This is a genomic window from Rothia sp. 11273D007AR (assembly GCF_053547255.1).
This window is the reverse complement of sequence record NZ_JBPPWJ010000008.1, coordinates 1-57,671: the sequence shown is the minus strand read 5'-3', so window position 1 is coordinate 57,671 and position 57,671 is coordinate 1. Positions and strand designations below refer to the sequence as shown.

Below are 57,671 nucleotides of genomic sequence, written 5' to 3'. Positions count from 1 at the left end.
CCCTACTGGCCGAAGCCAACCCTGCCGAAGCCCGCATCATGCGCCACTTCGCTGACCGTGCCGCCGGGTTCCGCCCGTCCGCTGTGCGCGACGTCTTCGAGGTGGCCATGCGCCCCGGCATTATTTCCCTGGCAGGCGGCAACCCAGATCTTGACCTGCTACCCCTCGACCGACTCGGGGCTATGAGCGCCCGCATTATCGAAGAAGAGGGCCTGGAAGTCCTGCAGTACGGCTCAGGTGCCGGCCTTGAAGCCCTGGCCGAGCTGGTGTGCGACTTCATGGAATCGGAAGGTGCCCGCCCGGCGGTCGATGACATTCAGATGACCGCGGGCTCCCAGATGGGCCTGGACCTGGCCACCAAACTCTTCGTCAACCCCGGCGACGTAATCCTGGCAGAGGGCCCCACCTACACCGGCGCCCTGGGCGTCTTTGAAGGCTACCAGGCAGATGTCCGCCAGGTACCCCTGGACGCGGACGGCCTCGACCCCGCCGCCGTCGCTCGGGCTATTGAGGCGATTCGGGCTGAGGGTAAGCAGGTTAAGTTCCTCTACACCATCCCTAACTTTCAGAACCCCACCGGAATTTCCCTGTCGGAGGAGCGCCGGGCTGAGCTGGTGCGTATCTGCCGCGAAGCTGACCTGCTGATTGTTGAGGATAACCCCTACGGCCAGCTCTCCTTCAGCGGGGAACACCGCCGCTCCCTCTATTCTCTGGATCCTGAGAACGTGCTCTACCTGGGCTCCTTCTCGAAGGTTTTCTCGCCCGGCGTGCGCGTGGGCTGGATGGTCGCGCCCTTCCGCGTGCGTAAGTTCCTGCAGATTGCGGGCGAAGCCGTGACGATTTGCCCATCGGTGCTCTCGCAGCGCCTGGTGCTGGGCTTCATGAGCGAGGGCCTGTGGGAGTCCCACACCCGCGCCACCGCAGCCCTCTACGAGGCCCGCTGCAAGGCCGTGCTGGACGCCTGCGAGAAGTACATGCCCGAAGGCACCACCTGGACGGTACCCGAGGGTGGTTTCTTCACCTGGCTGACCCTGCCCGCCGGCGGCAAGTACGAGGACGCGACGGACGCCCTCGCCCCCGCAATCGACGCCGGTGTGGTCTTCATTCCCGGCTCGGCTTTCTACGAGCCGGTGGTTGGTTCTGATGGTGTTTCGCGCAACCCCGGCGCCAACCAGCTGCGTATCGCCTTCTCAGCGATTGAGCCGGACGCCCTGACCGAGGGCGTGAAGAGGCTGGCTGAGGTGCTGAAGGGCTAGAGCTCTCGGTCGAATGCGACCTCTTTTCCCGAGCGGGTGTTCAAGCGTCACCCGCGCGGGAAAAGAGGTCGCATTCGTCTGTGCAGGGTTCTTGGGCTGTGTGCAGAGTTTTCCCTGCACACAGCCCAAGAACCCTGCACAGAGGCCTATGGCGGGGCACCTTTCGTTAACCTCCCTGCCCCATACTGGTGCCATGCGTATTTTTGCTCACCGCGGGGCGTCCGGAACCCGCCCTGAAAACACCCTCGCCGCCTTCGCCGCCGCAGCTGACTCCGGGGCGACCTGGGTCGAAACCGACGTTGACATCGCCGCCTGCGGCACGCCCGTCCTGCTGCACGACACCGACCTCGACCGCACCACCAACCTCACCGGCCCCCTCTACAGCTACACCGCCGAGCAGCTTTCCGGGGCGGACGCCGGCGCCTGGTTTTCGCCCGACACGGCGGGGGAGGCAGTGCCCACTCTGGCCCAGCTGATTGATCTGGCCAGTGAGCGCGGGCTCAACCTTAACATCGAACTGAAATCCAACGAACAGGGGGCAGGGCGTTCCCGCCTACTCATCGATAGAGTAATCGAAGAGCTAGCCCACCTGCAGTCGGAGCGGGAGGTGATCGTCTCCTCCTTCAACCACCTGCTCCTGGCCGAGTTCAAACGCTGCGCCCCGCAGTATGCGGTGGGGGCCCTCTTCGTCACCGAGATGTTCCAGCCTGACTGGCGCTCCGTTCTAGAACTCATCGACGCCAGCGCCGCCCACCTGGAAGACCGGGGCCTGACCCGCGCGACCGTCCGCGCCCTGCGCGAAGCCGGGTATGAGGTTAACGTCTGGACGGTCAACAGCCCCGCCCGCGCCAACGAGCTCAAAAACTGGGGCACCACCGGCGTCTTCACCGACTACCCCGAGCGGCTGTTGCACCTAGAGAAGTAAATCATCTATACCCCCTTGATTTTTCAATCAAGGGGGTATAGATTTTAAAAATGAGCAAGCGATAGAAGCTTATTAAAATACTGCCGCCTGAGGCTCATGACTGGAGGTAGAAAAATGCAAGAAATTAAAGCAACAGCCCGTAAGGACGGACGCTGGTGGCTGGTTGATATCCCTAGCCTCGACAGCGCAGGTCAAGCTGCCAAACTTGATGATGTTGAACGCGCTGCCCAGGAAGTGATTGAGCTGGTGACCGAGCAGAAGCCCGGTAGCTACAGGTTGCTCATTGACTACATCATGCCCGCAGATATCAGGGTTGTCTGGGAAGGCTCGAAAGAGCGCGACCGTAAAGCTCGTGAGGAGCAAGCTATTGCGGCTCGGCTGGCTCGGCAGACCGTGCAAGGGCTTCTTGACCGCGGGTATAACCAAAAAGAAACGGCAAAGCTGCTCGGCCTATCAAATCAGAGAGTTAACCAACTGACCCACAGCTAGAGAAAGCGTGCAGTAAATTCCACCGGGGTACTGTACGTGCCCGCCCTCACCGCCGCCACGCGGTCGGGACGCGGGCGCTCGCACCCATGGTCTTGATAGGCTTGAATTCCATGGTGAACAAAATTGGTTTTGACCGTGAGAAGTACATCGAGATGCAGTCTCGACACATCCAGGAGCGCCGCGAAGAAATAGGCGGCAAGCTCTACCTCGAAATGGGTGGCAAACTCTTTGACGACATGCACGCCTCCCGTGTGCTGCCCGGCTTCACACCCGACAACAAGATTGCGATGTTGGAGCAAATCCGCGATGAGGTAGAAATTCTTATCTGCCTCAACGCCAAAGACCTGCAGCGCAACAAAATCCGTGCTGACCTGGGCATCACCTACGAGGACGACGTGCTGCGCCTGGTCGATGTCTTCCGCGACCGCGGCTTTCTGGTGGAGCACGTGGTGCTTACCCAGATGGAGGACGACAACGCCAAGGCTGTTGCCTTCAAGCAGCGCCTGGAGCGCCTGGGTCTGAAGGTTTCGCGTCACCGCGTCATTCCCGGCTACCCCACCAACACCGACCTGATCGTGAGCGAGGATGGCCTGGGCCGCAACGAGTTCGCCGAAACCACCCGCGACCTGGTGGTCGTTACCGCCCCCGGCCCTGGTTCCGGCAAGCTGGCAACCGCCCTGTCGCAGGTCTATCACGAGAACAAGCGCGGTGTGAAGGCAGGCTATGCCAAGTTCGAGACCTTCCCTATCTGGAACCTGCCCCTAGAGCACCCCGTCAACCTGGCCTACGAAGCAGCCACGGTTGACCTGGATGACGCTAACGTCATCGACCACTTCCACCTGACCGCTTACGGCGAGTCCACCGTCAACTACAACCGCGACGTTGAGGCCTTCCCCCTGCTCAAGGTGCTGCTGCAGAAGATGACCGGCACCACCCCCTACCAATCACCCACCGACATGGGCGTGAACATGGCCGGTAACTGCATCACCGATGACGCCGCCTGCCGGTACGCTTCTGAGCAGGAGATTATCCGCCGTTACTTCAAGGCCCTGGTGGACGAGGCCCGCGGCGGCCTGGATTCTACCCAGTCAGACCGCGCTGCCGTGGTTATGGCTAAGGCCGGTATTAAGGAAACCGACCGCCCGGTTGTCACCCCCGCCCGTCTGCGGGAAGAAACCACCGGTGCCCCCGGTGCGGCGATCGAGCTGGCAGATGGAACCATCATCACCGGTAAAACCACCGACCTGCTCGGCTGCTCGGCTGTTGCCCTGCTCAACGCCCTCAAGCACCTGGCTGGCCTGGACGACAACAAGCACCTGCTGTCCAACGAGGCCCTGGAACCCATCCAGCGCCTGAAGACCCTGCACCTGGGTAGCCAGAACCCCCGCCTGCACACCGACGAGGTGCTGATTGCCCTCTCAACCTCTGCGGCCCACGACGAGGATGCCCGCGCTGCCCTTGAGCAGATTAAGAACCTGCGTGGCGCTGACGTGCACACCACCACCATTTTGGGTTCGGTGGACGAGGGCATCTTCCGCTCCCTGGGCATGCTGGTCACCTCTGACCCCAAGTTCCAGAAGAAGGCTCTCTACCAGAAGCGCTAGGCTTCCCCGGTAGGGCTTTTGAGTAAGGACGCCGCCACCCGCGCCCCTGCCCTGAGGCAGGAAAGCGGGTGGCGGCGTCCTTGTTTAAGGCCTGCGGGTTAGCTGGTGTGGCCAAGTATACGAAGGTGGCGGGTGTGTTTTCTGCGTAGGTCTGATAGTTTCGAAATAGAAATATATTGCATATCTAATGCTAATTACCGCTGTGAAGGGGAGACTAATGACTCAACAAACTGAAGAAACATACTATGACTGGAACTCCCGCTCACCTGAGGTGCAAGAAGACCAGATTGCAGCCTACGATTCCATGCGTACCCGGTGCCCTGTCGCTCACGATGAATTCATGGGCTATACCCTCTTCAAAAATGAAGATGTCCGGTATGCCCTTGAACATCCTGAACTGTTCTCTAACCGGGTATCGACCCGCCATATAGCGGTTCCCAACGGAATGGACGCACCTGAACACACTGCTTTCAGGGCTATCAACGATAAGTACTTCACCCCAGAGCGTATGCAGGCTTTTGAGCCGCAGATTCGTGAAGTGGTGCGGCAGCTTGTTCGTGATACTCCTCGTGGTGAGACGGTTGACATCATGGGGGAGTTCGCCACCCGCTACGCCATGCGCGTGCAAAATGCTTTTATGGGGTGGCCAGAGAGTCTTGAAGAAGCTCTGATTGCCTGGATGAACAAGAATCGGTCGGCCACCCTCAAGCGTGACCGGGCTGAGATTGCCTCGGTTGCCGTGGAATTTGACGGCTATATTCGGACTCTTCTGGATGAACGGCGGATGAACCCTGCGCTTCAGGACGTCACCGCCGAGCTCCTGCACGATCGTGTGGAGTTGCCGGGGCAGGAACCTCGCGTCATGACGGATGAAGAAATTGTCTCTCTCATTCGAAACTGGACGGTCGGGGAGCTGTCAACGGTTTCAGCTATCGTGGGAGTCATCGTGAACTTTTTGGGCGAGCACCAGTGTGAGGCTGACCGCTTGCGGCAGCATCCCGAATATATTGGTCACGCGGTGGAAGAGATCTTGCGTTTGCAAGATCCCCTCGTTGCTAACCGCCGTGTAACAACTGCCGATGTTGAAGTCGGCGGTCGTACGATTCCTGCTGGATGCCCGGTGACCATCAACTGGACATCGGCTAACCGTGATGAGGACGCTTTTGAGGATGCCCTGGACTACCGCCCTGATCGCGATCAGTCGATGAACCTGACCTATGGCGCGGGAATTCACGTGTGCCCCGGGGCTCCTCTAGCTCGGTTGGAGCTGCGCGTACTGGTTGAAGAGTTGCTTGCAGCGACGGAGTCAATCACGGTGGAGTCTACCGTGAATGCTCAGTTCCCGGTGGCAGGTTATTCCTCGGTGAAGGTTGTCGTGAGGTAGGTGAGTGCGGCGGCGTCCGCAATCTGACGGCGCGCTGTCTCATCACCAACGTCCGTATAACCCCGTACTTAAGCGTAAAACCCCGCACTTAACTGCGGGGTTTTATGCTTAACTGCGGGTGAACCTCCCGGGGTGCTAGCCGGTGTAGGTGGCCTCGTCGACGGGTTCGCCCCAGTTAACGAATTCGCCCTCCTCGTTGAAGGGGGTGACGGCGATGTGGGTCATGGGCCCGTCGCTGGTGGCTCCGTGCCAGTGGTTGACGCCCGGTTCAAAGAAGAAGGCCTCACCGGGTGTGAGGGTCTGGGGTTCCTGGCCTTCGAGCTGGTAAATGCAGATGCCGGAGGTCACCACAATAAGCTGGCCGACGTCGTGGGTGTGCCAGTTGGTGCGGGCTTCAGCCTCGAAGGTAACGGCTAGCGACTGGAGCTGGCTGCTGGGTGCCAGCGGGTGCATATATGCTTGGCCGGTGAAAGAACCGGCAGGGGCGGGCTTGCCCTGCGGGAAGAGCTGATCTGAGGGAACGGACGAAGCGGTCACGGGAATCTCCTTAATGGTTAGGTTTTCCCATTATCGCCCACAGAAGCCAAAACATGTATAACAGATGTTTATTTTACGGCTCCCCTAGCGCACCAGGGTAGCCTGCTTGAAGCTGGGGTCGGGTGCGCAGGTCACCGCGTATTTAGTGGCGGCGAGCTCGTCAATTTTGACCACGTAGTTTTGGGTCTCAAAGTAGGGTGGGATGCCGCCAAATTCCTCGACTGCACCGGGCCCGGCGTTGTAGCCAGCTAGAACAATATCCTGAAGCGAAGTTTCAGCCGAGGCATAGGGGGCTAGGCGCTCCGAAAGGTAGGCCAGGTAGCGACCCTGGGCGGCGATGGAGTCTTCGGGGCTGTTGATATCGCCCTCGCCCCAGATGTCCCAGGTGTCTTGGGTGAACTGGGCTAGACCGTGAGCGCCTGCGTGGGACTGGGCGGTGGTGACCCAGCCTGATTCGGTTTCGAGCTGGGCTGCCAGCACGCCTGCGCGGAAACCGGAAACCTGGGCGGCAGCTTCAATGTCGTCCCGCAGTTCTGTGGGGGCGTAGGTCAGGTCGGTCTGCCCGCAGTAGTCCTCGTAGGTAGCAGAAAGCCCCACGACACCGGCCGACATCAGCACCGCCGATGCCACAATCTGCCAGTGCGCGACCAGCCCCGCGCCGATGCGCAGGGCGAGGTTGGGCTTGGTGCGTTCACTTGTCATCAGGTCAAGACTACTGGAAAACTTTCTTGCCCGCACAGGCGCGCTTTTCTTATTCTCCGGTGACGACAATCTGCCCGCGGGCCCCGCGTTCGGCGGCGGCAAAGTTGTGGTTGACGAAGGTGTAGGTGCCCGGTTCGGCAAAGACCATTTCGACGAAGCCGCCCTGGGCGGCTGAAAGGTCGAGGGCTTGGGCGCCGCCCCCGCTGGAACCAAATGCGTCTACGCCGTCCTGTAGTAGGTAGCCGCCTTCCTTGTAGACCGTGTCGAACTGGCTACCCACCACATGGAAGCTCAGCTCCCCGTTGGGCCCGGCATTGAGCACCCAGATGCGCACGCGCTCGCCGACGCGGGCGGTGAGCGGGTCGCGTAGGTACTGGGTGGCGTGGCCGTTGAAGAGGGTGAGGGTGGGGGTGCCAGCGGCGAGGCCTTCGGGGGAGATGTCGGTGAGGACGCCCTCGCCCGGGTCGGTGGTGGACGTTTGGGTGCTCGTGGTTTCGGTGAGGGCTACCTCTGACTGCACCAGCAGGTATTCGCGGTCGACCTGGGGCAGGTCGGCGGGGTCGATGATGACCGCCCCAAACATGCCCGTTGCCAGGTGGGTACTCATGGGCATGGTGGAGCAGTGGTAGAGCCAGATACCCGAGCGCACGGCTTCAAAACGGTAGGTGAGAGATTCACCGGGGGCGATGGTGCGCATAACTTCGTCGGGGGAGACGGTTCCGGCGTGGAAGTCTACCGAGTGCCCCATGCTCCCGTTGTTGACGAGTGTAATTTCAAAAATATCACCCACGCGCCCGCGCAGGGTGGGGCCCATGTAGGAGCCGTTGAAGGTCCAGGCGTTGAGATTGACCCCGGGGGCGATTTCACGGGGGAGCTCCTGCACATCCAGGGTCTGGCGGTGCACGGTGCGACCGTCGATGCTTTCACCGTCGGCTACGGGAGCCAGGGTGGCGTCGCGGGTCTGGTAGCTTTCAGAGATATCGCCCTGCAGGTCAATATCGGTGGGGGCTAGTACCGAGTCGGTCACCCCGCCGGTGCTGTGCCCGGCGTGGGCTGAACTGTCGGCGGCGCTGGTGCCCGCCTGGGCGGCGTCCGCCCCGCTTGCTACCACCGTGAAGGTCATGCCCATAGCCTTGTGCCCGACAACCGAGCACCAGCCCTCTAGGTCACCGGTGATGATGCCGACGTCCACGCTCTTGGTTGCCCCGGGGTCGATGCGGCCGGTGGTGGCTCCGTTGGAGAAGGTGAGGTCGTGGGCGTTCTTGGTGTCGGTGTTGGTGACCTCAATGACCAGGCGGTTGCCTGCCGGTACCTCTGCGGTGTCGGGGGTAAAGCGCATGTCGGCGGTGGCTTCGACGGCCAGGGTGGTGGTCTGGCCGGTGGCACTCCCGGCGGACGATGGCGCGGCAAGTCGTGCGCGTGCCGCCGGGTCAACCGCGACCCCTAAGGCTACGATCAGAGCCACAGCCAGGGCACCGATGAGGGCATTACGCAGGTGGGGTACGGGAGTCGGTGTGAGTGCCTCGGGGTCGGGGGTGGGGGCCTCGCCGCGGGCCCGGGCCTGAATCATGGCCTTGCGCGCACTGACGGAGGCCCGCACCCCGCGCATCATGAGGGGGATGAAGGCGAAGAGGGTAAAGGCTCCGAGCAGGGAGACGCCGGTGCGCACCCAAGAGCCGGTGAGAGCAACCGGCAGGATGAAGATGAGCAGGGAGAGGTTGACCATGACGGTGCGGCCCGCCGCGAAACGGTTGAACTCCTTGTTGGCGGCGCGGACGGCCTTGGGGCCGCCGCCCATACGGGCAGGCAGTAGGCAGGTCATGGCACCCAGCAGGGTTTGGGCTAGAAAACCGGCAACAAACATGGGGGTGACCGGGCGCAGGGTCAGGGAGTCAAAGGGGGAGGTTGCCACCAGGTAGGCGGAGAAGAGGACGCCGACGGTCAGCCAGATCATACCGGCGGCTACTGAGAAGGTGGCGTAGTCGGAGGGTTTCTTGGCGGTGGTGGTGCGCACCATCAGGGTAAGGACGAGCGCCAGGGCGGCTGCGTAGAGAAGCAGACCGGCAACGGCCAGCCAGGTAAGGCCGATAAGGGCACCTGCCACGGTGAGCCCCAGCCCCGTACACAGACCTGCCAGGGCGCGGGTAGAGCGGGCAACGGCGTCCGGCACCATAACCGTGCGCAGCATGGTAGGCCAGAGGGTCATCAGGGTACCCACCACCGTGATACCCACAAAGCCCAGCACATTGATAGCCTCGTGGGCCAGCAAAAGACGACCGTGCCAGGTGGCACTCAACCCGTCATAGGCCAGCAGGGCACCAAAAGTAGCACCCACCGGCAGAAGCCAGGAGGCCGCAATGTAATAGCGAATCGTCACCCCAAAGCGGGCAGGTAGGGCAGCACGCATCTGCTGTAGCAGGGCAACCCCGTGCCAGGTCACCGCAGCGCCCACGCCCACCGATCCGAGCGCCGTCAGCGGGTAGAGAGAAAAGACCACACCCACCATCAGCACCACCATCGAGGCGTTGAGGGCATAGATACGGGCCAGCTGCACCGGTCGAGCGGTGTCGGGGAGCTTGTGCTTGAGCAGGGCCTCGGTGAAATGCTGGGACCACACCAGAATCGAGTTGGTGATGAGACCCAGGGTGACCATGTGAACCATCAGCCAAAGAGACTCTGGAACCCACCGGTGGGTCATGAGCACAATGAACAGGGCGAACATCCACAGGGACACCGGCTTAGAAGCCCTGCGGTGCCAGGTGCGGCGGCCGGTGGCGATATCGCGGGCCTGCCGGTCGGTGATAGGTGCGCCGGGGGCATCGAGCGGACGCGTCCCCAGGGTCAGCTGCTCGCGGTAACCGGGGCGGGGGGCGGCGTCCTTATCTGGCATCTCTACTCCAAAACTTGTATGTGTAATGCTGATTATATCAGTGTGGTTTTACGATGAGATAGCTAAGCATTGGGCATACCTCTGCCTATCGACCCTCTTGCTCCTCGCCTGGGGGCTCGTCGCAATTCACGCCAGCCCCGGCCAATAGGCTTCGGCATGCCCAATGCTTGCCAGTAACCGCACCGGTAAACTGAACAGTATGACCCTAGCTATCGTGATGACCCTTATCGCCGTCGTCCTCATTGCCGTCGGTATTGTCGGTATCGTCTACCCCATCCTGCCCGGCTCCTTCGCCGTGCTCGGCGGTGTGCTGCTCTGGGGGCTTACCCTGCGCGGGCCGGAAGGCTGGTGGCTCCTCGGCCTAGGCCTTCCCATCATGATTGCGGGCATGGCCGCCCAGGCCCTACTCACCGGCAAGACCCTCAAACAGCGAGCCATTCCTAACCGCTCTATTCTCTGGGGCGTGCTCGGCGCGGTAATCGGCATGTTCGTGATCCCCGTCGTCGGCCTCTTCGTCGGCTTCGCGGTAGCCCTGCTGCTCAGCGAAACCGTGCGCAGCCAGGGCGATATCGCCACCTCAGCACGCAGCACCCTGGCCGCCCTCAAATCAATGGGCATCGGCATCCTCATCGAACTCGCCGCAGCCCTCACCACCGGCACCATCTTCACTATCTGCGCCATCACCTACTTCATCACCGCCTAGCCGGTAGACTGGTTTCCCGTGAAAACACTGCCTGCCTCCCTCATCCTTGCCGCCACCGCCATCGTCCAGGCCCTCGGTATCTTCCGCTACACCGAAGACACCATGGCCCTCTCCGGTCAAATCTTCTTCCCCGTACTCTTTGCGCTCATGGCCATCTACATCACCTGGCGCAACAAAGAAAACAACGGCGCCTTCCCCCTCGCCCACATCATCATCGCCGCCCTCGCCGTCGTAGCCCTGGGCGCCACCATCGCCGGGTGGAGCGCCAGCCTCTATTACTTCTACCCCTCCTACTACGTCTTCTACGCAGCCCTCGGCCTGCTCGTTCTCGAACTCGCCCTGCGCATCGCCGCTCTGCCCAAGAAAGCCGCCGAGGAACGTCCTGCCAAACGCCTACCCGGCCGCGCCAAAACTAAGCGCGGCACCAACCTGGTAGCCGTCCGCAAAACTGCAGATCAGGACGCCGCAGCCCCCACCGAAAAGTAGCCCCAGGTGCCCCTCTTCAGCCTCACTACCCGCCTGCCCGCCCGGCACATCATCTGGCCGGCCCTCACCGGCATCTTCTTCCTAGCGGTCATGCAGTGGCACATCCGCCACTCCATGATCCTCAACGGCCAAGACTTCGAGGTTTACCGCACCGGCGCAGGCGTAGTCTTCGGCGACCTCTACCCCGGCAAGACCCTCTACAACTACTACCTCGAAGACGGGCAGCCCATCACCCTGCCCTTCACCTACCCGCCCTTTGCGGTCATGGTCTTCGCCCCCTTCGCTTTCCTGCCCCTATGGGCCGGTGCCGGGGCTATGACCCTCCTGGCCGTCCTGGCAGCCCTCTGGATCTCGGTGCTGATTCTTAACCACGCGCGCGCTCGCGGAATCACCGTACCCGGCGAGGCTCTGCTGGGTAGCCGCTCGACGGTTGTAGTGATGGCTACCTGCATCACCATGTTTAGCCCCTGGGACCGCGGTATTGGCCTAGCCCAAATCAACGCCCTAATCCTGCTGCTGGTGCTCATCGACCTGCTCCGCCCAGCCACCCGGGTGCCCCGCGGCGTGCTCATCGGTATCGCTGGCGGTATCAAACTCACCCCGCTGGCCTTCGGCCTAATCCTGCTCATGCGCCGGGACATCAAGGGGGTGCTTACCCTGGGCGTCACCTTCGCAGCCACGGTCGCGGCAGGGTTCATCTTCATGCCCGCCACCGCCCGCGAATTCTGGTTCTTCGCCATCTCAGACCCCTCCCGCGTGGGCAACATCGCCTATGTCGATAACATCTCCACCCTGGGCTGGCTTCTGCACCTGGGACTTGCTGAAGGGCCGCTGCTCTCGGCGTTGCGCTACGGCCTTATTCTGGCCCTGCTGGTGGGCGTAGCCTACCTCATTCCGGTGCTGCACCGCCACGGCATGGTGCTCTCCCAGATAGCCCTCAACGGGTTTCTCATGATGGCCATGTCGCCCATTTCTTGGTCCCACCACAACATCTGGCTACCCCTGCTGATTGCCGCCTTCTGGCTGGATGCTTTCCCCACCTTCTTCGCCCTCGCCCCCCGCGCGGTTCGCCTACTGGCCGGTGCCCTAACGATCATCGGCTTCGCCGGGCTCATCTACGGGCCCATGCGCATTGGCATTCGCCTGGACCCCACCACCCACAACCTCGACGAGCTCAGCCAGGCCGCCCTGGCAGCGTCCTCTGCCCCCATCATCTGCCTCACCGCAGCGGTGCTGCTCTGGGTCGCGGTTGCGGTGCGCTACCGGCGGGCGCTCGCCAGCTAGTTTTCTGCCCTCAAGGCCGTGTGACGTGCAAGTTTTCATAAGGACGCCTGAAATTTAGGGGAGTAAGGCGGTTTAACGCTTTGAAAGCGGAACCTAAACGGAGAGAGATATTTCATAACTATGCCGGCTTCGGTACAATTATGAAATGATAACCGTTGAAGCTTACTCCCAAAAAGCAGGCATAACCCCCAGAGCAGTGCGATCCAAAGCTCAGCGTGGGCTGATAAAGGCACATAAATTTGGAAATCAGTGGGTTATCGAAGAAGATCCCTCACCTGCTGAAAAGTTATCTGCTGGTCGCCCCCTCTCAACTCGGGCTTTTAACGACTTAGCTCTTATTGCTGACAATTTTTCCCCAGAACTTCCACCTCAGCGCAAGCACCGGGCTAAACAAAGACTTCAGCAGCTAAAAGTAGAAGGCTTTAGCCGTTTTCTTGGTTTTGCTCGTAGAACAGATCTCGATGTGCAGTACTTCTTGCTCTCCCACCAGGAGATTGCTGAACTTTCTCAAGAGCTTGCTTCACAGCTCACCGGCGTTAGTAACCCGCTAGCAGGAATAAACGGAACTCTCGTTGATGCCTACGTATCCAGGGAACAGCTAGAAGATATCGTACTTTTCTACTCTCTATCTCCAGCAACGAAAGCACACCATAATGTACGGCTTAGAGTAGGGGATGTACCTAAGAACATCTCACGTCTGCATATTGCCGCTGATCTCTATGAGGATGCTACTCCTCGTTCACAAACTCGTGCGCGGGAACTTTTTGCGCAAGTAATGCAACAAGGACTCGGCCATGGAGACTAACGTCGTTAAAATCAATGCTCTTAGTGAAGCTGAAAAAGAGACCTGGTGGGCTCTCTTTGATATTGCCCTCCAAATGCCAGATGGGTGGGCGATAACCGGTGGAAGTCTCATGAGACTTCTTCTTGAAGAAAGGCGGCACCTTGGCGCGCGGGCAACAAACGACATCGACGTTGTGCTTGATGTAAGAGCCCGTCGTGCAAATGTCTCCGAGTTTTATGAGGCTCTTGACCGGGTTGGTTTTTCTGTAGATGGACATAACGCAAGCGGGCAGAACCATCGGTGGGTGCGAGGCCGAGCTCAGATTGATGTTCTTGTTCCCTCTGGGTTGAGCTTGAGGACGCTATCGTGGAACTACCCGGGATTTGGCAAGCTTTTGCCCACGCGGGGAGCCCAATTCGTTTTATTTGATGTCGAAAAGGTGCTGGTGCAGGTGAACGAGCGTCAAGGCACCGTTAACCGCCCGACAGCATTAGGAGCTTTATATGGGAAATGCTCTGCACTTTTGAATAATGGGGATACTGATAAAAGCCGTCACCTTGCAGATATAGCTCTGCTGAGTAAAGTTCTCAGTGTAACGGAGCGAAGACGCATAGTTGGGTTAAGCGGTAAACAAAAATATCGACTAAAAAAAGGAATTCAGGGTTCGTTGAGTGCGTCTTCAGATGCTGAGTCAGTTGAATCGCTTAACCGGTTGCTTAAAATTCTCGAGCGTTAGACCTGTGTAAGAAAGCCCTTCCTCGGTTTTCTCTGTAAACCTGCCCTGTAGGGTAGAGGCATGAGCACACCCAACGACCCCCGTATTCCCTGGCAGACACCCGCCCCCAACCCACCGCAGACTGTGGCACCGGACTACGGGCCGGCGTCCGCCCACCCGCTAGCAACCCACCCGAACCCGGTGCCCCTGCCGCCGGTCGGCTGGCGCCCCGGCTATCGGCAAGAGAAGCAGAGTCTGGGCTACCACCGGCTTTCCCACGCCGACCCTAAAGGTGCCTGGTGGAAGCCCCTGGTTGAAGCCGTCATCGGGGTGCCTCTCTACCTGGTGCTCTCCCTGCTGCTGGTTGTTGCCTTCTTCTTCGTGCTCCTGCTGGGCCTTGACCCCGCTCTGCCCGCTGACCCCAGCTACCTCATCCTCGCTGCGAGCCCGGGAATCCTTGAACAAGAGGCCCTGCGGAGCCCCGCCACGTTCGTCTTTCTCTTCGGGTCTGTAGCCCTCATGTTCCCTGCCCTCTGGCTTGCCCGCCTGATTCTGGGGCCTAAGCCCTGGGGCCTGATTCACTCGGTCGCCGGGCGTATGCGCTGGGGCTGGCTGGCTACCTGCTTTGGGATAGCAGCCCTGCTCATTGTGGCCCTGCCCCTCGCCTTTGATACGGCTCTGGGGGCCCGCTACGTTCCCAGCACGACCCTGCCGGTGAGCGGCCTCATCGCTATGCTGGTCGCTATCGCCCTGGTGGTGCCGGTGCAGGCTTACGCTGAAGAACTGGTCTTCCGCGGTTATCTCATGCAGACCATCGGCCGCTGGCTGAAACACCCCGCCTGGGCCATTGTGATTCCGGCCCCGCTCTTTATGCTGGGGCACCTCTACGACCTGTGGGGGCAGCTCTCTGTACTGGTCATGGGTCTTGCCGCCGGGTACATTACCTGGCGTACCGGCGGGCTCGAAGCGGCGATTGCCCTGCACGTGGTCAACAACCTGCTGGCCATGAGCTTCGGTGTGCTGGGCATGGCCGATCCCTTCCTGCAGGAAGGTTCCACCGTGGGCATGTTTATCTCGTCGCTGGTGTCGAACGGCCTGTTCGTGCTGGTCGTTATCTGGGCGGCGAACCGTCGCGGGCTGGAACGCGCCCGCCCAGCCCTGGTCTGGGTCAAGGAAGGCCACCCTGAAGAGCCGCAACCTGTCCGGTAAAATGTGGTCTATGACTCTTTCACAGACCTTCGATGCCCGAACCAACATTGATGATTTAGCCGCCTTCGTCACCGCGTCCCCCACCTCCTTCCACGCGGCGGCCGAGGCCGCCCGCCGCCTGACCGCTGCCGGTTTCACAGAGCTGAGCGAGCAGGACGCCTGGGGTAGCACAGCTGCGACCGGCAAGCACTTTGTGGTGCGCGACGGGGCCATCATCGCCTGGGTGGGCACCGAAGCCCACGAAAGCTACCGGGTGCTGGGCGCCCACACCGACTCCCCGGGCTTCAAGGTCAAGCCCAAGTCCTCCGTACGCACCCTGACCTGGAACCAGGTGGGGGTCGAAGTCTACGGCGGGCCCCTCCTCAACTCCTGGCTCGACCGCGAACTGCGCCTGGCCGGGCGCCTCACCGTCCTGGTCGACGGGGCACTCGAAACCCGCCTGGTCGCCACCGGGCCAATCGCCCGCGTCCCCCAGCTCGCCATCCACCTGGACCGCGCCGCCAACGAGGGCCTCAAACTCGATAAGCAGGGCAACCTCTACCCCGTCTGGGGCTTCGGCGACTCCACCGGCGACGTGCTCGCCTACCTGGCCGAACGTGCCGATGGCGGGCCCATCGACCCCGAAACCATTGTGGGCTACGACCTCATGTTCGCCGACTCCGCCGAACCCCGCGTCTTCGGCGAAAACAACGAGCTCTTTGCATCAGGTCGCCTGGACAACCTCAGCTCCGTCCACGCCGGCCTCACCGCCCTCATCCGCTACGCCGAGGCCGGGGTAAAGTCAGCCCAGACCGCCGTGCTCGCCGCCTTTGACCACGAAGAAATCGGCTCAGAATCGCGCTCCGGGGCTGCCGGACCCTTCCTTGAGGACGTCCTGGTTCGGCTCTCCGAAGCCCGCGGCGAGTCCGCCGAAGCCTACCGCCGCTCTATCTCTGAGTCGGTCTGCCTCTCCTCGGACGCTGGCCACCTGGTGCACCCCAACTACGCCGGGCACCACGACCCGACCGTCCGCCCCGTGCCCGGCGGCGGGCCCCTGCTCAAAATCAACGCCAACCAGCGCTACGCCACCGACGCCGTCGGCGCCGGAATCTTCGCCCAGGCCTGCGCCCTGGCCAAGGTGCCCTACCAGGAGTTCGTCTCCAACAACAACGTGCCCTGCGGCTCCACCATCGGCCCCATCACCGCCACCCGCCTGGGTATGCGCACCGTGGATGTCGGCGTCGGCCTGCTCTCCATGCACTCAGCCCGCGAACTCACCACCGTAGCCGACATGGCCCACCTGACCCGCGCGATTGAGGGGTTCTACCGGGTCTAACACGGAAAGAAGCGACGAAGGTTCACGCTCGCTGCCGACCCTCTCGCTGGTTCGCTAGCTGGCTCGCAAGCTCGCCAGATTCGCACCGAGATTTATTTTCCTCGCACGCTCGGAATCTCGGTGCTCATCACCAGCGATTCACGCCAGCCCCGAGCCAGCAGCTTCGCTGTGAACCTTCGTCGCTTCTACGTAAATGTTTAGGCTGAGTGAAGGCGTCTTAGCCACGCACTGCCTTCGCTAAAAAGCGCAGGTGGGCAGGTTCGGGCTTGCGGGTCTTATCGGCGTAGTCGGGGTGCTTCTCCACCCAGCTCTTGATGTAAGGGCAGACAATGACCGGTTCGTACCCGGCTTCAATGGCCTGGTCGAGGGCGCTTTTGACGAGCTTGGATGCCAGCCCGTGCCCGCCGAATTCTTCCTTCACCACCGTGTGGGGGAAGATACGCTGGTTGACCCCGCCTTCGGTGTAGGTGAAGAACTGGGTGAAGCCAACCGGGCTGCCGGAGCTGTCGGCAAAGATTTCGTAGGCGCCGCGGCCGTCCTCGTCGCGCTCAGCAACACGCGGGTTCTCAAGGGTTGCGTTCATAGGGAAGTCCTTTCGTTGGGTCTACCTACTTCAACCGTGTTCCCGTTCAGGTATTCCCGGGTGGGTGGCTAGGCCGGGTGCTGCGACATAATCGAAATCCGGTTAGCTGCGTTCATAGAAATCGCTAGCCACTGCACGGCACTGTACTGCTCGTCAGTGAGCACACCCCGGGCGTAGGTGCGGGCAAAGTCGCGGTCCTCGGGGCAGGGGAGCTTGGTAACGGTTTCAGCCAGGAAGAGCGCCGCCTTTTCAGTGAGGCTGTATTCGCTGCTTTCCTCCCAGACGCTCACCAGGGCCCGACGGTTCTCGCTCAGACCCGCCTTGATGGCTCGCTTTGTGTGCACCTTCAGGCAGTAGGCGCAGCCGTTAATCTGCGAGATACGCAGGCAGACCAGTTCGATGAGCTGGTCATCAAGGCCCGCTGCGCGGGCTGACTCGCCTGCCTGCTTGCTCAGTGCACCAAAGGCTGCCCAGGCTGCCGGGTCGGATTTATCGAGATAAAACTCTTTGGGTGTATCAGACATAGCACCAGCTTACTTGCCCGGCTCTCTAGCAAGCAGGCAGCTAGACTGGACGGTCCGGGGTGAGCCGGTAATCTAGAGGTGCCCCCGTGAAGAGAGGTAGCCGTGAACCACATCCCCGAATCGCCCCGTACCGGTGGGGTGCGCGTCCGTCCGCCCGCTGCGAGCAAGGACGCCCCCGCGCCCGCACCTGCCCCCGGCGAGTTGGCGGGGCTCCGGGCCCGTCTGGCTCGTGCCAGCCTCACGGGCTTTCTGGTTTTTGTGGCAATGTGGCTGGTCAACGCGCAGTCCCTCACTAACCTTGTGGATAACGCCGTCTGGCAGGCGTCGCTGACCTGGCGCACGGGTGCGCTCGATGCCTTTTTCTCGGTGCTCACCCAGGCCTTCAACACCCTGCCCATGACGATTTATGTGCTGGTGGCTCTGGGGTTCTTCATCTGGCGCTACCGCTCTGCCTGGCCCCTGGCGACCCTGGGCGTAACCATGATCCTGGCCCCGCTCACCGTCACCCTCATCAAAAACCTTGTGGACCGTCCGCGTCCCTCCCTCACGCACCGCCTCGTTGAGGAGCTGACCTTCTCGTTCCCGTCGGGGCATTCCACCAGCACCGCTGCCTTCTGCGCTGCCCTCTTCCTCACCGCCTACCCCGCCCTGATGCAGCGAGGACGCCGTGCTCTGGGAGTAGGGCTCGGCGTCCTCGCGGTGACCATCGGGTTTTCCCGTATCTATGTGGGGGTGCACTGGGCTACCGACGTGGTCGGCGGCCTAGCCTTGGGCCTGGCAATCGCCTGCCTGGTGCACCTGGCCGTTTTTACTGCCTATACCAGGAATCAAAAATCGTGACCGGGGTGGTGCGCTTGTGGCGCGACCGCAAGAACCTACCTTCGATGTTTTCTGCTGCCGCCGGGTCGATGTCCTTGCCTTCGAGGTAGTCGTCAATCTGGTCGTAGGTGACGCCCAGCTCGTCCTCGTCGGTGCGGCCGGGCTTACCGTCGAGCAGGTCGGCTGTGGGTACCTTCTCCCACAGGCGGGTATCAGCCCCTAGCACCTTGAGCAGGGCCCGGTTCTGGCGCTTATTCAGACCGAAGAGAGGCATGATGTCAGCTCCACCATCACCGAACTTGGTAAAGAAGCCGGTGACAGCCTCAGCGCCGTGATCGGTGCCGACCACCAGCAGGTTCTTCTCACCCGCCAGGGCGTACTGGGCAATCATGCGGGCACGGGCCTTCACGTTGCCCTTGTTGAAGTCAGCAATGGGGCGGCCGGTCGCGGTAGTAAAAGCGGACTCAAAGCCGTCAACAGCCTCTGCGATGTTATAGGTGACGGTCTGCTGGGGCATGATGAAGCGCAGGGCAGCCTGGGCGTCGTCCTCGTCGGCCTGCACCTTGTAGGGTAGGCGGACGGCAATAAACTCAGCCTCAACACCCTCTAGCTCCAGCTGCTCCACAGCCAGCTGGCACAGGCGTCCGGCCAGGGTAGAATCCAGCCCGCCCGAAATGCCAAGCACAAAACCGCGGGTGCCGGTGGCTTTGAGATAGTCCACGAGGAATTGGACGCGCTTGCGCACCTCCTCAGCCGGGTCGATGGAGGGCTTCACGCCCAGTTCTTCAATGATGTGAGCCTGTAAATCGCGCATGACTCTATGCTACTGCCCGGCATGCCCCGGTCTTACCGTTAGGACGTAACGCACCGGTTAACTCTCCACCCAGAGTATGAACTCGCATACGCATGTATCTGCCTATACCCACTTGAGCCCGTCTGTTGACTACAGTGAAAAGTAGAACACTGACGACGAAGGAGATACAACCATGACTGAACAGAACCAGAACCCCTACGGTAACTACGGCAATCAGAATGGGCCAGGGCCTAACTTTTCTACCCCAACCTACGACGCCTACGGCAACGTCATTCCGGCTGATGCTAAGAGCCTGGCTACGTTCGCCCACCTCTCAGGTCTGCTGGGCCTGGTATTGACCGCATCTTTCGCGAGCTTTGTGGGCCCTCTAATTTTCTGGGCAATTTACAAGGATAAGCCGGGGTACGCCTTTGTGCGTGTGGCTGCTGCCGGTGCCTTTAACTTCAGCTTCACCCTCTGGATCATCAATACCGCCGCCTGGGTGCTGACATTTGCGACCTTCGGGCTGGCAGGACTATTTACCTGGATCGTCTTCATCGCGGTATGGGTAGCCCTGATTGTTGTGCACATTCTTGCAGCGGTGAAGGCCAATAGCGGTGAAGTTTTCACCTACCCCATGACCCTCACCGTGCTGAAATAAAGCCCTAGCGGGTGAGTTCGTCGAGCAGGGCCCTGACGCGGTGATCAATATCGTCGCGAATCAGGGCCATACGCTCTGCACCCTCAATACCCTGGTGGGAGGGCTCTACGGTTTCCCAACGCTCAGTCTTAGCCAGGATCTCAGGGTCATCGGTTTCAAGCTGGGCAGCAGCCCCCACAATAACGATGCGGTCTGCGGCAGCTAGATCCCCAGCGGATGCGAACTTGGGGGTACCTGTGCTCATATCGGCCCCAATTTCGGCCAGTGAAGCGGCCGACTCAGAGTTCACCGCACTACCCACCGCAGCCTTGGTACCCGCAGACGTCGCGCGCACGCGTCCTTGCGCATGAAGGTTCATCAGGGCCTCAGCCATCTGCGACTTACCCTTGTTGGACTGGCAAATAAAAAGAACGCTGGGGGTGGGGTTCACGGGGCCTCCTCGGGACTGGTGCGGGTGGGCTACTACCCACCGTGGTGAGACGCATACAGAGACGACCTTACCGCCTCTTGCTTAACATCGCATGAATTCTTCAATGACCTGTCTATCAGGTTAAGCTGCTCCACGGCGAAAGCATGCGGAAAAGGGCCCTACTACCTGCCAGGTATGCCCAAAAACTCATTTATCTGCACCCGGCAAAAGTGTTATGTTGATTCGTCTGAACTTTTAACACTCACAGTTGGAGATCCCCCGCTTGACTTCACACGACGCCTACCTCAACGCAGCCGTTGACCCCGAACTCAACCCCGTCTTCCCCCGCATCGACTTCCGCTACCTCTCAGAAGCCGACATGATTGCAGCGGGCGTAGAAGACGTCGCCGCCTGCACCGACGCCATGGAAGAAGCCCTGGCCCTGCACGCCCGCGGCGACTACCGCATGGCCGGCCACAACGGCGAATCCCACGGCGCTAAGGTACAGTTCCCCGTCAACCCCGCCCACGAGGGCATGCCCGCCGACGGCCCCGACCGCCGCTACGTTGCCATGCCCGCCTACCTGGGCGGCTCCTTCCGCACCATGGGCGTCAAAACCTACGCCTCTAACATCGACAACCGCGAGATTGGCCTGCCCCGCTCCATTCTCATGCTCACCCTCAATGACGCGACCTCCGGCGCCCCCCTCGCCTACATGAGCGCCAATCTGCTCTCGGCCTACCGCACCGGCTGCGCCTCCGGCGTCGGCGCCCGCCGCTTCGCCCCCAAAAACGCAAAGGTGCTCGGCCTGCTGGGCCCCGGCGTCATCGCCAAAGCAACCGTCGCAGCCCTCATCGAAGCCCGCCCCACCGTCGAAACCATCAAGGTGCTCGGCCGCTCCCAAAAAGGCATCGATACCTTCATCAGCTGGGCCGAAGAAACCTACCCCGGCATGAACGTCATCGCCGTTGAAGAACTCGAAGAAGTTGTGCGCGACTCAGACATCGTCACCTTCTGCACCTCAATCCACGTGGGCGACCCCGAAACCTACCCCACCGTCCGCCGCGAATGGGTCAAGCCCGGAGCCTTCTTCGCCATGCCCGCCGCCTGCAACCTCGACGAGGGCATGTTCGAACCTGACGTGCGTAAACTCGTCGACAACGCCGGTATGTACGACGCCTGGGCCGAAGAAACCGAACCTGGCAAGTCCCACAACTACGTCTCCATCGTCGGCTGCAAGTTCAACGACCGCATCCACAACGGCCTCATGGCCCCAGAAGAACTGCGCGACATGGGCGAAGCCCTCAACCACCCCGCCCCCGAGGACGACGAAGAAAAAATCACCGTCTACTCCGTCGGCGGCATGCCCATTGAGGACGTCGCCTGGGGCACCGTGGTCTACCGCAACGCCGTCCGTAAGGGCATCGGCACCGTGCTGAACCTCTGGGACGTCCCCGCAATGTCCTAGCGCTCGGGCACACACATACTACTAAGGGTGCAGGGGCTTTCCCCTCCGGCGACTAACCTTCTCGAGCTCGCGCTGGCGCGCTCCCTCGATTCATGCCCCGCCTGACGGCGGATTCCGTTCACTCTCGTGTGCTGGCGCACCCGCTCACTCCATCCAGCCAGTCGCCTTCCGGGGAAAGCCCCCTGCACCTACCAGATACGCACGCGCTCCTCCGGTGCCAGGTAGAGGGCGTTGTCGGGTTGTACGTCGAAGGCGGTGTAGAACTCGTCGATGTTGCGGACCACGCCGTTGACGCGGAACTCCTCGGGGGAGTGGGGGTCGATAGCCAGGAACATTTCGGCGGTCTGCGGGCGGGTCTTCATTCGCCAGCCCTGAGCCCAGGAGATGAAGACGCGCTGGGTGGCGGTGAGCCCGTCGAGGACGGGGGCGGTCTCAAGGGTGAGGCCCTGACGTTCCAGGTAAATCTGGTAGGCCTTAAGGGCGATGGAGAGGCCGCCCAGGTCGCCGATGTTTTCGCCTAGGGTCAGTTCGCCGTTGACGGTGAACTTCTCGGGGTCCAGGCCGGTGGGAGTGTAGCCGTTGTACTGCTCCACCAGGGCCTTGGTGCGGGCGGAGAACTCTTCGCGGTCGGCGTCCGTCCACCAGTTGTTGAGCGCGCCGGTGCCGTCGTACTTGGAGCCCTGGTCGTCGAAGCCGTGGCCGATCTCGTGGCCAATGACGCCGCCGATAGCGCCGTAGTTGACGGCGGCGTCTGCGTCCACGTCGAAGTAGGGGGCCTGCAGAATTGCGGCGGGGAAGACAATCTCGTTGGCCGGGGGCATGTAGTAGGCGTTGACGGTCTGCGGGGTCATGAGCCACTCGGTCTTGTCAACGGGCTCGTTGATACGGGCAACCTGGAACTCGTGCTCGAACTGGCCTGAGCGGCGCAGGTTTTCGAAGAGGTCATCGGTGAGTTCCAGGGTGGAGTAGTCGCGCCACTTGTCGGGGTAGCCGATCTTGGTGACGAACTGGCCCAGCTTTTCAAGGGCGCGGGCGCGGGTTTCGTCGGTCATCCAGTCCAGGGTGGTGATGGAGCGGCGGTAGGCTTCGAGTAGGTCTTCGACCAGTTCCATCATGGCAGCCTTGTGGGTGGGCGGGAAGTGGACAGCGACGTACTCCTTGCCCAGTTCTTCGCCGAGGGAGCCTTCGACCAGGCCGACGCCGCGCTTCCAGCGGTCGCGCTGCTCTTCGGTGCCGGAGAGGGTGCGGCCGTAGAAGTCGAAGTTTTCGGCTGAGATTGCGTCGGTGAGGTAGGGGGCGCGGGCGTGGGCCATGTGCCAGATGTACCAGAGCTTCCAGATGAAGAGGGGCGCGGACGTCCACATCTGGGCGACGGCTTCGAAGTAGGAGGGCTGGTTGACGACGACGGTGCCGGCCTTGTCGGTGGAAATACCCATGCCTGCTAGCCAGGTGGTGAAGGGGAAGCCGGGGAACTTGTCATCCAGGTCTGCGGCGGCAACGGGGTTATAGCGGAGGTTAGCGTCGCGGGATTTGACCTTGTCCCAGTGATGGGAGGCCAGTTCGGTTTCGTGGGCGAAGACGGCGCGGGCGGCGTCGGCAGGTTCGAGGCCGAAGCTTTCGGCGAGGCCGGTGAGCTCGAACATGCGGCTGATGTGGGCGACGTAGGCGTCGCGCAGGTCGGCGTATTTTTCTTCGCGGTAGTAGGATTCGTCGGGCAGGCCCAGGCCGGTTTGGGTGAGGTAGAGGACGTACTTGTCGGGGTTTTTGGCGTCGATGCTGGTGTACCAGCCGATGGGGCCGCCGTGGCCGTGAATATCAAGCTGGGACATGACAGCTACGAGGTCATCAGCGGTTGCGGCGTCGAGGACGGGCTGAACTTCGGCCAGGAGCGGAGCGATGCCGTCCTGCTCGATCTTGTCGGTGTTCATGAAGGAGGCGTAGAGGGCGCCGATGCGGGAGGTGGGTTCGTCGGCCGCAAATTTTTCGACGATGTCACGGACGTGTTCCTCGGCTGCGTCGCGGAGGAAGTACATGCCGCCGTCGCGGGAGCGGTCGGCGGGAATTTCGTGGGCGTCGTACCAGGTGCCGTTGACGTGGCGGAAGAAGTCGTCGGCTGGGTTGGTGGCGGGGTCGAGGAAGCTAGTGTCAATACCGGTGTTACTCATGCCCCTTAGTTTAGGGGGCAGGACGCGCCCCCGTCAGCTGGGTCACGCCGGTTCGGCTAAGAGCGTGAGCGTCCATCCCTCACCCCCTTTGGACCATATGGGGCTCAAAAAAGGGGTAAAAATGGGCAATTTTTGGGCTCATTCCGGTCCAAAGACAAGGGAACGTGCCGCTGCTACTTAACAAGAATTCCGAGGACTAGGCTAGATAATACGAGAACACCGCCGTCGAAAGGCACCGTCATGGGTAAGAAGCCAGAACTCAGCAAGGAACTTAAGCGCTCCACGGGCAAGGCCCAGGAACGCTACATCAAGGCCTACACGAAAGCCCTCAAGAAACACGACGACGTGAAGAAGGCTCACACGAAAGCCCAGAAGAAACTCGAGGAGAAGTATGAGCTGGTCGGTAAGGCGTACCAAAAGATATCTGACAACAAGCCCCAGCAAGCAGATCACAAGGAAAATCAGAAGAAAAACAAGGGTAAAGGTAAGGGTCAAACCCCGGCCGGTGCGCGTCCCCAGCCCGACAAGGTCACTCAAAAGAAAACTAAAAAAGACACTCAAAAAGCTGACCGGCCTAGCGTAAAGGCCAAGAAGAAAGACCAGGACGCCGCCGCCCGCCCTGGCAAGACCAAGAAGGGGGCCGACAAGGCACAGGCAGAAAAGAAGGCTGACCAGAAAAAGTCGAAGAAGTCAGATCCTAAGAATGCCCAGAAAGCTGAGCCGAAGAAGACTGACAAAAAAGCCAAGAAGAGCGCAGCCCAGCGTGAGGCAGAGCTGATTCTAGCTACCGTCGACGCCCCCGCTGAAGAACCTATCACCTACGAGGACATCCTGGACGCCGAGGCCGTCACCCCCGAAGACATCGACGCCTTTGAAGAGAACTCAACCCTGCCCGAGCTAGACCTGCCCGAAACTATCACCGGGGTAGGGGCGTCCGAGGGCCTGGCCCCTGAAGAGGCGGACGAGCCAGATAACGCCGAAGAAACCTACGAAGAGGTCTTCACTAGCCCCAACCTGGCTGACGACCCCGCCGCCCCGGCGTCCGCCCCGGAAGAGAAGCTAGCCGTTGAGAACCTGCTGGTCGACGAAGCTGACCCCCTGGACGGAATGACCCGCAACCAGCTCTACAAGCTGGCCCAGGGCCTTGAAATCCCAGGGCGGTCCGCCATGACCAAGGCCCAGCTGCTAACTGCCGTCCGCGCAGCCCGGTAAACCTGCCTGCCCCCGGGGCCCTGACCTAGCGGGCCCCGGGGTGCTGTGACCTATATCTGTGAGCAAACAGCTATTGCGCGAAAGGTAAGACAGGAGTAGGCTTAACGCCTATGTCTTCAACGAAAACACACTCACAGAACCCTGAAACTGGCACAAACCCAACAGTCTCAACCGGCCCGGGCACCGCGTCCGTACCCGTGGCCCACAAGCTAGAACGCCACGAGTTCCTGCTGCTGGCCATCATGGTGATTGCGGCTTTTGTGCTCATCCTCAACGAAACCCTCCTGGGTGTTGCCCTGCCTGACATCATGGCAGACCTGAGCATTTCAGCATCCACCGCCCAGTGGACCTCTACCGGCTTCATGCTGACCATGGCCGTGGTGACCCCGGCCTCAGGCTTCATCATCTCCCGCTACTCCATCCGCACGGTTTTCGTGGCGGCTATGGCCCTCTTCTCCCTGGGCACCCTGGTAGCGGCTATCGCCCCCGGCATTGCCCTGCTCCTGGTCGGGCGCGTCCTGCAGGCAGGCGGCACCGGCGTGATGATTCCCCTGCTCATGACCACCATGATGCGCCTGGTCGCCCCCAGTAAGATTGGCCAGGCCATGGGCATCATCGGCATGGTCATCTCAGCAGCACCCGCAGCCGGGCCGACCGTCTCAGGCATCATCCTCAATGCCGCCTCCTGGCGTTGGCTCTTTTGGCTCATCCTCCCCATTGGAATCATCGCGCTCCTCATTGGTCTGCGCCTGGCCCCCCGGGAGGCCCCCGGGGCCAGCACCCAGAAGCTGGACCTGCTCTCTATCGTCCTCTCAACCCTGGGCTTCGGCGGCCTAGTGCTGGGCCTGTCGTCCATGGGTGGCGACTCAGCCCACGGTGGCGCCCACCTGCCCGTTAACCCCTGGGTTGTGGTTGTTGTAGCCGCCGTCCTCATCGCCCTCTTCGTGTGGCGCCAGATCCAACTCCAAGACCGCGGCCCCTTCATGGACATGCGCATCTTCCGCGCCCGCCCCTTCACCCTGACCGTCATTATGAGCTCAGTCGGTATGGGCGTCATGCTAGGAACCGCTATCATGATCCCCCTCTACACCGTGAACGTCCTGGGCATGACCGCCCTACAGACCGGCCTGATGCTCCTGCCCGGTGGGGTGCTGATGGCCGTGCTCAGCCCCTTTGTTGGGCGTCTCTCGGACCGCTTCGGTGCCCGTACCCTGGTGATCCCTGGGGCCCTGCTCTTCAGCGCCTCCATCTGGCTGATGAGCACCTTCTCGGCGTCCACCCCGGTCTGGTACATTATCGCCACCTACATGCTTATGACCTTCTCCCTGCCCCTCATCAACACCCCCATGATGTCAGTGGGCCTGGCCTCGCTGGGGCATGAACTGCACGCTTTTGGCTCCTCTGCCATGACGACCTTCCAGCAGGTATCAGGTGCGGCGGCAACGGCCTCCTTTGTGGCCCTGATGGGGGTTGGCATGGCCGCCCACGGCGGGAGTGGGGTGGAGGCCTACATGGCCGGTGTCCACCTGGCCTTCCTGGTGGCCGCCTTCCTCTCCCTAGCCTCTATTGTGGTGGCCTTCCTGGTGCCCCGGGGTAAGGCTGCTGCCGGTCACGCACCGATGGCCCACTAAACGTCTCTTCACCGAGTCTTTCTGAAAGGACGCGGCCCCCCCGCCGCCCAGGTCAACGGTGTCACAGGCGCCGCCAACCATGGCGACTCCGGCGGGCCCCTCATCGTCGGTGGCCGGGTCGTCGGCGTCTGCTCCAAGGGCGACACCAACGACCCCGGAGCCAACATCAACGCCGGATCCCAATACGCCCTGCTGAACCAGTCCTCCGCCTGGATCCAGCGCACCACCGGCCTGAATTTTGCCGGAACCTTCTCAGATGGACGTGACACCCAGCTGAACTAAAACCATCTGAATTCCTTTCAAGGTATCTTGTCCCTTTGTGTGTGAGGGGTGGTGCCCGGGACGTTTGCGGCCCGGGCACCACCTTAAGGGAAGGGAAAGGACGCCCCCGCCCCGGCCCCTGGCACCAGGAGGCCGGTGGGCGTAGGGTAGGGGATATGAGCATTGAATACCGCCAACTAGGTCAGAGCGGCCTGACCGTATCCACCGTCGGCCTGGGGTGCAACAACCTAGGCCGGGCCAAAACCGCAACCGAAAGCCAGGCCGGAACCAACGCCGTCCTCACCGCTGCCGTTGACGCCGGTATCACCCTCTTCGATGTCGCCGATATCTACGGGTCTGAACCGGGCGTCTCTGAAACCATGTTCGGGCAAGCCCTGCGCGAGACAGGCATAGACCGCGATGAGATTGTGATTGTCTCCAAGTTCGGCATGGACATGGGCGGGGCCAACGGCACCGACCACGGGGTGCGAGGCTCCCGCCGCTACATCATGCGGGCAGTCGAAGCGTCACTGAGCCGCCTGGGCACCGACTACATCGACCTCTACTTCCACCACACCCCCGACCCCGCCACCCCCATGGAAGAAACCCTCTCCGCCCTGGGCACCCTCATCGACCAGGGCAAGGTGCGGTACATCGGCCACTCCAACCACGCCGGCTGGCAAATCGCCCACGCCGAGCACCTAGGCCGGGCCCTAGGCCACCGCTACATTGCGGCAGAGAACAACTACAACCTGCTCGACCGCCGCGCTGAGCTTGAGGTTCTGCCGGCCGCGCGGGCTTTCGGCCTGGGCGTCCTGCCCTACTTCCCCCTAGCCAACGGCCTACTGACGGGCAAGTACAGCCGCAAGACAGCCCCGTCCGACGGCCGCCTGACCCGCATCAAGCCCGAGCTCCTTGAGGGTGCCAACTGGGACCAGCTTGAAGCCTTCTCAGCCTTCGCCGCCGAGCGCGGCCTAACCGAGGTGCAGGTTGCCTTCTCCTGGCTGGCCCAGCAGGCACCGGTTGCTTCAGTGATTGCCGGGGCGACGCGCCCTGAGCAGGTACGCGCCAACGCGGCAGCTATTGTCCGCCGGTTTGACGCGGACGAGCTTGCCCTGCTTGACGAGATTTTCCCGGCCCCGGAGAAAATCGCCCCCTTCTAAACCAACCCCAATAAGATAGGCCGCCCTTTTCTCCTACCTCCGGTGAGATTTCTCGGAGGCAGGAGAAAAGGGCGGCCTTTTATACCGGACTAGGCGGTAAGCTCAGTCAACAGGGCGCGGACGCGGGCGTCGATATCGTCCCGAATCAGGTTCATGCGCTCAGCTCCTTCAATTCCATCGTGGGAGGGCTCAACGGTGTTCCAGCGTTCGGTCTTAGCCAGAACCGCCTCATCCGTAGTTTCAAGCTGGGCCGCCCCACCCAGAATCACAATGCGGTCAGCCGCTGCCAGGTCATCGGCGCTCGCGAACTTGGGTACGCCCTTGCTCATATCCGCACCGATTTCAGCGAGCGAAGCGGCAGATTCAGCGTTAACCGCGCTGCCCACCGCAGCCTTGGTGCCTGCGGACGTCGCCCGCACGCGTCCTTGCGCATGGAGGTTCATCAGGGCCTCAGCCATCTGAGACTTGCCCTTATTGGACTGGCAGATAAAAAGAACGTGAGGGGTAGAACTCATAGCTCCATAATACGGCCCGCCAAGAACTTCTACACACACAAAAGCCCGCACTGACCCCATTTCAGAGAAAGGGGCAGAGCGGGCTTTGATATTTTCTAGTTTTAGAGATTATCGATGGCGTACTGGGCCTGTTCGGGGGTGAATTTTTCACCGTATTCGCTAATGAGTTGATCGTAGAGACGGTCTGTGCTCATATCCATAGTATCTAGGTAATTACGGGCTGACTCCAGAGCCTCAGCATTCCAATCTGCCTTGACATTATCTACCGCATATTGAGCCTGCTCAGGTGTGAACTGTTCGCCGTATTCACTAGTTAACTGGTCATAGAGACCCGCGTATGAGAAAGGCATGATATCGATGTAGTTCTGTGCGCTTCCCAAGGCTTCAGCATTCCAGTCAGCGTTGAGATTATCCATTGCATACTGGGCCGCCTCAGGTGAGAACTTTTCACCGTATTCACTGGTGAGTTGCTCGTAGAGACCTGCGTACGAGAAATCCATGATGCTGAGGTAGCGGTTTGCGGTTGAAAGGGCATTGCTGTAATCGCGTGGGACATCACTACTAGCAGAATTAGTCTGCTGGGATGCTTCGGTAGACGGCGCGCTCGAAGCAGCAGGGGCAGTTGTCGCAGGGGCAGTTGTCGCCGGGGTAGTTGTGGTTGGGGCTGCAGGGCTAGCAGGGGCTGTAGACCTTATGGGAGCAGTTGCCGTCGGGCTAGCTACCGCTGACTCAAGCTCTTGTAGGCTCTGCTGGAGCTCAGAATCGTTGGCGATGGTATTGAGCGCAAAGAAAAACAGGACGATACCTGAAATCACTGACCCGATCACCGAGAGTGCAATGGCGATAATCGAGGTGACCTTTTCCTTGTTCTTCTGGAAAAGGCCAACAATGCCGGTCACAAAAGCTGCAAACAGCAAGAGCCAGCCAAGGACGGCAACGGCGGGAATGCAAGCCAAAATAAAGCCGAGAACGCCCAGGCCCAGAGCCACCAGACCAACCACATTCTTAGGCTTTTTGCCGTTAGGTTGCTGTTGCGCGGCGTAGGGGTCCTGGTAGGGGTACTGGCCCGGTGCGGCATAAGCACCGGCAGACGATGCTGGCGCTTCGGGCTGACCAGGTTGAGAAGACGGAGTGTTAGGTGTGTATGGGTTTTCGCTCATACCTACCAGTTTAAAGACATTCTGAGTAAGCTCTGACTACAAGTCATATTATTTCTTAGTGCTTCATTGGTGCCCTCTACCTAAGTCCTTCCAGCACACCTGCACATCTTCTAAAGTACCGCCCGGCGTCCGCCCACCTTCTACCGCTAGTAGCGCAAAACCTGGAACACCTGCCCAAACACAAACCACCCTTGCTATCCTTAAGAATGGTGTGCCCTGCGTCCGCGCCGTCTGCACAGGCCGCGCAGCCCCACCCCACCGCCGTGAAACCCGGCAGGTGACCACCCTATTCAGGAGTAAGACTTATGCCAGCAATTGTGATTGTAGGCGCCCAGTGGGGCGACGAAGGTAAGGGCAAAGCAACCGACCTGCTCGGCGGCCGCGTCGACTACGTCGTCAAGCCCAACGGCGGTAACAACGCAGGCCACACCGTCGTCGTCAACGGCCAGAAGTTCGAGCTCAAGCTCCTTCCCGCCGGCATCCTCTCAGAAAACGCTGTACCCGTCATTGGTAACGGTGTCGTCGTCAACCCCGAAGCTCTCTTTGAAGAAATCGACGGTCTTGAAGCCCGTGGGGCTGACACCTCCAAGCTCAAAATTTCAGCGAATGCCCACCTGGTAGCGCCTTACCACCAGACCATGGACAAGGTCACCGAACGCTTCTTGGGCAAGCGTGCCATCGGCACCACCGGCCGCGGTATCGGCCCCACCTACATGGACAAGGTAGGACGCCTGGGCATTCGTGTGCAGGACATCCTCGACGAGTCCATCCTGCGCCAGAAGGTTGAAGGCGCCCTGCGTCAGAAGAACGAACTGCTGGTCAAGGTCTACAACCGCCGCCACGTCGAGGTTGAAGAAATCGTTGATTACTTCATGAGCTTCGCCGACCGCCTGGCACCCATGATCGTTGAATCAACCCAGCTGCTCAACAAGGCCCTGGACGAGGGCAAGACCCTGCTCATGGAAGGTGGCCAGGCTACCTTCCTCGACGTAGACCACGGCACCTACCCCTTCGTCACCTCCTCTAACCCCACCGCAGGTGGCGCCTCCGTTGGATCCGGCGTCGGCCCCACCCGCATTTCCCGCGTCATCGGTATTCAGAAGGCCTACACCACCCGCGTGGGCGCTGGCCCCTTCCCCACCGAACTCTTCGATGACATGGGCGAATTCCTGCGTACCACCGGTGGCGAGTTCGGCGTGAACACCGGCCGCCCCCGCCGCTGCGGCTGGTACGACGCGGTTCTGGCCCGCCAGGCTGTGCGCATCAACGGCTTCACCGACCTCTTCATCACCAAGCTGGACGTGCTCACCGGGCTAGAGAAGATTCCCGTCTGCGTTGCCTACGACGTGGACGGCGTGCGTCACGACGAGATGCCCATGACCCAGTCAGACTTCCACCACGCCAAGCCCATCTACGAGTACTTCGACGGCTGGACCGAAGACATCACCGAGGCCAAGACCCTCGATGAACTGCCCGAGAACGCCCGCAAGTACTTGGAGAAGCTGGAAGAAATCTCCGGCTGCCGTATCTCGGCCATCGGCGTTGGCCCCGGCCGCGAGCAGACCATCGTGGTGCGCGACCTGATTGAGGACGAGAAGTAGGGCGGACGTCCGCGCCCCTTCCCCTGCACCGGGTAGGTACCATCTAAATCAGAAAAACCCACCAACTAGGTGGGTTTTTCTGATTTAAATGGTCTTTTTGTAGAAGGACTACGATAGACACCATGCCCTTACTCAACACACTCAACCACACCACCGGGGCCGTCACCGGCTACGACTCCCTCGCCGACCTTGCCCGGGCCTTCACTCCCGGCACCGATTGCGCTTATATCGGCCTGGTTGACCCCTCCCGCGACGACCTCACCACCCTCACCGGCCTCTTCGACCTGCACCCCCTCGCCGTTGAAGACTCCGAGCAGGGCCATCAGCGCTCCAAGCTCGATCGCTACGGCAGCACCTACTACCTGGTGCTCCGCCCGGCGATCTACCTCGATGACACCGAAGAGATCCGTTTCGGTGAAACCCACATGTTCGTGGGCGAGAACTTCGTGATTTGGCTTGTCAAAGATGCCCTGCGCTCTGTCGACACCACCCAGCGCACCATGGACGCGGTCTTCTCGGGCGCACTGGAGAGCCCCACCATGCAGGCCTACCCACTGGCCTTCCTGCACCGGGTGCTCGATATGCTCGTGGACGGCTACTTCCCCGTCATTGAGGGGCTAGAAAACGACGGTGACGAAATCGAGGACGCCCTCTTCTCCGATAACTCCGAAGCCAGAGAGATATCGCAGCGCATCTACAGCCTGCTGAACGAGGTCAGCGACTTCAAACGGGCGGTCAAACCGGTGGGGCAGATGCTGGACCTGCTCATGGGGCGTATTCGTATTCAGGCTGAGACCGGCGATGAGCACCAGCTTGAGTTGCTCCGCCACTTCCGTGACGTGAAAGACCACGTGATTCATGTGGTTGACCGGGTAGACGACCTGCGTTCCTCTCTCGAGAATGCCCTGGCGGTGAACTCAACTATCGTGGCTGAGCGGCAGAATGACGACATGAAGAGAATCTCGGCCTGGGCTGCGATCCTGGTGGCCCCCACCGTCATTGGCTCGATTTACGGCATGAACTTTGACGTGATGCCCGAACTTCACTGGACCTTCGGCTACCCGGCGTCCCTGCTGCTGATGGTTGTGGTGTCCTTTGGGCTGTGGGTGGTCTTTAAGAAGAAAGAATGGCTTTAGCGGTCTGCTGGCCTACTCCCCGGAAAAGACCATTTAAATCAGAAAAACCCACCTAGTTGGTGGGTTTTTCTGATTTAGATGGTACCTACCCTGGTGGGGCGGTGCGTCCCTACATCTTCACTCCGCGCAGGGTGCGCACCACCATCACGGCGCAAATCAGCATGAGCACCACGCCGATGGCAGAGGTGTAGACTACGCCGGAGTCGAAGGCGTGCTGGGCCGAAGCCAGCAGAGCAGCGCCGGTTTCCCCACCGATGCGTTCGGCGGTTTCCGCAGCCCCGCCCAGGGTCTCGCGGGCAGCGTCCGCGTCCGCTGCACTAACCCCCTCGGGCACCACCAGGTGGGCAACATAGGCCGCGTTCAGGATCGACCCCAGAATCGCCGTGCCCATAACCGAGCCGGTCTCGTAGGCGGTCTCGGAGATAGCGGACGCCGCACCCGCCTTGTGCGGGGGCACAGCGGCCAGGATGATGTCGTTGGTCAGGGTCTCAGCGAAGCCAATGCCCACACCGAGCAGGGCAAAGGCGACCAGAATACCGGTGTCTGAGCCAGAATCGGCGGTGAAGAAGACCAGGGTGAAGGCCGCTGCGTTCATGAGCAGGGCGCCGGCAATCACAATCCAGGGCTTGACCACCTTGACGATGTACACCACGACCAGGCCTGCAATGACGGTCAGCACCAGGCCGGGCAGCAGTACCAGGGCCGCGCTAAAGGGGGAGTGGCCGCTCACCAGCTGCAGGTGCTGGGAGACGAAGTAGAGGAAGCCGACCAGCGAGAAGATCGCCATGAGATTGGTGAGAACCGCACCGGTGAACTGCTTGTTGGTGAAGAGGCGCACGTCCAGCATGGGGTTGGTGCGCGCCAGCTGACGGCGGGTAAAGGCAACACCGCAGGCGGAGGCAATTAGCAGCAGGACGACGGTGAGCAGGTCGAAGCCGTCGTGCGCGAAGTGCTTGATGGCGTAGACGAAGGGGGTCATGGTCGCCATAATCAGGGCGATGCTGACGAAGTCGATGGTGCCGGGGTTGGGGTCCTTGGAGTTGGGGATCAGCCAGAAGCCCAGCAGGAGCATGGGCAGGAGGACGGGGACGGCCATGAGGAAGACCGAACCCCAGTAGAAGTGCTCCAGCAGGAAGCCGCCGACGACGGGGCCCAGGGCTGCGCCGCCAGCAAAGCCGGACGCCCAGATAGCGATGGCGGTGCGGCGTTCGGTGGCATCGGAGAACATGTTGCGGATAATCGAGAGTGTTGCGGGCATGAGCATAGCCCCGAAGATACCCATGCCGGCGCGGGCGGCAATGAGCCAGGCGGCGGTGGGCGCGAAGGCAGCGGCTGCCGAGATGACGGTAAAGCCGAAGCCGCCTAACAGGAGCATGGTGCGGCGGCCAAAGCGGTCACCCATGCTACCTGCGGGGATGAGCAGGCCCGAAAGAATCAGCGGGTAGATGTCGTTGATCCAGAGCAGCTGGGTGCCGCTGGGAGAGAGCTGGGCTGAGATTTCGGGTAGGGCAAAGGAGAGCACGGTGTTGTCGACAGAGACCAGGAGCACCGGCAGCATAAGGACGGCCAGGGCCGCCCAGCGGCGGGAGTAGGGTGCTGTGGTGGGTTCGGTGACGACTCTCATCTGGCCGGTTGCGGGGTGCATGTCTGCTCTTTCGTGAGGACGGCTACCTGGGGTTGGATGCCCGCTGGGTGCGGGTGTTGCGTCGGTAGCTTTAGTTCAACACAGATTACTGTACCGTCTGGACGGTTTTGTTTTCAAGTGCCAGCCCGGTAGGGTGGAACACATGAGTTCTCGCGAAAAAATCCTCGACGCCTACGAAGCCCTGCTCATTGAAGAGGGGGAGCGGGCGGCGTCCATGAACGCTATTGCCTCCCGCGCCGGGGTGTCGAAGGGTGGCCTGCTCTACCACTTCCCCGATAAGACCGCCCTAATCGACGGGCTGTTGGAACGGGCCTGGGCGCTTGCTGAGCGGGATTTCAAGGCCATGGCAGATGACCCTGCCGGGGCCTGCGCCTACTATGTGCGCACCTCCATGTACCAGGACACCCCGTTTGTCCGGGTTTTTGTGGCCGCGTCGCGTCTGCGTCAGGACGCCGCCGAGAAGGTCGCCGGGGTCTATGACAGGATCCAGGGCCGCTGGTTTGAGATGATTCGGGCCGAGGTGCCCTCGGATGCGGTGGCACGAGCTATCTTGCTAATGGGGGACGGGCTCTACTACAACGCGGCGGTTGCCAGTAGTGAGTCCCGCCCCAACCTTGCCCTCAGTGGCGATATGCACGCCCTGCTCGAGGTCGTGGAGCAGCTCAAGGGCTAGCCAGCCAGTACCGCTACCGCCTCATAGGGTCGCAGGGTAAGGGTGCCTGCGTCAGTGGCGGCGTCCAGCGCAGAAGAATTCTTGTAATTACACAGGAGCACCGACCCCGCCGCGAACTCGGCAGGCAGCTGCACGGGGGCGTCCTTACCGTAGAAGTTGCAGAGCACCAGCAGGCGCTGACCCTCGTACTCTCGTACAAACCCGTAGACGCTCTCGTGCTCGCGGGCAAAGGGCTCGTAGGAACCCTCAGCAATCAGCGGCAACTCGTGTCGCAGGCGCACCAGCTCCCGGTAGAAGGGCAGAATGGTGCCCTCAGCCTCTTCGCGCTCCACGTTAATGTCGGCCTGCGAGGTGGGCATGAGCCAGGGCTTTACCCGCGAGAAACCGGCGAATTCGGAAGAATCCCATTGCATGGGGGTTCGGGAGTTGTCACGGGACTTCTTGGTGACAATGCGGAAGGCCTCGGCCTCGCTCACGCCCCGCTCCTGCAGAATGGCAAAGGCGTTGTGGGATTCAACGTCCACGTAGTCATCCATGGACGAATAGACCGGATCAACCATGCCGATCTCTTCGCCCTGGTAGATGTAGGGGGTGCCGCGGGTCAGGTGCACGGCGGCAGCCAGCATGGTGGCGGACTCAGCCCGGTAATGCTCCACATCACCAAAGCGGTTGATGGCGCGGGGCTGGTCGTGGTTATTCCAGAAGGACGCCTGCCAGCCACCTCCCGCCTGAATACCTACCGCCCAGTCGGTCAGCAGGCCCTTAAGAGCCATGAAATCAAAGGGCACATCAGACCATTTTTCGGCACCGTCATAGTCCACCTTGAGGTGGTGGAAGGAGAAGACCATATCCAGCTCCTGGTTGGCCGGGTTGGTGTAGCGCACGCTGCTGTCGATGGTGGTGGACGACATCTCGCCCACGGTCACGGTGCCCTCGGTGTCGCCAAAGGTAGCCCGGTGCAGTTCCTGCACCCAGGGGTGGACACGGTCGGTGTCGGTGTAGATGAGCTTGTCGTTCTCGCCGGGTGCGGCATCCCGCAGTTCCTCAGCCTTGCCAATCACGTTGAGCACGTCAAAGCGGAAGCCGCGAACGCCCTTGTCCTTCCAGAAATTCACGACCTTAAAGAGTTCTTCACGCACCCTGGGGTTATGCCAGTTCAGATCTGCCTGGGTCACGTCGTAGAGGTGCATGTAGTAGAGGTCGGTGTCGCCAAACTGTGACCAGGCCGGGCCGCCGAACTTGGACTCCCAGTTGGTCGGCAGGGAGCCGTCCTCCTGTAGGGGGCGCAGGTAGAAGAAATCCTGGTACTCCTTCTCGCCGGCCAGAGCTCGCTGGAACCACTCGTGCTCGGTTGAGACATGGTTGAGCACCATATCGAACATCACCCCGATTCCTTCTCGCCCCAGGGCTGCAATCAGCTCTTCGGCGTCCGCCATGGTACCCATCTCGGGGTCTACCTCGTAGTAGTTAGCGATGTCGTAGCCGTTATCGTTCTGCGGTGAGACAAAGAAGGGGTTGAACCAGACCATGTCCACCCCCAGGGAGGCAATGTAGGGGACCTTCTCGATAATGCCCCGTAAGTCGCCCACCCCGTTGCCGTTCGAGTCGTAGAAGGACTTGGGGTAGACCTGGTAGATGACCTTATCGTGAAAGCTCATGGTGTGCTCCAAAGGGTAGGACGCCGGTGCTGGGGTGGCTGCGCCCGGTAGGTTAGGTGGGGTAAAAGAAAAGAAGCGTGCCCCGTCAAAGCGGGATACGCTCCTTAACCTTACCTGTCTAACAGGTGCTTCGGCTGTTGTTACAGCCGATGTGGAACTTTATTCAGAAACCGGAATTTCCTGGCGGCGGTGCGCGAAGTCCAGGTAACGGAACTTGTCAGCGCGGTGGCGGGAGATGGTGTACTGGAAGGCGGTGCCGTCCTCAAGCACAGTGATAGAGGTGGTCACAGCAACGTACTCGCCAGCGTGCAGGTTCAGGTACTTGGCATCGTTGGGGGTAGCCTGCTCGATGGTGATCTGCTTGGCAGATGACACAATGTTCAGACCCAGTTCGCCCTCAAAATAGTTGTAGAGGGAATCCTCAGCGACTTCGCGGGGGATCTCGGCAACCACGCTCTTGATGATGTAGTCGTGGTCGATGATGGCGGGGGCGCCGTCCATGTGGCGAACTCGCATGATGTGGGTGACGGGCACCTGCTCTACGGAGCCGTCCGTCAGGGCCTGGAAGGGTACATGCGGCAGTAGGGCGTCTTCCAGTTCAACCAGTTCGGTCTGGGTGTCGCGGCTGGCTGACTCGGCAAACTCCTTGTAGCTCACCAGTGAAGACACGGGAATGGAGTAGCGCTTGTGGTCGATGACCAGGGAGCCCTTGCCCATGATGCGCTGAATGTAGCCGCGGTCGGTCAGAATGGCCAGAGCCTTGCGGGCGGTCTCACGGGAGACATTGTACTTTTCGGTCAGCTTCTTTTCGCTGGGCAGCAAATCGCCCACGCCGTACTTGCCTTCATCAATGTCACGAGCCAGATCGTGGTAGATGCGTTCAAACTTTCCCATTTGGTTCCCCTAAGTAACAGGTGCAAGAGCACATTGTGCGAGATGGAGTGAGAGTTTCACACGGTGATTGTGTTTCCCTATAGTCTAGGACTCGCACGGGGTGTTTGCGAGAGACACACATGTAAATGTGTGTCACACGTTAGACAGGAATGTGACATGCCGGTTTTTTCCAGGAGGGTACGAGTTTGACCTGCAAAAACTCTGGTTAACGAGAGCACCCCTGATGGAAATGTGGCGCGAAACGCACTTTCGGGTTGTAAGAAGCGGCCCCCACCAGCGTCCGCTCGCCTCCCCTGGCCCCGCAGCAAGAGGACCGCATAACTTCAAAGGGACCGCATACTACGCGGTCCCTTTGAAGTTATGCGGTCCCCTTTAATGGTGGGGTGGGGTCTAGCCCTAGCCGAAGAGGCGCTCACTGGCGATGCGGGCACCTGCCGTCAGCGATTCCAGCTTGGCCCAGGCAAGGTCGGGGTGCAGGCGTCCGCCCAGACCGCAGTCGGTTGACGCCACCACGTTCTCCTTGCCCACCACCTGAGCAAACTGCTCGATGCGCTGGGCAACCAGCTCAGGGTGCTCAATCAGGTTGGTCGAGTGCGAGACAACACCAGGAATCACGTACTTGCCCTCGGGCAGCTCCAGGTTCTCCCAGACCTTCCACTCGTGGGCGTGCCGCGCGTTAGCGGCCTCAAAGGTGTAACCGGCTGCGTCAATAGACAGCAGGGTGTCGGCCAGGTGCTTGAATTCCAGGTCGGTGCTGTGAGGCCCGTGCCAGGATCCCCAACAGAGGTGGAAGCGGGTCTGCTCGGTCGGAATATCCTCCAGCGCGTAGTTGAGGGCATCAACGGCCACCTGAATAAAATCAAGGTAGTCGCGGACGCTGGGCTCGGGGTTAATCTGGTCCCAGCCCTCAGCCACGGAAGGGTCGTCGATTTGCAGGGTGAAGCCGGCATCGGTGATGGCCTTGTACTCTTCCTTCAGCACATCGGCCCAGGCGTAGATGTGCTCCTTATCGGTGGGGTAGTAGAGGTTACCCACGCGGGCAGCTGACCCGGGTGACAGGGCAGCAACAAAAGCACTGTGCGTCCCCTTGCCCTCGGTGGCAGCTGCCAGGTTGCGGACGTCCCGCCCCACCTCGTCCTGCCCCTGGTAGGTTAACGGGGCAACGGTAACAGGGAAACTGCGGTCGGGGTCGTTGCCCAGATCGAGCTCCGCGGTGTAGAAGTCCTGAAAACGGGTCCAGTCACGGCGGTCAGCAAAGCTGGTGTACTTGAGCTTGCCCGCCTCAGAACGGTGTACCTCGTTAGCGGGGTTGCCCTCGGTCAGCAGTTTTAGACCGCCGGTGCGGGCAAAGGAGTAGTGCCACCAGGCGCCGTAATCCACGGCCTGACTCATGGCATGCCCGTACTCGCCGTCGTTCACAATGTCGATACCGATGTCTACCTGGCGGTCAATCACTGCCTGGGTTTCCTCGGTCAGAATCTGCTGGAAATCTGCCTCGTCTATGCTGCCATCGCGGCGGGTGGCATTTGCTTCAATCAGGCGCTGGCTGCGCGGCAGGGAACCAACGTGAGTGGTCAGAATACGGTCGGTATTGATGGGCATAATCTGCTCCTGGGGTAGTCCTACGGCTGTAGAGGCTGCTTGCGTCAGCGGCCATAAACCCAGCTAACACCCCCACCTTGCGAGCCCCCAAGCCCTCCAGGCCCTAAGACGGCATATTTCAAAAATGAACTTCGGTGACGGATGCGCGTCATACGCGCGTCATGAGCCCCTGCCTCACCGTAAGGGGACCGCAAAACTCAAAAGGGACCTCATATTATGCGGTCCCTTTTAGGTTTTGAGGTCCCCTTTGAGAGGGCGCGGTGCGGAACCGTCCGCCCCTAGTCATCCCCAAGAGCTACTTGTTAGACTCGAAACAACAAGACCAAGGAAAGGAGCAGAACTATGACCTTAAACGCTAAAGATGCAACTCGCTGGCAGCCCACTCATCGAGCGGCCCGTCAAACCCTGCAAAAAGTTCTGCGCCATCACACCACGGCTATCGGGAACGACGGCCTAACGGATACAGAGCGAAAAACCCTCGCATCGGAATACGAAACCCAGCAGAACCGGGCTTTTTCGGCTCAGCATCGTAGAGCCCTTGAGCAGCTCGAGCCTACCCCAGTAGGATTAGCCCTCAAAAACTAGGGGCCTACGTGTATTTTCGAGAGCTCAGCACAAGCGATATACCGGCCCTTCAACAATGGGTCTGCACCTACCCTGCCAAGCGGCACTACCACACCGCTTCACACCCCGCGGAATGGGAGCTAAAGGTTCAAAGCTTCGTCCGGGAAACTCAGCCCCAGAAAATTGCCCGAGATCCCTACAAGGTCTCTATCGGAGCTTTCTTGGAGGAGCAGATAGCAGCTGTCGCTCTCATTACATATCGCCCCTATGATGATGTCTTCGACATTACCTATATCTCTACGGCCGCCCACGCCCAAAACCAGGGAATTGCACAACAGCTTATTCAGCAATGCGTTATCACAGCCCAAGAGCACCCCAAATTTAAAGACCTCACTAGCGACATCATGACCTGCGCTATCGATCGCAGAAATACAAAGTCTCAACGGGCCTTTGAGCGCTTTGGATTTACCCTAGTTGACGATAGCCACCCCCAGCTTCTGGAATATGCGCTGAGATTTATGCGAGGCTTACTGGAGTAGTGTCCCGCGGACGCCCGTCCTGCCGTCCCTGCCCCTTGGCAGGGGAGTGGAGGAGAGACCGTCCGCCCCTATCTTCACTATGTGAGAACGCCGCTTCCCACCCTGTGGACTACCCGCGCTCAGGCGTAGACTAGTACCCAAACCTCCAACCACAAACTTTCTTGGGAGCTAACGATGCCAGAACTGCGCTCGCGTACATCAACCCACGGTAGAAACATGGCAGGTGCCCGCGCACTGTGGCGCGCCACCGGCATGGGCGACGACGACTTCGGCAAGCCCATCATCGCTATCGCCAACTCCTTCACCCAGTTCGTGCCCGGCCACGTGCACCTGAAGAACATGGGCGAACTGGTCGCCGGGGCTATCCGCGAAGCAGGCGGTGTAGCCAAGGAATTCAACACCATCGCCGTGGACGACGGTATCGCCATGGGCCACGACGGTATGCTCTACTCCCTGCCCTCCCGCGACCTGATTGCCGACTCGGTCGAATACATGGTCAACGCCCACCGCGCCGACGCCCTGGTCTGCATCTCTAACTGCGACAAGATCACCCCCGGTATGCTCCTGGCAGCTATGCGCCTGAACATCCCCGTCATCTTCGTCTCCGGCGGGCCTATGGAGTCCGGCGAAGGCATTGAGGGAGTCGTTGAGCACCGCCTTGACCTGGTGGATGCCATGGTCATGGCGGTGGACGATAATGTCACCGATGACGCCCTGGCTCAGGTTGAGAAGAATGCATGCCCCACCTGCGGTTCCTGTGCCGGTATGTTCACCGCTAACTCCATGAACTGCCTCAATGAGGCGATCGGTCTTGCCCTACCCGGTAACGGCACCACCCTGGCCACCCAGGTCGCCCGCAAGCAGCTCTTCCTCGAAGCTGGCGCCAAGATTGTTGAGCTGGCCAAGCGCTACTACGAGCAGGACGACGAGTCTGTGCTGCCCCGCTCCATCGCCACCAAGGCCGCCTTCGAGAACGCTATGGCCCTGGACGTTGCCATGGGCGGCTCCACCAACACCGTTCTGCATATCCTGGCGATTGCTCACGAAGCTGGCGTCGACTTCACTCTGCGCGACATCGACGCGATTTCCCGCAAGGTGCCCTGCCTGGCCAAGGTAGCCCCCAATTCCACCAAGTACCACATCGAGCACGTGCACCGCGCAGGCGGTATTCCTGCCCTGCTCGGTGAGCTGGATCGCGCCGGTCTGCTGAACCGCGACGTCCACTCCGTGCACTCCGGCTCCCTGGAACAGTGGCTGTCTGACTGGGACATCCGCTCCGGCGCCGCCACCGACACCGCCAAGGAGCTCTTCCTGGCTGCCCCCGGCGGTGTCCGCACCACCCAGGCCTTCTCCACCGCCAACAAGTACGAGAGCCACGAAACCGACGCCGAAAACGGCTGCATCCGCGCCGTTGAGCACGCCTACACCAAGGACGGCGGCCTGGCCGTTCTCTACGGCAACATCGCCGAGGACGGGGCCATCATCAAGAGCGCCGGTATCGACGAGGAGCTCTTCCACTTCGTCGGCAAGGCCTTCGTGGTGGAGTCCCAGGACGAGGCCGTCTTCGAGATCCTGTCGAAGAACGTGAAGGAGGGCGACATCGTCGTCATCCAGTACGAGGGCCCCAAGGGCGGCCCCGGCATGCAGGAAATGCTCTACCCCACCTCCTACCTCAAGGGCCTGGGTCTGGGTAAGAAGTGCGCCCTGATTACCGACGGACGTTTCTCGGGCGGCACCTCCGGTATCTCCATTGGCCATATTTCTCCCGAGGCTGCTGCCGGTGGCGCTGTGGGTCTGATTGAGCACGGGGATGAGATTGAGATCGATGTTCACAATCGCATCCTGCGCGTGAACGTCTCCGACGAGGTACTGGCCGAGCGCCGTGCCAAGAAGGGCCCTGCCCCCTGGAAGCCCACCAAGCCCCGCGAACGCCAGGTCTCCAGCGCCCTGCGTGCCTACGCCTCCATGGTCACCAGCGCCGATAAGGGCGCAGTGCGCATCGTTCCCGAGTAAACCTCGGTTTTCACCCAAGATAAGGACGCCCGCCCCGGCTTACGTAAGCCGGGGCGGGCGTCCTTGTGCTGGGGGCCTCCTGCCCGGGTTATCTCAGCGTGCGTCCGCCCCGCCTGCCCGGGCCGTTGGGGGAGGGGGCGTCCGCGCATCAGTCCGTGAGTGCCCACCAGACTCGCGCGGTGCTTACGCGCGGGGTGGACGCCACGCGAGAACCGTGGACGTTCACCGAGAGAGTGAACGGGCAGCCGATGCGGCTCTAGCTGTTGGCAAAAGGGCGTGGAGTTGGTATAGCTTTAAAGAGTAAGCAAAACAACTATAGACACCCCTTAGGAGATGAATAATGTGGAAATTACGCCTGCACATATCAAAAAATGTGAGCTGACCTGGGAACCGCCGGACTACACCAGCTCTTACCCGGCAGGGTTCACCGAGCAGGGCGTGGCAGTGATTGTGGTGGTCATGGACCAGGTGCGAGCCGCCGGTAACTGCCATGTGGGGTTGACGTCCTTCGCCTTTATCTCGCGTGAAAACGGCGAGCGTGAGGTGATTGAGAGCGAGCCTATCGCCGAATCCCTGACCCACAGCCTCATGGACCCCTGCGACACCGTGCACACCGACATGCTGGGCCGCGCTATCCTGGCCGCGATGGAGGCTATCCCCGAGGACTACAAGACCAACCTCATCACCGTGGCCGCCGACAAGCACTATCTGAAGCTGCTCTTCCGCAAGTTCACGGCCTTCCGCGATTTTCTGGAGTACCGCTCCATTGATAAGGTGATGAACCCCTACGAGTCGCACTCGCTGGGGGAGATTCACGTGAAGCTGATTGGCACTCCCGCGGGGGAGCTCATGCCCCACTTCATGGACGAGGCCTCGCGCCTGGCCCATGCTGAGTTTGAGAAGAATACCGCCCAGCTGCCGGTTGAGAAGCTGGTGGAGTACAGCGTCTTTACTGACTGTTCGTACAGGTCAACGAACAATAAGAAGTATTTAAAGGGCGGACGCATGGGCATCGGCGGGGTGAGCGAAGACGGCTTCTTCTTCCACTCCCACTACGATGCAACGAACATTATGACCGGGGAGCTCTCGGCCATGTTGGCTGCTTTTAATATCTTTTATCACGGTGGCCGGCAGCTGATTATTCACACCGATTCGCTGGGGGCGCTGACCTTTGTGCTGCGCCTGGCGCACAACCGCTGGGTCTACAACACTTGGGCTACCGAGGGTGTGCAGAACCAGCAGGTTCTGGACGAGATGGAGCGGCTGACCGAGGCCATTCGGGAGCGCCGGGTGCTGGTCAAACATATTCCGGGGCATACCGGGCACGGGCTGCAGGAGTCGTCGGATTCTGTGTCGAAGATGCACCGGCACTTCCCCGGGCAGATTGTGGATAAGGGGCATGTCTCCGAGTTCAACCAGCGCTGCGAGTCGATTATTACCGCCCTGTCTGGGTGCGAGAAGGCCCTGCGCCTGCCCTGCGGCGACTGGATCCAGATCCGCCCGTCGGTGGTGCACGCCCGTAACCGTTTGTGGAAGTAGCGGGGTCGCTGCCCTAGGTACCATTTAAACCAGAAAAACCCACCTAGTTGGTGGGTTTTTCTGATTTAGATGGTACTAACTGGCCGGGGTGGTGTGGACGCCCGCCGTTAGGCTACGTCGCGCTTTTCCTGTCGGGCGCGGCGCAGCAGCCAGAGGAAGACAGCCACAAGAGCCAGGGCTACCAGGGCGTACACAACCTTGGAGTACTGGTCGATGACGCCCTCAACAACGTGCCAGTTTTCACCAAGAATCCAGCCGCAGTAAATGAGCAGAGCGTTCCACACAGATGAACCCAGCAGGGTGTAGAAGCCGAAAGTCAGCGGGTTCATGCGGTCGATACCGGCGGGAATCGAAATCAGCGAACGAATACCGGGGATAACGCGGCCGATCAGGATGGAGGCCTTGCCGTACTTGTCGAACCAGGCCAGGGCGGCGTCGACGTCCTCAACCTTGACCAGCCACATCCAGGCCGCAATCTTGCGCAGGCGGTTGGCGCCGATAGCGGCGCCCAGGTAGTAGAGGAAGTAGGCGCCAGCCAGGGAGCCAACGGTCGCCCAGACGAAGGCGGCGATAACGTTCATGGAGCCCTGCGAGGCGGTGAAGCCAGCCAGGGGCAGAATGACCTCGGAGGGAATCGGCGGGAAGACGTTCTCAAGGAAAACGGCAAGGCCAACACCGGGTGAGCCGATGGCCTCCATGACGGAGATAACCCAGTCGATAATGTTCTGGAGCACGAGTGCCCTTTCTCTGCGAGTGCGGGCAGCCGCCCGGTGACAAAACTTTCTCTATTCTCTCGTAGAACCCTGTGTTTTCCTATGAGCTAGCTTGTAGAGAGGCTGGGGGTTTTGGTCACGTTGGACGGGGCGGCTGAGCGTCCATTAGAATCGCGCGGTGCTTACGCGCGGGATGGACGTTACGCGAGTTTGGTGGACACTGGCCGAGGTGGGGAATGAGGCGCCCTGCCTTCCCGGTAACGCTGCGTAACCTGTTCACACGGTGAAATAAGTTACCGCAGGTAGAGGGGCATGGGTGACTATGGAGGGTAGATAACTAGGCCTACTATCAGGAGAGTCCATGGCTGAGCATACTTTTGGCTTTCGCACCCGCGCCCTGCACGCGGGCGGTACCCCCGACGCCGAGCACGGTGCTCGTGCGGTTCCGATTTACCAGTCCACCTCCTTTGTTTTTAAGGACGCGGACGACGCCGCCAACCTTTTTGCCCTGCAGAAGTACGGCAATATCTACTCCCGCCTGGGTAACCCCACTGTGGCGGCGCTGGAAGAGCGTATCGCTTCGCTGGAAGGCGGTATCGGCGCGGTGGCGACCGCTTCGGGTATGGCCGCTGAGTTCATTACCTTCGCGGCACTCTGCCAGGCCGGGGATCATATTGTTGCTTCGTCCAACCTCTACGGCGGCACTATTACCCAGCTGGATGTTTCCCTGCGTCGTTTCGGCATTGGCACTACCTTTGTGGACGGCACCGACCCTGCCGATTTTGCCGCCGCAATTCGCCCCGAAACCAAGGCTGTCTACACCGAAATCGTCGCCAACCCCTCGGGCCAGGTCGCTGACCTGGAAGGCCTAGCCCGCGTGGCCCACGAGAATGACATTCCCCTGGTCGTAGATGCCACCCTCTCTACCCCCTACCTGATTCGCCCCATCGAACACGGCGCTGACATTGTGATTCACTCGGTCACTAAGTTCCTGGGCGGGCACGGCACCACCTTGGGCGGCGTGGTTGTCGAGTCGGGCCGCTTCAACTGGGGCAACGGCAAGTTCCCCACCATGACCGAGCCGATTCCCTCCTACAACAACATTTCTTGGTGGGGGAACTTCGGCGAGTACGGCTTCCTGACCAAGCTACGGTCGGAGCAGCTGCGCGACTTCGGCCCCTCCCTCTCAGCCCAGGCAGCTTTCAATCTGCTGCAGGGGGTTGAGACCCTGCCCCAGCGTATGGACGCCCACCTGGCTAACGCTAAGGAGGTTGTCGCCTGGCTGAACGAGGACGCCCGTATCTCTTACGTTAACTACGCCGGCCTGCCGGAGCACCCCCACTATGAGCGGGCGCAGAAGCTGCTGCCGCTGGGTGTTGGGTCGGTCTTCTCCTTCGGCGTTGCCGGCACCGAGAAGGCGGGCGGACGCGACGTGGGCGCCGAGTTCATCAAGAACCTGCAGCTGGCGTCCCACCTGGCCAACATTGGTGATGCCCGCACCCTGATTCTGCACCCGGCGTCCACCACCCACCAGCAGCTGACCGCTGAGCAGCTGGCTGCCGGTGGCGTGGGCGAGGACTTGATCCGTATTTCGGTGGGTCTGGAAGATGCCGTCGATATCATCTGGGACCTCGACCAGGCTCTGACTATTGCTTCCGGCCGCAACCACGCCGGTGAGGTCGTCGGCACCGCCAGCGCGGACGAGCTGGTGGCCCGCCGCGAAGCTGCCGAAGCTGAGGCGGCTGCCCAAAAGGAGGCGTTGGAGGCGGACGCCGCCGCCCACGCTGCCGAGCGCGCAGCGCGTGAGGGGGCTGGGGCGTCCGCACCGGCGTCCGCGCCCGCCTGCGAAATTCCTGCACCCAAGAAGGAGGCCTAAGCCGTGACTGAGATTCGTACCTGGGAAGGCCCCAGCGCGCCGGAGCGACTAAAGATTTTGCACGAGACGAAGTCTATTGCGATTGTGGGTATGTCTGACAAGATTTCGCGGTCTTCGTATTTTGTGGCGACGTATTTGCAGTCGTCGAGCCCCTACACCCTGTATTTTGTGAACCCGATTTTGGCGGCTAAGGGTAAGGAGGTGCTGGGGCAGAAGGTGTATGCGTCGCTGGCTGACCTGCCTGAGGCCCCTGACCTGGTGGAGATTTTCCGCCGCAACGAGGACCTGCCTGGCGTGGTTCAGGAGGCCATCGAGGTGGGTGCGAAGACGGTGTGGATGCAGCTGGGCTCCTGGAATGAGGAGGCTGCGCGCCTGGGTGAGGACGCCGGGCTGAACGTGGTGATGGACCGGTGCGTGAAGATTGAGCACGCCCGCTTCCACGGCGGCTTGCACCTGGCCGGTTTCGTGACCGGCGTGATTTCGTCAAAGCGGCAGGTGCTGGCCTAGGGGCTAGGTACCATCTAAATCAGAAATGACCACCTAGTAGGTGGTCATTTCTGGTTTAACTGGTCTTTTCTGGAGGGGTAGAGGCAAGGAACAGGGCTGTCTGCAGTTGCTCCAGCAGGTAGCACCTTCACGAAAAAGCTGGTGAAATAGGATGAGGGCTTCGTGAGACTGATCTTCAAAGAAGTTTGGAGATGAGCCCTAGTAGATGTGCATCAAGTACCTATTCCTCGTGTTCATGAGGTTGCCCCCTGGCTTTGACTGCCGGGGGGCTTTTCACATTGCTCTAGATACAAAAAATTTATCACATATACTAGTTGACATAAAAATCTTGAAGGTGTTTACTGGGTAATAGGAGACGCCCCTAAACTGACGTAACCATGCGAAGAGGGTTGACGATGAAGCAACTTTTTACAGGTGATTTCCCTAGCTGGAGTCCGCAAGCCGCTAGCCTCTGGGCCAAGACTGACCGGTCTGACGACCAGAGTACTGACTGGCTTAACCTCCCCCAGCACATGATGGATTCTGCCCAGGTTGGGGCGTACTTATGGAGTCACTATCTCTCAGAAAATCACCGTAGCTTCACCCAAGACCAGCTTGATTTATCGAGCGAAGATTGCCAGCGATTCGTAGCTTTCCTGTGCGGATCCCACGACGTAGGCAAAGCTAGTCATTCTTTCGCGAGTCAGCTCAACGAATCATCTCGCTACAGTTTTCTGGCCGACCAGATACGTGCAACGGGATTGAGCCTGCCTGCCACAGTACCTTCAGACCAGTGGTCACCGCACTCTGCAGCGAGCTACATTATTTTGGTTCGGTTCTTTGATCAAAAATTTGGTCAGAGCAGCTACCGTACCTTATCCCATCTAGGCCAAATTTTAGGGGCCCACCATGGTCTCCCTGCAGGCGGTGACCATCGCAAAAATGCAACGCGCGAAGTCGATAATCTGTCGGATGGGTGGGCGGTAGCCCATAACGAGCTTCTGAGTAAAATTCTTGAGCTCACTCAGGCTGAACCTGCAATTATCCAGCTTCTAAGTCATCGAACTAAGCTCAAAGACAACGTCAAAATGATTCTGACAGGCGTGGTCATTATGGCGGACTGGATTGCATCCAATGCTAATTATTTCCCGCTGGGTCTTTTTGGACCAAGTGACCAGCGTACGCGTTTTGAGTCTGCTACTTCCAAGCTCAGGCTCCCCCCAAGCTGGAAGCCTGAAGATTTTTCCTACCGAACACCTGCAGAAATTTATGCTGCTAAATTTTTGTGGGATGCAGCTAGCTCACCCAGACCAGTGCAGGAAGCTATTATTGAAGTACTCAACGTAGAGAACCCGCCTTCTATGCTTATTATTGAAGCTCCTATGGGAGAGGGGAAAACAGAAGCCGCTTTGGTAGCTGCTGAAAAATTAGCCCATCTCAATGGTTGTAGCGGCATCTTTTTTGGGGCTCCCACTATGGCAACTACTGATGCTCTTTTTACCCGAATAAAAAGATGGGCAGAGCAGTCGCATAATTCACCGGTGATTTCGATGTATCTGGGACACTCGAAGAATCAGCTTAACCCTTTCTATACCTCTATGGGGCGATACGCTCGTTTTAACCTCGATGACGAGGACCAACGTTCTGCTCACAATCATTCCCAGATTATTGCTCACCAGTGGTTCAGAGGCCGTAAGCAGGGGATTCTCTCAAGTTTGGTTGTGGCTACCGTGGATCAGGTCCTCATGATGGCTCTGCAGAGTAAACATCTGATGCTGCGTCACCTTGGTCTTGCAGGGAAAGTCGTAGTCATTGATGAGGTCCACTCCTACGGTGCTTATATGAATCACTATATGGAGACCGCTCTGCGCTGGCTGGGAAGTTACGGCGCTCCGGTCGTTCTGCTCTCGGCAACTCTGCCCCACGAAACCAAAGCTAAATTAGCTGCGGCGTACCAGTCCGGGCTGAGAGGGAAACGAACTTCAGCTGAGGCTGTTCCTTCGGCCGGCATTGCTTACCCCGTCGTTACTGCGGTGGCAGCTGATTCAATTGACGTGTACGAGGTTGAGGCGAGCTCTCGTAGTACCACCTACACGGTGGAACCCATGGCTGATGATGACGCTTCGCTCGAACAGCTGATGGGGCAGGTACGTGAGGGCGGAGGGTGTTTGTTAGTCATCTGTAACACTGTTGACCGGGCTCAGGCTGCCTATCAGCTCGCCCAACAGCAGGTAGGGGATGATGCCTATCTATTGCACTCTCGCTATACGGCAGTGGAACGTGTTCAACGGGAGAGCCACCTGGTACAGGAGCTGGGTCCCGGAGCTTCACTAGGGCAGGGGCGTCCCGACCGCAGAATTGTGGTGGCAACCCAGGTGGTCGAACAATCTTTGGATTTAGATTTTGACTGTATGGTGACAGATATTGCGCCAATTGATTTAATTCTGCAGAGACTAGGACGGCTGCACCGTCACCAACGTTTGCCTGAAGATAGACCACAATGGGCTCAGAAACCTCGTCTGTATGTACGTGGTATGCAGGAGCTACCCACAGAAAGCTCTAGCCCCGTCTTTGCGCCTGGTGTAGACGCTGTCTATCAGCCAGCTCTCTTGTTACCTACGTGCAGTGAGCTCTCACTTCATGTGGGTGCGGAGAGAGTCCTCAAAGTTCCTAGCGAGATTCCTTCTCTAGTCGAGGCTGTCTATTCCAGCCCTCATGTCTTACCAGCTTGGGAGGACACTTATCAGCGGTTCCGGCAACAGTTTGATAGTGAGTTAGAAACCGCACGGAAGAAATCTGAAAGCTTCAGAGCGGAGCTGTCACGGAGCGTCCGTGAATTCTCAGAAGTATGGGCTGCTCAGAGCGGCGACCTATCGGATGAGGAAAGCGCTGCTCAAGTGCGTGATACTGAGCCAACCCTTGAAGTGGTGCTCGTACAGAAGGTAGGCGATGGGTATTATGCTCCGCTACCTTGGTTGGTTGAGGACGTCGAGTCTCCGGCTTTGCCGGTGGGGTTCACTCCTGATACAGATGCGGCCTATCTTCTGGCTCAGTGTACGGTGAGGTTGCCCTACCAGTTGTCACGGCCCTGGCTACTAGATGAAGTATTGGATCAGTTAGAACAGACAACCGATTTAGCCTGGCAGAAGTCGCCTTTGCTTAAGGGGCTTCTACAAGTAACTCTTGATGAAAATTTTGAAACTGAGTTAGCCGGATTTCGGCTGCGGTACAGTCAGGAACTCGGTTTAGAGCTCCTAAATAAACCGACCTATAGAAAGGAGAACCATGAGTTCAATGGCAACTGAAATGAGCTTCAACCTGGTGGACAAGCCCTGGGTTCAATGCCTTATGGCTGATGGGTCAAACTGTTGTCTTTCGCTTACAGAAGTGTTTAAAGAACTTGAGCATATTAAGTGCTTGGCAGGTGACTCTCCCCAGCAGGATTATGCTGTACTCCGTATTCTTATTGCTATCTTCTGGAGGGCTCACGCTGCCACCGAAGAAGTGCAGGAGTGTGAGGACTTCTTAGACTGGTGGGAAGACCTTTTGCAAGGTGGGGCTGAAATTATTTCTGAGCCTGTGTTTGACTATCTGACGCAATACCGAGACCGGTTTAATTTGCTCGATGACCGCGCTCCCTTTATGCAGGTAGCTGACTTAGCTACCGCCAAGGGTGAGCATGCTTCTGTACAGCGCCTTATTCCCGAGGCAGAATTAGATTATTTCACCATGAGAGCAGGGCGTGGTGTACGGGCTCTCTCATTTGCTGAAGCAGCTCGCTGGCTCATTGCAATCCAAGCTTGGGACTACTCTGGCATTAAACCCGGTGCAGTGAATGACCCCCGAGTTAAGGGAGGAAAAGGCTATCCCATTGGAACAGGCTGGGCTGGTTTCACCGGTGGAGTCGTTGTTCACGGATCAAACCTTGCTCAAACTCTTCTACTCAATACTCCCGCAAGTTTTATCTTCACCGAAGAGAATCTAGACGGGGACCTCCCTGTCTGGGAGAGGGAACCTGCAACCGCTGCTCCTCGCACTAGCGAGTTTCCGTCTGGGCCTTGTGATGTACTGACCTGGCAATCCCGCCGCGTCCGACTTTTCTGGGACGATGCTGAGGAAGTTGCCACCGGCGTACTAGTCACCAATGGCGACAAAATCGAAATCAGAAATCAGTTTGCAGATCCCATGACCGGATATCGTTACAGCAAGGTCCAGTCCAAGAAGGGAGCCCCGGTATTTTTTGCTAAAAGCCACCCCGAAGAACGTACCCTTTGGAAAGGTATTGAAGCGCTCCTAGCTGATGAGCGACTTCAAGAAATTCCAAAAGGTGGGGAGCCAGACAAAATCCCAGCGACCTTGCACTCTCTACAAGTTCTCAAAGAAAATCGTCTGGTTAACGCAGACCAAGAAGTCCGAGTAGAACTTGTTGGGTTTGTATATGGTCCTCAATCTTCGATTATTACCAATTCAATTCATGAGGTCGTTCCGTTCAAGCTCCGTACCCTGATAGCTAGAGATTCTCCGTCCTCTGACCGAATCGTTCAGGCCGCTCGACGAGCTGTTGAGGCGTCTATCAACCTGGGGCAGTTCGCCGGTTTCTTGGCAGAAGCTGCGGGCGGAACTTACGCTTTTGTACCTTCAGCGACTGAAAGTGCCCTCAATAAACTTGAAACTAGTTTTAAAGACTGGCTCCTGACCGTCACTCCCGATACTGACTTAGCTCAAAGACTTAACGAATGGTCCGATACCGTTGAAAAAATTATCGGAGATGAAGCCATTAGGTTAGCTCAGGGAGCAGGTTCAAAGGCTTTGATTGGCAGGCTTGATACAAGCTCTGAGAAGCCTCGAGTTTTGAATACCGCAACAGCTTTTAACCGTCTTAGAAACTCTCTCAAGAAAACCCTTGAAAGAGTACCGGCCAATGAAAATGCCTCATAGAAAGGAAAACTATGGATACCGGAACCCAACAAGATTTTTCCGGCCAGGATATGCCGTTATCCTCTCTGCCTGAAAAACAGAGTTTCTACAACTCGATAGGAACCGCTCTCTACAGGCTCCAGGCAGCGTATGAACGAGGTGATCGAGCGACTCTAGCAACGCTTCGCAAGGCAGCAGGAAAAACTCCAGAGAAAGACCCTTTGGCCTGGTCCTATGCCTTGGACACACTTTTGCCTGATTTCGCTTACACCGGCACTAAGGACGAAGCGAACAACGCTGAGCGGGCAGCTTTCACCGCTCTATCTCTTTACGCATTACACCAGCGTGCCTTAGCTCGTCCTATGCACCTTAAAGGTAAAAAGTCACTAGGAACAGCTATTGCTGAGTTGACCGTTTCATCGGGGAGCAAATCCATTAAAAGCCGGCTGGACGCTCTTATGGTTGCTCGAACTCCTTCCGCCATCAGCTACCATCTCCGATCTCTCATTAGTCTTCTGCATACCTACGAGATTCCGCTTGACTATGCCCAACTAGCCAGCGACCTTTGGGCGCTGCATACTCCTAGCCGACGTGAAGGTGTCATCCTTCGTTGGGGCAGGGACTATGCTTCAGCCCTCTGGAAACAAACACCCGCCAAAAACTAACCATCGAAAGGAAAACCTCTAATGTCACTCTTTATTGATATTCACGCACTACAGACCTTGCCTCCCAGCAACATCAATCGCGATGATACTGGCGCCCCCAAAACAGCGACCTTTGGCGGTGTGCCCCGTCAGCGCGTTTCATCTCAGGCATGGAAGCATGTCATGCGACATGACCTTGCAGAGGCCCTCACCCCCGAACTCATGGGTGTACGTACCAAGCGGGTCGTCCAGAAAATTGCGTCCAAGATTCAGGAACTTGACGAGAGCTGGGACGAGGCACGCGCGACCGCTGAGGTCGAGGCTCTTTTGAAAACTGCTGGCATTAAGGTTTCCCCTTCTTCCAAAAAGAAGGGCGAAGATGAAGAAAGCTACCTCGAAACCGGATACCTGCTTTTCCTCAGCAACCACCAGATTCAGGCTGCTGCTCAGGCAATTATTGATGCTGATGGAGAAAAGGTTGCTAAGAAGGACGCCCAGAAGGTCCTTGACGATAAAAACTCTGTCGATATTGCCCTCTTTGGCCGCATGGTCGCTGACGATGCTGCCTATAACGTTGATGCGGCTGCCCAGGTAGCCCACGCATTAGGTGTCGCGGGAGCTGAACCCGAGTTTGACTTCTTCACCGCCGTTGATGATGTGGTTCGCGATGCCGAAGAAACTGGTGCTGGAATGCTGGGTACCGTTGAGATGATGTCATCAACCCTCTACCGCTATGCCACCGTTAACCTTGGGGGCTTAGCAGCGAATCTAGATGACCGCGACGTCGCAGTTAAAGCAACACGGGCTTTTGTGGAGTCTTTCCTGACTTCCATGCCTACCGGCAAGCAGAATACCTTTGCTAACCGTACTTTACCTGAGGCTATTGTGGTCAGCGTCCGAAAGGATCGCCCCGTTAGCTTGGTCAATGCCTTTGAAGTGCCTGCTACCAATGAAAACGGTGGTTACCGCTTACAAGCGGCTCAGAAACTAGCAGAAGAGGCGCAAGCCCTAGACGCTATGTACGGCTATAAGCCCGAGGCATCTTGGGTAGTTGCTTTGCCTAACCTAGCTGAGGCCCTTGACGGTTTGGGTACAGTTACTAACCTGCCCCAGCTTCTGGATGAACTCACAGCAACCCTGGAAGCTACTGAAAGTAAGTAACCCCATGAAAACACTGGTTCTTAAGCTGAGAGGGCCTTTACAATCCTGGGGGTCAGATAGCCGCTACCGTACCCGTGCAACTAACACCCTACCCACTAAGTCAGGAGTTTTAGGTTTGCTTGCTGCGGCTCAGGGCAGACAACGAACCGATAATATCGCTGATCTTGCTGGGCTTGAGTTTGCGGTACGTATTGACCAACCAGGAAACCTGGAACGGGACTATCAAACAGCCCGCGAACCAGGTGCTAAAGCCCCTAACCTCTCAACCCGTTACTATCTGTCAGACGCGGTCTTTCTAGCAGCTGTGTCAGGACCTGATGAGCTTATCGAAACCATCGCGGAAGCGGTACAGAAGCCGGTTTATCCCCTTTACCTGGGGCGCCGTAACTGTCCTGCAAACGCTGATCTTTTCGTATGCGTTAGCGATGACGATGCAGAAACGGCGCTCCGCAAACAGCCTTGGGGAGCAGCGTCCTGGCATAAAAAACGCAGAGACCAGAAGGTCTTTCTGCCCCTTATCCGGGATGCTCGTACTGGTGAAGATGGCGACCAGGTGCGAGATACTCCACTGAGCTATAGCCAAGAAAGCCGACAATACAGCTGGCGCACCGTGTATGAGGCGGAGCCTGTGGAGTTTGATAATGAAGAAGGACAACTCATGAGTGATCCGTTTATGGAAGCGGTGCGAGGCCTATGACCTGGTTCAGTTCTATCCTTATCAACCCCCAAAAACGTGAGGGACGAAAGCTTCTAGGCAATCGTCAGCTTATGCACAAGGCTGTACTCCAGGCCTTCCCGCCAGGTTCGCTTGAAGAAGCTGGAGAGCGTGTGCTTTGGCGTTTAGACCAAGAAGGCATCAAATATACCCTGTATGTAGTGAGCCCTCTGGAACCAGATTTCACCCATATCGTTGAAAAGGCAGGTTGGGTGTCTCAAACCTGGAATTCGATTCACTACGGTACTTTCCTTGACCGACTTATGATTGGGCAGGAATGGGGGTTCCGTTTGCAAGCTAACCCTGTCAAACGGGAGTCAACTCCTCCCGGGAGCAGAGGGAAAGTTCTGCCGCACGTGACCCCTGAACAGCAGATCAACTGGCTTACCCAACGGTCTGCGGATTTTGGGTTCGAAATAAAAGAGGCCCCTCAGAGCCTCACAGGTCTTGCTGTCGATGTTACTAACCGAGAAGACCTTCGATTTTCTCGGAAGGACCCCCGTCAGGGTGGTAGAAGCGCACAGGTTACTTTGCGAAAAGCGCAGTTTGATGGCGTCCTGAAAGTTACCGATGCTGAGTCCCTAAAGTCTGCTTTAATTCAGGGAATCGGGCGAGGAAAAGCCTACGGCTGCGGCCTAATGACGCTTAGGAGGGTAGCAGCATGAGTATTCCCGGCGCACCGCCACCTACTAGAACTGAGCTGGCGCGAGTTAGCGACAGATTATCTTTTGTGTATCTGGAGAGGTGTGCGGTGCACCGGGACGCCAACGCGGTTACCGCAACCTCTGATAGGGGAGTAATCCATATTCCAGCAGCCACTTTAGGGTGCTTGCTCTTAGGGCCCGGCACCCGTGTAACTAACGCTGCGATGACTCTCTTGGGTGACTGTGGAGCTAGCGTAGTCTGGTGCGGTGAGAATGGCGTCCGCTTCTATGCTCATGGTAGTTCTCTAGCTCGGAGCTCCCGCATGTTGCAGGCTCAAGCTGAGCACGTTTCAAACGTGCGCTCACGGCTTGACGTTGCACGGAAAATGTATGCCTATCGTTTCCCCGGCGAAGATGTCTCACAACTTACTATGCAACAGCTCCGTGGCAGGGAAGGTGCTCGCGTCCGTCGCATTTACCGTGAACATTCTGAACGTACTGGTGTTGCCTGGGGTAAACGCGATTATATGCCGGGGGCCTTTGAGGACGGTTCCCCCATTAACCAAGCCCTTACCGCCGCTAATGCTGCTTTGTACGGGGTGGTTCATTCAGTCATTGTTGCGTTGGGATGTACTCCAGGGCTGGGCTTTATCCATACTGGTCATGATCGCTCTTTTGTCTTTGATATCGCTGATTTGTATAAAGCTGAGATCACTATTCCGGCTGCTTTTGATGTAGTTGCTTCAGGTAGCAGTAACATCACATCGGATGTTCGCCGAGCTGTTCGCGATGCTGTAGTCACACATCGTCTACTTGCCCGGTGCGCTCGTGATATTTCGCGGCTATTAGCTCCGGATATTGATACTGAATGGGAGCAGATTGATGAGCTTTCACTTTGGGCTGGGCCCGGTAAAACCACAGTAGAAGCGGGTATCAACTATGCAGGTGATGGTAGTTGATTGTTTTAGTTGTGACTGCGTGCCCAGAAGGGTTACGTGGAGACCTGACACGGTGGCTATTAGAGATCAGTCCTGGAACATTTGTAGGCAACGTTTCGGCAAAAGTTCGCGAGGCTCTCTGGGAACGAACCTGCTTATATGCTGGGAGCGGTAGAGCAATTCTGGTGTACTCTTCGGACAGTGAACAGCGTCTTCGTTTCAAGGTTCATAAACATGACTGGGAACCTATCGACCTGGAAGGGATAACGTTGATGATGAGACCCTTACCCGGTTCCCAGCCGAAATCGAAACGTACTACGGGGTGGAGTAAAGCGAGAGCACAAGTGCGTAGCCGCAATCCCTCGTGGCGGACTAAGATGTAGTTAATTATTTCCTGACGATAAATCACTCATACCGATTGGATTTAACCTTTGGCTCGGGTAAATATCCTTGTCAGGAAGTGTGTTCCCCGCGTGTGCGGGGATGAGCCCACCACATCATCGAAGAAACCCGAACCCGCACCGTGTTCCCCGCGTGTGCGGGGATGAGCCCTTTCCAAGGTACGGGGCGCATTACTTCCCTCCGTGTTCCCCGCGTGTGCGGGGATGAGCCCTAACCCAGCGGACGCCGGGGTCTGGGTCAAAGAGTGTTCCCCGCGTGTGCGGGGATGAGCCCATTGATACTCCTAAGAAAATGGTCCTCGTAACGTGTTCCCCGCGTGTGCGGGGATGAGCCCGATAGAGATGTTCTCCCATGCAGTTTCCATAACTGTTCCCCGCGTGTGCGGGGATGAGCCCAATCAAGTTACGTTCAAATTCTGCCATTGAAGGTGTTCCCCGCGTGTGCGGGGATGAGCCCCGGCACCCCCAAAGCAGGGATCATAACCATAAGTGTTCCCCGCGTGTGCGGGGATGAGCCCGCTGAGGTCTCCGGCGACGCTCGGGTCTACGGGTGTTCCCCGCGTGTGCGGGGATGAGCCCGCTCCGAAGCGTGGGCGTGGCCCCAAAGGTCAGTGTTCCCCGCGTGTGCGGGGATGAGCCTGGGTATCGAGGTTGTTCGCCTGCCACCATGAGGTGTTCCCCGCGTGTGCGGGGATGAGCCCTCAAGAATCATTCAGGAAGGGTGCGCTGAAAAGTGTTCCCCGCGTGTGCGGGGATGAGCCTCGAAGGGCAGGAGGACGGCACCGTAGCGGTCAGTGTTCCCCGCGTGTGCGGGGATGAGCCTTACCCTTGACGGTGCGACCGTTCTCCAAGGTGGTGTTCCCCGCGTGTGCGGGGATGAGCCTGCCTTTGAATACTGGCCCAAAGACGCCGCTAAGTGTTCCCCGCGTGTGCGGGGATGAGCCCGTCCACGGCCACCGACCACCTTGGGCTTGAATGTGTTCCCCGCGTGTGCGGGGATGAGCCCCGCGTACCCGGCGGGCGGGTGTAATCACACAGGTGTTCCCCGCGTGTGCGGGGATGAGCCCCCGGAACACAAAGATTTTAAGGCTTTTGGCATGGTGTTCCCCGCGTGTGCGGGGATGAGCCCTTATTTCAAAAAAAATCACCCACGGCCACGACGTGTTCCCCGCGTGTGCGGGGATGAGCCCCCTTGCCCCGATCTTTATCTGGCTGTGGCAGAGTGTTCCCCGCGTGTGCGGGGATGAGCCGTGCGCGGAGGTATTACCCCCGGCGCGGGAGAGGTGTTCCCCGCGTGTGCGGGGATGAGCCCCTCAGGAGTACCCACCCAAGCCGTATTACCCCGTGTTCCCCGCGTGTGCGGGGATGAGCCCCAATGAAGGAGAAAACTAAAGATGGCTGCTACGTGTTCCCCGCGTGTGCGGGGATGAGCCCCGCGCAGCTTTTCCTCGACGTTGAATTCGACGGTGTTCCCCGCGTGTGCGGGGATGAGCCCCTAGCCCACCTCGAAACCGCCACCAAAAACCAGTGTTCCCCGCGTGTGCGGGGATGAGCCCACTGGATACACCACCGGCCCGCATCTGCACTTGTGTTCCCCGCGTGTGCGGGGATGAGCCCACTGGATACACCACCGGCCCGCATCTGCACTTGTGTTCCCCGCGTGTG

Annotated in this window: 50 protein-coding genes and 1 CRISPR repeat array (1 of these 51 running past the window's edge); of the genes, 35 read left to right on the top strand and 15 right to left on the bottom strand. The window is 59.4% G+C overall.

Annotated elements, in window-relative coordinates; all coding sequences use genetic code 11:
* The 5 genes from ACED88_RS05910 to ACED88_RS05890 form a co-directional block, all read left to right on the top strand.
* On the top strand, nt 1–1,256 hold the 3' portion of the coding sequence (locus ACED88_RS05910; RefSeq protein ID WP_449109036.1) for an aminotransferase-like domain-containing protein. The gene continues 16 nt to the left of window position 1, outside the view; the window shows 1,256 of its 1,272 coding nt (coding positions 17–1,272); its start codon lies off the left edge, out of view; the stop codon is at nt 1,254–1,256.
* Nucleotides 1,257–1,449: 193 nt separating this feature from the next.
* Nucleotides 1,450–2,181 carry a glycerophosphodiester phosphodiesterase family protein gene (locus ACED88_RS05905; RefSeq protein ID WP_449109035.1) on the top strand — a complete coding sequence of 244 codons (732 nt, stop codon included), beginning with the start codon at nt 1,450–1,452 and terminating at the stop codon, nt 2,179–2,181.
* A 114-nt stretch (nt 2,182–2,295) separates the two neighbouring features.
* Nucleotides 2,296–2,670 carry a hypothetical protein gene (locus ACED88_RS05900; protein WP_237206967.1) on the top strand — a complete coding sequence of 125 codons (375 nt, stop codon included), beginning with the start codon at nt 2,296–2,298 and terminating at the stop codon, nt 2,668–2,670.
* 110 nt (nt 2,671–2,780) lie between these two features.
* Nucleotides 2,781–4,274, top strand: a complete 1,494-nt coding sequence (locus ACED88_RS05895; RefSeq protein ID WP_237205426.1) for a DUF1846 domain-containing protein — start codon at nt 2,781–2,783, stop codon at nt 4,272–4,274.
* 217 nt (nt 4,275–4,491) lie between these two features.
* Nucleotides 4,492–5,658, top strand: a complete 1,167-nt coding sequence (locus ACED88_RS05890) for a cytochrome P450 (protein WP_449109034.1) — start codon at nt 4,492–4,494, stop codon at nt 5,656–5,658.
* 135 nt (nt 5,659–5,793) lie between these two features.
* Here the strand turns inward: ACED88_RS05890 and ACED88_RS05885 are convergent, their stop codons facing one another.
* The 3 genes from ACED88_RS05885 to ACED88_RS05875 all read right to left on the bottom strand — a co-directional run bounded on the left by ACED88_RS05885 (nt 5,794) and on the right by ACED88_RS05875 (nt 9,787).
* Entirely contained in the window at nt 5,794–6,195 is a 402-nt protein-coding gene (locus tag ACED88_RS05885) for a cupin domain-containing protein (RefSeq protein ID WP_449107658.1), read from the bottom strand.
* A gap of 84 nt (nt 6,196–6,279) precedes the next feature.
* A complete protein-coding gene (locus ACED88_RS05880) occupies nt 6,280–6,897 on the bottom strand; it encodes a lytic transglycosylase domain-containing protein (protein ID WP_449107657.1) in 618 nt (205 codons plus the stop codon).
* Between the two features lie 49 nt (nt 6,898–6,946).
* Complete coding sequence (locus tag ACED88_RS05875; protein ID WP_449107656.1) at nt 6,947–9,787, bottom strand: multicopper oxidase domain-containing protein; 2,841 nt, start codon at nt 9,785–9,787, stop codon at nt 6,947–6,949.
* 199 nt (nt 9,788–9,986) lie between these two features.
* Between ACED88_RS05875 and ACED88_RS05870 the strand changes: the two genes are divergently transcribed.
* The 7 genes from ACED88_RS05870 to ACED88_RS05840 all read left to right on the top strand — a co-directional run bounded on the left by ACED88_RS05870 (nt 9,987) and on the right by ACED88_RS05840 (nt 16,283).
* The gene (locus ACED88_RS05870; RefSeq protein ID WP_237209743.1) at nt 9,987–10,490 is read left to right on the top strand and encodes a DUF456 domain-containing protein; all 504 of its coding nucleotides are present in this window, start codon (nt 9,987–9,989) and stop codon (nt 10,488–10,490) included.
* Between the two features lie 18 nt (nt 10,491–10,508).
* On the top strand, nt 10,509–10,976 hold the full coding sequence (locus tag ACED88_RS05865) for a hypothetical protein (RefSeq protein ID WP_449107655.1): 468 nt from the start codon (nt 10,509–10,511) through the stop codon (nt 10,974–10,976).
* A 6-nt stretch (nt 10,977–10,982) separates the two neighbouring features.
* A complete protein-coding gene (locus ACED88_RS05860) occupies nt 10,983–12,260 on the top strand; it encodes a glycosyltransferase 87 family protein (RefSeq protein WP_449107654.1) in 1,278 nt (425 codons plus the stop codon).
* Nucleotides 12,261–12,405: 145 nt separating this feature from the next.
* Complete coding sequence (locus tag ACED88_RS05855) at nt 12,406–13,065, top strand: hypothetical protein (protein WP_449107653.1); 660 nt, start codon at nt 12,406–12,408, stop codon at nt 13,063–13,065.
* Nucleotides 13,055–13,780: a hypothetical protein gene (locus tag ACED88_RS05850; RefSeq protein ID WP_449107652.1), complete on the top strand. Its 726-nt coding sequence runs from the start codon at nt 13,055–13,057 to the stop codon at nt 13,778–13,780. The genes ACED88_RS05855 and ACED88_RS05850 overlap by 11 nt, the downstream gene beginning before the upstream one ends.
* Nucleotides 13,781–13,840: 60 nt before the next feature.
* Nucleotides 13,841–14,968 (top strand): CPBP family intramembrane glutamic endopeptidase, encoded by a 1,128-nt coding sequence (locus ACED88_RS05845; protein WP_449107651.1) that lies wholly within the window; start codon nt 13,841–13,843, stop codon nt 14,966–14,968.
* Between the two features lie 10 nt (nt 14,969–14,978).
* A complete protein-coding gene (locus ACED88_RS05840; protein ID WP_449107650.1) occupies nt 14,979–16,283 on the top strand; it encodes a M18 family aminopeptidase in 1,305 nt (434 codons plus the stop codon).
* A gap of 217 nt (nt 16,284–16,500) precedes the next feature.
* Here ACED88_RS05840 and ACED88_RS05835 read toward each other — a convergent pair whose 3' ends face one another.
* Both ACED88_RS05835 and ACED88_RS05830 read right to left on the bottom strand, forming a co-directional pair.
* Nucleotides 16,501–16,866 carry a GNAT family N-acetyltransferase gene (locus ACED88_RS05835; protein WP_449107649.1) on the bottom strand — a complete coding sequence of 122 codons (366 nt, stop codon included), beginning with the start codon at nt 16,864–16,866 and terminating at the stop codon, nt 16,501–16,503.
* 68 nt (nt 16,867–16,934) lie between these two features.
* Nucleotides 16,935–17,390 (bottom strand): carboxymuconolactone decarboxylase family protein, encoded by a 456-nt coding sequence (locus ACED88_RS05830; RefSeq protein ID WP_237186266.1) that lies wholly within the window; start codon nt 17,388–17,390, stop codon nt 16,935–16,937.
* 102 nt (nt 17,391–17,492) lie between these two features.
* On the opposite strand from ACED88_RS05830, the gene ACED88_RS05825 reads away from it, so the two are divergent.
* On the top strand, nt 17,493–18,230 hold the full coding sequence (locus ACED88_RS05825; RefSeq protein WP_449107648.1) for a phosphatase PAP2 family protein: 738 nt from the start codon (nt 17,493–17,495) through the stop codon (nt 18,228–18,230).
* Here ACED88_RS05825 and nadE read toward each other — a convergent pair.
* Nucleotides 18,199–19,023: an ammonia-dependent NAD(+) synthetase gene (gene nadE, locus ACED88_RS05820; protein WP_449107647.1), complete on the bottom strand. Its 825-nt coding sequence runs from the start codon at nt 19,021–19,023 to the stop codon at nt 18,199–18,201. The genes ACED88_RS05825 and nadE overlap by 32 nt on opposite strands.
* A gap of 172 nt (nt 19,024–19,195) precedes the next feature.
* Between nadE and ACED88_RS05815 the strand changes: the two genes are divergently transcribed.
* Complete coding sequence (locus ACED88_RS05815; protein ID WP_449107646.1) at nt 19,196–19,663, top strand: DUF4870 domain-containing protein; 468 nt, start codon at nt 19,196–19,198, stop codon at nt 19,661–19,663.
* A 4-nt stretch (nt 19,664–19,667) separates the two neighbouring features.
* Here the strand turns inward: ACED88_RS05815 and ACED88_RS05810 are convergent, their stop codons facing one another.
* Nucleotides 19,668–20,093 (bottom strand): arsenate-mycothiol transferase ArsC, encoded by a 426-nt coding sequence (locus ACED88_RS05810; protein ID WP_449107645.1) that lies wholly within the window; start codon nt 20,091–20,093, stop codon nt 19,668–19,670.
* Nucleotides 20,094–20,355: 262 nt separating this feature from the next.
* On the opposite strand from ACED88_RS05810, the gene ACED88_RS05805 reads away from it, so the two are divergent.
* Entirely contained in the window at nt 20,356–21,540 is a 1,185-nt protein-coding gene (locus tag ACED88_RS05805) for a tyramine oxidase subunit B (RefSeq protein ID WP_449107644.1), read from the top strand.
* Between the two features lie 188 nt (nt 21,541–21,728).
* Here ACED88_RS05805 and ACED88_RS05800 read toward each other — a convergent pair whose 3' ends face one another.
* Entirely contained in the window at nt 21,729–23,705 is a 1,977-nt protein-coding gene (locus ACED88_RS05800) for a M13 family metallopeptidase (protein ID WP_449107643.1), read from the bottom strand.
* 240 nt (nt 23,706–23,945) lie between these two features.
* On the opposite strand from ACED88_RS05800, the gene ACED88_RS05795 reads away from it, so the two are divergent.
* The 4 genes from ACED88_RS05795 to ACED88_RS05780 all read left to right on the top strand — a co-directional run bounded on the left by ACED88_RS05795 (nt 23,946) and on the right by ACED88_RS05780 (nt 27,972).
* The gene (locus ACED88_RS05795; protein ID WP_449107642.1) at nt 23,946–24,917 is read left to right on the top strand and encodes a hypothetical protein; all 972 of its coding nucleotides are present in this window, start codon (nt 23,946–23,948) and stop codon (nt 24,915–24,917) included.
* 110 nt (nt 24,918–25,027) lie between these two features.
* Nucleotides 25,028–26,548 carry an MDR family MFS transporter gene (locus tag ACED88_RS05790; protein ID WP_449107641.1) on the top strand — a complete coding sequence of 507 codons (1,521 nt, stop codon included), beginning with the start codon at nt 25,028–25,030 and terminating at the stop codon, nt 26,546–26,548.
* A gap of 21 nt (nt 26,549–26,569) precedes the next feature.
* Complete coding sequence (locus tag ACED88_RS05785) at nt 26,570–26,830, top strand: trypsin-like serine protease (protein ID WP_449107714.1); 261 nt, start codon at nt 26,570–26,572, stop codon at nt 26,828–26,830.
* A 155-nt stretch (nt 26,831–26,985) separates the two neighbouring features.
* Nucleotides 26,986–27,972: an aldo/keto reductase gene (locus tag ACED88_RS05780; RefSeq protein WP_449107640.1), complete on the top strand. Its 987-nt coding sequence runs from the start codon at nt 26,986–26,988 to the stop codon at nt 27,970–27,972.
* Nucleotides 27,973–28,061: 89 nt separating this feature from the next.
* Here the strand turns inward: ACED88_RS05780 and ACED88_RS05775 are convergent, their stop codons facing one another.
* On the bottom strand, nt 28,062–28,487 hold the full coding sequence (locus ACED88_RS05775; RefSeq protein ID WP_449107639.1) for an arsenate-mycothiol transferase ArsC: 426 nt from the start codon (nt 28,485–28,487) through the stop codon (nt 28,062–28,064).
* A 101-nt stretch (nt 28,488–28,588) separates the two neighbouring features.
* Complete coding sequence (locus tag ACED88_RS05770; protein WP_449107638.1) at nt 28,589–29,647, bottom strand: Ltp family lipoprotein; 1,059 nt, start codon at nt 29,645–29,647, stop codon at nt 28,589–28,591.
* Between the two features lie 305 nt (nt 29,648–29,952).
* Between ACED88_RS05770 and ACED88_RS05765 the strand changes: the two genes are divergently transcribed.
* Both ACED88_RS05765 and ACED88_RS05760 read left to right on the top strand, forming a co-directional pair.
* Nucleotides 29,953–31,248, top strand: coding sequence for an adenylosuccinate synthase (locus ACED88_RS05765; RefSeq protein WP_449107637.1), 1,296 nt, complete (start codon nt 29,953–29,955; stop codon nt 31,246–31,248).
* Between the two features lie 122 nt (nt 31,249–31,370).
* A complete protein-coding gene (locus ACED88_RS05760; protein ID WP_237242659.1) occupies nt 31,371–32,384 on the top strand; it encodes a magnesium and cobalt transport protein CorA in 1,014 nt (337 codons plus the stop codon).
* A 109-nt stretch (nt 32,385–32,493) separates the two neighbouring features.
* On the opposite strand, the gene ACED88_RS05755 is transcribed toward ACED88_RS05760, so the two are convergent.
* The gene (locus tag ACED88_RS05755; protein ID WP_449107636.1) at nt 32,494–34,029 is read right to left on the bottom strand and encodes an MFS transporter; all 1,536 of its coding nucleotides are present in this window, start codon (nt 34,027–34,029) and stop codon (nt 32,494–32,496) included.
* Nucleotides 34,030–34,171: 142 nt separating this feature from the next.
* On the opposite strand from ACED88_RS05755, the gene ACED88_RS05750 reads away from it, so the two are divergent.
* Entirely contained in the window at nt 34,172–34,702 is a 531-nt protein-coding gene (locus tag ACED88_RS05750) for a TetR/AcrR family transcriptional regulator (RefSeq protein ID WP_449107635.1), read from the top strand.
* Here the strand turns inward: ACED88_RS05750 and ACED88_RS05745 are convergent.
* The 3 genes from ACED88_RS05745 to ACED88_RS05735 all read right to left on the bottom strand — a co-directional run bounded on the left by ACED88_RS05745 (nt 34,699) and on the right by ACED88_RS05735 (nt 38,856).
* Entirely contained in the window at nt 34,699–36,360 is a 1,662-nt protein-coding gene (locus ACED88_RS05745; RefSeq protein ID WP_449107634.1) for an alpha,alpha-phosphotrehalase, read from the bottom strand. The genes ACED88_RS05750 and ACED88_RS05745 overlap by 4 nt on opposite strands.
* A 159-nt stretch (nt 36,361–36,519) precedes the next feature.
* Nucleotides 36,520–37,254 carry a trehalose operon repressor gene (gene treR / locus ACED88_RS05740; protein ID WP_237199233.1) on the bottom strand — a complete coding sequence of 245 codons (735 nt, stop codon included), beginning with the start codon at nt 37,252–37,254 and terminating at the stop codon, nt 36,520–36,522.
* 396 nt (nt 37,255–37,650) lie between these two features.
* Entirely contained in the window at nt 37,651–38,856 is a 1,206-nt protein-coding gene (locus ACED88_RS05735; RefSeq protein ID WP_449107633.1) for a cobalamin-independent methionine synthase II family protein, read from the bottom strand.
* Nucleotides 38,857–39,449: 593 nt separating this feature from the next.
* Between ACED88_RS05735 and ACED88_RS05730 the strand changes: the two genes are divergently transcribed.
* From ACED88_RS05730 to ACED88_RS05720, 3 genes are all read left to right on the top strand, one after another.
* Nucleotides 39,450–39,959 carry a GNAT family N-acetyltransferase gene (locus ACED88_RS05730; protein ID WP_449107632.1) on the top strand — a complete coding sequence of 170 codons (510 nt, stop codon included), beginning with the start codon at nt 39,450–39,452 and terminating at the stop codon, nt 39,957–39,959.
* A 174-nt stretch (nt 39,960–40,133) separates the two neighbouring features.
* Nucleotides 40,134–41,972 carry a dihydroxy-acid dehydratase gene (ilvD, locus tag ACED88_RS05725; RefSeq protein ID WP_449107631.1) on the top strand — a complete coding sequence of 613 codons (1,839 nt, stop codon included), beginning with the start codon at nt 40,134–40,136 and terminating at the stop codon, nt 41,970–41,972.
* A 342-nt stretch (nt 41,973–42,314) separates the two neighbouring features.
* On the top strand, nt 42,315–43,511 hold the full coding sequence (locus ACED88_RS05720) for an RNase H family protein (RefSeq protein WP_449107630.1): 1,197 nt from the start codon (nt 42,315–42,317) through the stop codon (nt 43,509–43,511).
* A gap of 107 nt (nt 43,512–43,618) precedes the next feature.
* Here the strand turns inward: ACED88_RS05720 and ACED88_RS05715 are convergent, their stop codons facing one another.
* Complete coding sequence (locus ACED88_RS05715; RefSeq protein ID WP_449109033.1) at nt 43,619–44,245, bottom strand: DedA family protein; 627 nt, start codon at nt 44,243–44,245, stop codon at nt 43,619–43,621.
* 340 nt (nt 44,246–44,585) lie between these two features.
* Between ACED88_RS05715 and ACED88_RS05710 the strand changes: the two genes are divergently transcribed.
* From ACED88_RS05710 to cas2e, 10 genes are all read left to right on the top strand, one after another.
* Nucleotides 44,586–46,100, top strand: coding sequence for an O-acetylhomoserine aminocarboxypropyltransferase/cysteine synthase family protein (locus ACED88_RS05710; RefSeq protein WP_449109032.1), 1,515 nt, complete (start codon nt 44,586–44,588; stop codon nt 46,098–46,100).
* Between the two features lie 3 nt (nt 46,101–46,103).
* Nucleotides 46,104–46,607 (top strand): CoA-binding protein, encoded by a 504-nt coding sequence (locus tag ACED88_RS05705; RefSeq protein WP_135012911.1) that lies wholly within the window; start codon nt 46,104–46,106, stop codon nt 46,605–46,607.
* 395 nt (nt 46,608–47,002) lie between these two features.
* Entirely contained in the window at nt 47,003–49,891 is a 2,889-nt protein-coding gene (cas3, locus tag ACED88_RS05700; protein WP_449109031.1) for a CRISPR-associated helicase Cas3', read from the top strand.
* Nucleotides 49,872–51,524 carry a type I-E CRISPR-associated protein Cse1/CasA gene (casA, locus tag ACED88_RS05695; protein WP_449109030.1) on the top strand — a complete coding sequence of 551 codons (1,653 nt, stop codon included), beginning with the start codon at nt 49,872–49,874 and terminating at the stop codon, nt 51,522–51,524. Before cas3 ends, casA begins: the two co-directional genes overlap by 20 nt.
* Before the next feature lie 11 nt (nt 51,525–51,535).
* A complete protein-coding gene (gene casB, locus ACED88_RS05690; RefSeq protein WP_449109029.1) occupies nt 51,536–52,168 on the top strand; it encodes a type I-E CRISPR-associated protein Cse2/CasB in 633 nt (210 codons plus the stop codon).
* Between the two features lie 21 nt (nt 52,169–52,189).
* A complete protein-coding gene (cas7e, locus tag ACED88_RS05685; protein ID WP_449109028.1) occupies nt 52,190–53,308 on the top strand; it encodes a type I-E CRISPR-associated protein Cas7/Cse4/CasC in 1,119 nt (372 codons plus the stop codon).
* A gap of 4 nt (nt 53,309–53,312) precedes the next feature.
* On the top strand, nt 53,313–54,005 hold the full coding sequence (gene cas5e / locus ACED88_RS05680; protein WP_449109027.1) for a type I-E CRISPR-associated protein Cas5/CasD: 693 nt from the start codon (nt 53,313–53,315) through the stop codon (nt 54,003–54,005).
* Nucleotides 54,002–54,688 carry a type I-E CRISPR-associated protein Cas6/Cse3/CasE gene (gene cas6e, locus ACED88_RS05675; RefSeq protein ID WP_449109026.1) on the top strand — a complete coding sequence of 229 codons (687 nt, stop codon included), beginning with the start codon at nt 54,002–54,004 and terminating at the stop codon, nt 54,686–54,688. Before cas5e ends, cas6e begins: the two co-directional genes overlap by 4 nt.
* Nucleotides 54,685–55,626 (top strand): type I-E CRISPR-associated endonuclease Cas1e, encoded by a 942-nt coding sequence (gene cas1e / locus ACED88_RS05670; RefSeq protein WP_449109025.1) that lies wholly within the window; start codon nt 54,685–54,687, stop codon nt 55,624–55,626. Before cas6e ends, cas1e begins: the two co-directional genes overlap by 4 nt.
* Before the next feature lie 11 nt (nt 55,627–55,637).
* Nucleotides 55,638–55,988 (top strand): type I-E CRISPR-associated endoribonuclease Cas2e, encoded by a 351-nt coding sequence (cas2e, locus tag ACED88_RS05665; protein ID WP_449109076.1) that lies wholly within the window; start codon nt 55,638–55,640, stop codon nt 55,986–55,988.
* Nucleotides 55,989–56,067: 79 nt separating this feature from the next.
* Nucleotides 56,068–57,623: direct repeats of the CRISPR family, unit length 29 nt; unit sequence GTGTTCCCCGCGTGTGCGGGGATGAGCCC.
* Between the last annotated feature and the right edge of the window lie 48 nt (nt 57,624–57,671).

Bases quoted from the DNA above. Each gene is read 5' to 3' on its own strand.
- ACED88_RS05735 (WP_449107633.1), bottom strand. From the start codon at position 38,856: ATGCCCATCAATACCGACCGTATTCTGACCACTCACGTTGGTTCCCTG.
- ACED88_RS05750 (WP_449107635.1), top strand. From the start codon at position 34,172: ATGAGTTCTCGCGAAAAAATCCTCGACGCCTACGAAGCCCTGCTCATT.
- ACED88_RS05875 (WP_449107656.1), bottom strand. From the start codon at position 9,787: ATGCCAGATAAGGACGCCGCCCCCCGCCCCGGTTACCGCGAGCAGCTG.
- ACED88_RS05840 (WP_449107650.1), top strand. From the start codon at position 14,979: ATGACTCTTTCACAGACCTTCGATGCCCGAACCAACATTGATGATTTA.
- ACED88_RS05760 (WP_237242659.1), top strand. From the start codon at position 31,371: ATGCCCTTACTCAACACACTCAACCACACCACCGGGGCCGTCACCGGC.
- ACED88_RS05900 (WP_237206967.1), top strand. From the start codon at position 2,296: ATGCAAGAAATTAAAGCAACAGCCCGTAAGGACGGACGCTGGTGGCTG.
- ACED88_RS05775 (WP_449107639.1), bottom strand. From the start codon at position 28,487: ATGAGTTCTACCCCTCACGTTCTTTTTATCTGCCAGTCCAATAAGGGC.
- ACED88_RS05855 (WP_449107653.1), top strand. From the start codon at position 12,406: ATGATAACCGTTGAAGCTTACTCCCAAAAAGCAGGCATAACCCCCAGA.
- cas7e (WP_449109028.1), top strand. From the start codon at position 52,190: ATGTCACTCTTTATTGATATTCACGCACTACAGACCTTGCCTCCCAGC.
- ACED88_RS05890 (WP_449109034.1), top strand. From the start codon at position 4,492: ATGACTCAACAAACTGAAGAAACATACTATGACTGGAACTCCCGCTCA.
- ACED88_RS05770 (WP_449107638.1), bottom strand. From the start codon at position 29,647: ATGAGCGAAAACCCATACACACCTAACACTCCGTCTTCTCAACCTGGT.
- ACED88_RS05835 (WP_449107649.1), bottom strand. From the start codon at position 16,866: ATGAACGCAACCCTTGAGAACCCGCGTGTTGCTGAGCGCGACGAGGAC.
- ACED88_RS05880 (WP_449107657.1), bottom strand. From the start codon at position 6,897: ATGACAAGTGAACGCACCAAGCCCAACCTCGCCCTGCGCATCGGCGCG.
- ACED88_RS05815 (WP_449107646.1), top strand. From the start codon at position 19,196: ATGACTGAACAGAACCAGAACCCCTACGGTAACTACGGCAATCAGAAT.
- ACED88_RS05845 (WP_449107651.1), top strand. From the start codon at position 13,841: ATGAGCACACCCAACGACCCCCGTATTCCCTGGCAGACACCCGCCCCC.
- ACED88_RS05790 (WP_449107641.1), top strand. From the start codon at position 25,028: ATGTCTTCAACGAAAACACACTCACAGAACCCTGAAACTGGCACAAAC.
- ACED88_RS05905 (WP_449109035.1), top strand. From the start codon at position 1,450: ATGCGTATTTTTGCTCACCGCGGGGCGTCCGGAACCCGCCCTGAAAAC.
- ACED88_RS05710 (WP_449109032.1), top strand. From the start codon at position 44,586: ATGGCTGAGCATACTTTTGGCTTTCGCACCCGCGCCCTGCACGCGGGC.
- ACED88_RS05830 (WP_237186266.1), bottom strand. From the start codon at position 17,390: ATGTCTGATACACCCAAAGAGTTTTATCTCGATAAATCCGACCCGGCA.
- cas6e (WP_449109026.1), top strand. From the start codon at position 54,002: ATGACCTGGTTCAGTTCTATCCTTATCAACCCCCAAAAACGTGAGGGA.
- cas5e (WP_449109027.1), top strand. From the start codon at position 53,313: ATGAAAACACTGGTTCTTAAGCTGAGAGGGCCTTTACAATCCTGGGGG.
- nadE (WP_449107647.1), bottom strand. From the start codon at position 19,023: ATGCGCGATTTACAGGCTCACATCATTGAAGAACTGGGCGTGAAGCCC.
- ACED88_RS05745 (WP_449107634.1), bottom strand. From the start codon at position 36,360: ATGAGCTTTCACGATAAGGTCATCTACCAGGTCTACCCCAAGTCCTTC.
- ACED88_RS05780 (WP_449107640.1), top strand. From the start codon at position 26,986: ATGAGCATTGAATACCGCCAACTAGGTCAGAGCGGCCTGACCGTATCC.
- cas1e (WP_449109025.1), top strand. From the start codon at position 54,685: ATGAGTATTCCCGGCGCACCGCCACCTACTAGAACTGAGCTGGCGCGA.
- ACED88_RS05800 (WP_449107643.1), bottom strand. From the start codon at position 23,705: ATGAGTAACACCGGTATTGACACTAGCTTCCTCGACCCCGCCACCAAC.
- treR (WP_237199233.1), bottom strand. From the start codon at position 37,254: ATGGGAAAGTTTGAACGCATCTACCACGATCTGGCTCGTGACATTGAT.
- ACED88_RS05870 (WP_237209743.1), top strand. From the start codon at position 9,987: ATGACCCTAGCTATCGTGATGACCCTTATCGCCGTCGTCCTCATTGCC.
- casB (WP_449109029.1), top strand. From the start codon at position 51,536: ATGGATACCGGAACCCAACAAGATTTTTCCGGCCAGGATATGCCGTTA.
- casA (WP_449109030.1), top strand. From the start codon at position 49,872: ATGAGTTCAATGGCAACTGAAATGAGCTTCAACCTGGTGGACAAGCCC.
- cas3 (WP_449109031.1), top strand. From the start codon at position 47,003: ATGAAGCAACTTTTTACAGGTGATTTCCCTAGCTGGAGTCCGCAAGCC.
- ACED88_RS05755 (WP_449107636.1), bottom strand. From the start codon at position 34,029: ATGCACCCCGCAACCGGCCAGATGAGAGTCGTCACCGAACCCACCACA.
- ilvD (WP_449107631.1), top strand. From the start codon at position 40,134: ATGCCAGAACTGCGCTCGCGTACATCAACCCACGGTAGAAACATGGCA.
- ACED88_RS05795 (WP_449107642.1), top strand. From the start codon at position 23,946: ATGGGTAAGAAGCCAGAACTCAGCAAGGAACTTAAGCGCTCCACGGGC.
- ACED88_RS05850 (WP_449107652.1), top strand. From the start codon at position 13,055: ATGGAGACTAACGTCGTTAAAATCAATGCTCTTAGTGAAGCTGAAAAA.
- ACED88_RS05765 (WP_449107637.1), top strand. From the start codon at position 29,953: ATGCCAGCAATTGTGATTGTAGGCGCCCAGTGGGGCGACGAAGGTAAG.
- ACED88_RS05895 (WP_237205426.1), top strand. From the start codon at position 2,781: ATGGTGAACAAAATTGGTTTTGACCGTGAGAAGTACATCGAGATGCAG.